The following is a 57,671-nucleotide window of genomic DNA, read 5'->3' on the forward strand; positions in this document are numbered from 1 at the left end:
TAGTTGCTACCGATTTAGGAAGTTTTCCTGTTTAGGATTGTGGCTTGGTTTGGCTTGTAGCTTGGGCTTGCAAAGTAGCAATTTATCTCAATATTTAGCACATTTAAGGTGTGTAGCAATCCACAAAAACCTTAAACAATGCAGATTTTCTGTAAAATTTACATCAAATTTCATCTGACAAAATTCAGCTAATGTGTAGAATCAAAATTTCCAAAATTTTTATTTACTTTTTAAGCTTCACGCAAGTTTTATTGGCTTACAATCCATTCTGCTTAAACATCAGAATCTAGATTTTAAGGGTGGCAAAATGCTAAGAAACCTCATAAATTTCTACGCTCAAGGCTTTAGAAATATGAAGCTTGGGAAGATTCTATGGAAAATCATTTTTATCAAACTTTTTGTGCTTTTTGTGCTCTTGCGCTTTTTTGTCTATGATGGCTCGCTCAAAGACATCGGCGATGAGCGCGCAAAGAGCGCATTTGTGCTGGAGAATCTCACAAAAGAGCAGAGCTTTAGTCAAAACACCACACATGCCATAAAGGAGTAGCCATGGATTTGCATGTTGATTGGAGCAGGGCGCAGTTTGGTTTGACTGCGATCTATCACTTTTTATTTGTGCCGCTGACTTTGGGGCTCTCATTTATCGTGGCGATAATGGAGAGCATTTATGTAAAGACTAATAACCCGCAGTGGCGCACCATTACAAAGTTTTGGCTCACGCTCTTTGCGATAAATTTCGCTATTGGCGTGGCAACTGGGCTTATTATGGAGTTTGAATTTGGGACAAACTGGGCGAATTACAGCTGGTTTGTGGGCGATATATTTGGCGCGCCTTTGGCGATTGAGGGGATTTTTGCGTTTTTCTTGGAGGCGACATTTTTTGCGGTTATGTTTTTTGGCTGGGATCGCGTCTCAAAGAAATTCCATCTGCTCTCCACTTGGCTAGTGGCCATTGGGAGTAACTTAAGTGCATTTTGGATTCTCGTGGCAAATGGCTGGATGCAGTATCCTGTGGGCACGATCTTTAACCCAAACACCGCACGCAATGAAATGGCAGATATCCTTGAAGTAATTTTCTCCCCTGTGGCAATCAGCAAGTTTTTGCACACCATTGCCAGTGGCTATGTAATTGCCTCGCTCTTTGTGATGGGCATCAGTGCGTGGTTTTTGCTTAAAAATAAAGAGAGCAAAGAAGTGCTTATGGCGAAAAAAAGCCTTGTTGTGGGGGCTAGCTTTGGCTTGCTTACCTCAATGTTTTTATTTTTTAGCGGAGATGAAAGCGCGTATCAGGTTACTCAAAAGCAGCCACTAAAGCTTGCGGCAATGGAGGGAATCTATGATGGCGAGCACAGAGCTGGGCTTATTGCCTTTGGGATTTTAAATCCCGCTAAAAAGCCCGGTGATAGTGAGCCGACATTTTTGTTTGACATCACCATTCCCTATGCGCTCTCAATCCTCGGTCAGCGCGACACACAGGGCTTTATCCCGGGCATTAATGACCTCATCTATGGCAATAAAGAAAAAAACATAGAATCTGTGAGCGAGCGCATGCTACGCGGGCAAATCGCACTTAAAGCCCTTAGCCAATACCAAGAGCTAAAAAAACAAAATGGCGTGGAAAATGAGGAGCTCGCCCAAATCGTGCAAGAAAATATGAAAGACTTTGGCTATGGCTATTTAAAAGCGCCTGAGGATGCTGTGCCTCCTGTGGCGCTGACATTTTATAGCTTTCATATTATGGTAGCCCTTGGCAGCGCGTTTTTTGTGCTTTTCATCATCGCGCTGTATTTGGCTATGACAAACGATATAGCGCGATTCCGCAAGGTTTTGTGGCTGTGTGTGATTGCCATTCCGTTTGGCTATGTCGCAGCAGAGGCGGGCTGGATCGTCGCAGAAGTGGGGCGCCAGCCATGGGCGATACAGAACTTGCTGCCTGTGCATATCGCTGCGACAAACCTTTCACACACAAATATTCAAATCTCGTTTTTCCTATTCCTTGCGCTCTTTAGCACGCTTTTGCTCGCAGAGGTAGGGATTATGATTCGCGCGATTAAAAAAGGCTTTGGCGCGCACGTGGGGCATTTGGTGGATTCTGTGGATTCTATAGATTTCACAACGCGCGCAGAATCTAACACAAAATCTGCGCGTTAAATGCGTGCTAGCCAAAATGGAGGTATCTCATGTTTTTTGGACTTGATCATTCCCAGCTGCAAGTGTATTGGTGGGTTATAGAAAGCCTGCTTGGAGGCTTGCTTGTGTTTTTGTTTTTCGTGCAAGGCGGGCAGGGGCTTATTGATAGATTATCCGCCAATGAGGAGGAGAAAACTCTGCTTGTCAGCACATTAGGGCGCAAGTGGGAGCTAGGATTTACTACTTTGGTGCTTTTTGGCGGGGCGGCTTTTGCGGCGTTTCCATTATTTTATAGCACGAGCTTTGGCGGCGCGTATTGGGTGTGGCTGGCGATTCTCTTTTGCTTTATCATTCAAGCGGTGAGCTATGAATACCGCAAAAAAGAGGGCAATCTGCTTGGCAGCAAGACTTATGAGGTGTTTTTAAAGATTAATGGAATTTTGGGCGTGTTTCTTATCGGCGTGGCGGTGAGCACATTTTTTAGCGGTGCGGAGTTTCATTTAGGTGGCACTCCGGTGGAAATAGAATCTAGTGGCGCGCTGCCAAGCTTTTCTTCAAGCAATCCCTACTTTGTGAGTTGGGATTCGCCATTACGTGGCTTAGAAGCACTTGCAAATCCGCTAAACTACCTGCTAGGCTTTGCGCTTGTATTTTTAAGTAGGATTGTGGCGGAGAGCTATTTTATCAACGCGCTTGCGAGCGAGGCGATAACAAAACGTGCACGCAAGGATATTTTGCTTAATACCGCGCTTTTCTTGCCGTTTTTCTTGGGCTTTCTTGCGTGGATTTGCCTTAAAGATGGCTTTGGCGTGAGTGAAAACGGCGAGGTGCAAATGGTGGCAAACCTCTATCTGCTCACATTTTTGCGCTATCCTGTGATTTTGGCGCTCTTGGTGCTTGGCGTCTTAGGCGTGCTTTTTGGGATATATAAGTCTTGGCGCGGGGAGAAGGGGATCTTTGCGCTTGGCTTTGGCGTGGTGCTAGCAGTCATGGCGGTGTTTTTAAATGTTGGGCTTGGCGGGGCGTTTTACCCCTCAATCACGGACTTGCAAAGCTCGCTCACAATTCAAAACGCTAGCTCAAGCTATTATACGCTCTCAGTCATGGGCTATGTGAGCTTGGCGGTGCCTTTTGTGCTAGGCTATATCGTGTATGTCTGGCGCGCGATGGATCGCAAGAAGCTAAGCGCGCAGGACTTCAAAGAGCATTCATACTAAGGAGAGATTATGGGCTATTCGGTGTTTTTGCTACTTGTGTGGGTGGTGGTGATTTTTTTGGCGTATAAGTTTGTGAGGCTAAACATCAGCGCGCTAGAAAAAAAGGAAGAGTAAGCACGCAGGCTTTTTGCAATAAATGCGGGAGCGGCGACAAAGCGCTTCGGTCATTACCGCTTTAGGTAACTCCCTTGCGCTTTGCCTTGCAACCCACATTTCTCATCAAAAATCCTACGCGCTTAGGAATTGCTGTTGCTGCGTGTTTAATCTTTGCTTCAAAACTCACAAAACGAAGTTTCTTTAGAAAAATTTAGCGCATTAGTTCGCGCGCTTGGCTTACTTCGCTTTATCATTTCTTGCTAAAAATCTTTCGCGTCTAAATCTTTTAAGTAAGCGCAGATTCTAAATCTCCCTTTGTCATTGCGAGCGAGCATAAGCGAGTATAGCAGTCTATTTTCAAACCCCTAGATTCCAAAGCTTGCGATGGCATTTAACGCATTTTTTACTTCCTTACATAGCCTACGACATATTTGCAATAATCACATATTCCAGAATCTACCCTCATTAAACCCTCATTTTTTAGAAAATGTTGTGATTCTATACATTTATAAAAATTTTCACTATAAATTTTCACAAATTTAAGGAAAAGACAAAAAAAGCATAAATTAAAGTATAAAATCAATACAAAAAGAAGACAAGATGGGTTTAGTTACTTCAATCCTCAAAGGCACACGTAAGGTGGCGCTGGGCACAGCAAAGATTGCGCTTGTAACTACTGGAGCAGTGGTGGGCGCGATGATCGGAGGCTCTGCAAGCAGTAGCAAAAAGAAAAAGAAGCTTGTATGCATAAAATGCGGCAAAACCGTGCCTGCCACAGCCGGAAATATAGCAGGCAAATGCCGCGCTGATGGCACGATACACGGCTTTAAGCTCATTGAGGAATAGGAAAATAGAAGAGTAAGGAGAGTAAATGACAAAAGAGCTGAGTATCCAAGAATTAGATAAGCTGCAAGCGCAGGCAAAAGAGCAAAACACAAAGCTTATTGCGCTTGAGATGATGAGTGAGGGCGCGCCTAAAGATGTCGTTACCGCGCTTCAAGTGTTTGCTAAAAAAGTAGGGCACATCGGGCAAAAAGTCTATAAGATAGGCAAGATTCTATTCCTAAAGATTTGGGAGTTTATCAAAGCGCACAAAGGCATGGCAATAGGCATTGCCATAGCTGCGGCAGTCTCTGCGCTAAGTGCTGCATTTATAAGCATGATACCATTTATTGGCGTGCTTCTTGCGCCAATAGTATCTGCGCTTGTGGCATGCCCTTCTATCCCAGCGACTGCAATCATTGGCAACGCACTTGATAACGATAGAAATATGAATACACCAACAGATGCAATGAAAGAGGCTATCATCATCGCCAAAGACTTTTTCAAGCTCTTGGTTGAAATGTTTAATGTCGTAAAAGATTACATCACAAAGAAAACTAAGAAGGAACAAACATGGCAAAGAAAACAGATGAACAAATAAAAAAAGAGCTCCAAAAGCCTAGTCTAGCAACCAAAGCGGGCAAAAATGGCACTCCTGTCGCACTCGCTGCTGCTGGTGGTGCATTAGGTGCTATGGGCGGTGGTGCGGCAGCGACTGCAGTAGGACTAGGCACGACTACTTTTGCGGGCTCAGCCACAGCAGGGAGTGTGCTTACTACCATAGGGCTAGGTAGTCTCACAGCAACGACAGCTCCCGCATGGGCGACAATAGCGGGTGCAGTGGCATTTGCGGTAGGAAGTGCGTTTTTGGTGGGTAAGCTCTTTGGCGGCAAAAGCAAAGAGGCAAAGCAGAAAGAAAGCGCAACTGATGAAACAGATGCAACAAGACTTTTGCTAGATGAAAGATTTGCAATGCTAGAAAAATATGTCCCAAGCATTGTCGCAACGTTTAGGCAAGAGATGAAAGAATGGTGAAGAGTATGAGACACTCTGTAATGCAACAGCCTATCTTGTTTATTCTGTCTTGATGCTTTCGCTTTGTATGCAGATGATTCACGCAGATGGTGAGCTAGCAGATGAGGAGTTTGAAGCAGTGAAAAACTACCTTGCGGAGAATGAAGAGGATGTGGAGAATATCATTGAATTTATGCATACCACAGGAAACGAAAGCTATGACAAGCTCACTACTGAGGAGATTTGCGAAGATATTAAGATATTTTTCAATAAAGAGGCACACCTAGAAGTTTTGCAAACGTTGCACAAAATCATGCATGCTGATGGCAAGGAGCACCCAGCAGAAGTGGCACTCTACAACAAAGTCAAAACACTTTTAGAGTTATAAAGGCGTTCACAGAATCTACTATATGCTATCTGCCTATTTTATACAAGAAGCGGAATCAGCGAGGCACTTTTCTTGATTGCCTTTTGATTGCCGAAAAGAAAAAGTGCGTGATTTTATTCTTTTTGGGCTAAGAAGATCGGGGAGAATTTCGCTTGAAAGCCATCTTTCTTGCTCTTTTTGCATCATAGAATCTTAGAAATAAGAAAGCTTGAGAAGAAAGAGGGAGAATCTAAAGGGCCAGATTGATTTTTCAAGCAATACAAAACTTTCAAGATTTGATTCTAGAATCACAAAATCTAATTTAAAATCCTAAAAAGATTTTGTCTTTTGGCTTTTTACACAAAGTAATTTAACCAATCTAGCCAAGCTTGAATGGGGGTTTGGATAAATCAAAGCTTATTTGCGCTGTGTTTGGCGCAGATTCTGAATTTTCCACTCGCTTGCAAGCATTATCCAAAAAGTTTTGCTTTGATTCTTTTTGCAAATGGGTGGAATCTTTGAGGAATGATTTTTTTTAATAATTTTTTTGTAGCTCTTTTAAGTGGATTCTCGCGTTTTTGCCACTTTCTTTGGATCTCTACAAAACGATCAAACATCACACTAAAGCTTGGCTCATAATGCTTGACTATCCAGTTTCTAAAGACTTGCAAGTCCTTATCATTTGGTATATAGCACCATGGGAAGTTGAGGATTCTAAAATACTGCTGAATGTGGCTTGGTGTGAGGTCTGCTAGGACACAAGAGCCGATATTTTGCAAAGGCTCATCAAATGGAGGAAAGACTTTGCGTCCTTGTAATGCTTGAAAGAGTAGCGCGCAAATGCTAGAATTTTTTTCTGCAAAAATATGAAACACAAGATCATGCATAATGATTACGGCATTTTTGCTCAAATATGGTAGCACCATAAGAAAATCAAGCACTTCACCCGGTGCGCTATGCACGGTGTCAATGATGCATAAATCAATATCTTTGCCAATGTTGTCAAGATGATTTGCGACAAGTCCGCCGGTGTGGAGATGCCATTTGTTTTGCAATTCAGGCACAAGTTCTTGCACTAAAAATCCGCTGAGGCTTTTATTTGCCCCCCCCCATGAGCTACTTTTACTTGATAATACCCATTTGAAGTGTTGTGGTGATAGTAAGTTGCATTGTAGTCGCAGGAGTGCAGTTGTGTGGATTCCAAAAGATTTTGTTCGCGCAAAAAATCTAATATAAGCACGCTATTTGCCCCTGCGGCGATACCAAGCTCTAGAATCTTGCGTGGCTTGTGTGTAGCGATTGTATCAAGCACAAATTTGCGCTCATTCTCGCTCATTTCAGAGTAGCTTGCGATAAGCGGGTGGGTAAGAAGTGGTGTTTTCATAAAGATCCTTTTAATATAAAAATAAGTGCTGATTGTAGCAAAAAGTTGCTTTTTTAATATTTATGTGCGTATTTTTATGAATGTGCTAAAAAATCTCATCAAACTTCATCGCTCTGACTTTTTAAATCCCAAAATATTAGAATCTAAATTCTATATTGTTTTGATGCACTCTACTCGTCATTACTTAAGTTTTCACAGAAAGCGAAGAATCTAGAAAAATCTAATACAGAATCCAAAATAGATTCTAGTTTGGATTTGGATTTTTTGCTAACGCTTAAGACATGACGAGGGCAGCAAAGTATTTTGTCCTAGATTCTAGAATTTAAAACTCAAAAAGTGGATTGCCACGCAAAATTTTCAATTTTGCTTGCAATGACAAACCTGTCCCGTCATTGCGAGGACGATAGGACGAAGCAAAAGAGAACCCAAAAATAGAATCCAGAATCTATGATTTAAAAAACAAAAACTCTCGTGCCTTTTCTTTGTCATAAGGCAGCACTTCAACGATTTGCTCGCCTATTTTGACCTTTTTTGCTTGTTTGGCTTGGGCTTTTTCTGTGGTGTTTGTCTGGCTTTTTCCATAGCCTAATGCAATCCTTGCAGCTAAGATTTTATCGTCCATACTTGCGGATTTTTCTACCACAGCCACTGGACCTATGTTTTCAAGAAGCTCGATAATCTCCATTTTTGGATTGGGGTTTTTGAGCTTAGTATTTTCCTCTTCATTGCGCCCGATCACACAGCGCGCGCCATTTGGCAGGATCATATAGCGTCCGATTTTGACTAAAATCGTATCTTGGACTATCATTTTGCGATGCGCGCTTAAGTCTTTGAGCTTGTTTGCGACACTCAAATCCGTAAGCAAGCACCCACCGCCGGGATTCTCATAATATTTCCACCCCCAAAGTTTCACCATTTCAAGCTGTCTTGTGCGCCCTCTACCGCTGATGTCTAAGAGCTTTTCTCGATCAATCCAACCTATTTTTTCAGGAAAGCTTGGCTCAAGGAGCTTTGCGCTCATCGGACGCAAAAGCAGCTCATCAAGGAATTGTGGCTTTGAGCTATGAGTGCCACTAGAATCTAAAATCGATTTAAATAGCGGATTTTTGCCGACTTCGCGGACAAGCTTTTTGACTTGATCGAGCGATTCTTTGCGCTGGCTTTTTGGTCGCTGTCCCAAAACCTCGCCACTAATCACAAAATCCGCCTCAAGCTCTACAAGCTTATAAAACGCGTGCGCAAACATATTAGCATGGCAATCAATGCAGGGATTAAAATATTTGCCATAGCCATATTTTGGGCTAAAAAGCACTTCGTTAAAAAACTGCTCTTGAATATCGCATACCAAAAGCTCTGCGCCAACTTGTGTAGCGGCGTTTTGGAGGTATTGAAGCTTGTTTTTATTGCCACCAAATCCGATATTGAAATGCAAAGCAATCACTTTTATGCCTTGCTGTGTGAGGAGTTTCATAGAGATGAGGCTATCGCAGCCTCCGCTAAAAAGGGCTAATGCTGTCATACTGGTTGTAATTCTCCTTGTTTGAGTTTGAGGATTTTTTGTTTGAGCTGTAAGATATTTTGAAAATTTTGCTCTTTTTTGAGCTCTTCTTCAAAGTAGCGGAGCAGAAAAATTCGCAATTCTGCCTCAAATCCGTCATGTTTGATTGGAAGTGGATCAAGCATTATGCCTATGAGTTGTGGATTATCTTTGTTGTTTTGGCAGAGGGCAAGAAAGGCGTTTTTGTAGTCTTTGAATACCTTAGAATCCAAAAAGTCAAACCCTTTTTCTAAAAACCTTTCATCTTCGAGCATATAGCGTAAAATAATGCGCTCTAGCCTATCGCCTTGAGATTCTATGGTGTGGCTTGGGATTGGTGCGGGCTTTTTGCTTGATTTGGTTGTGATAAGCTTTGGTGGGATATGAAGGAGATTGGCTATATACATAATGTATTCTTCTTGCATAAGTGGCGAGAGAGAGTGCAAAAACGCGCTTGTTTCTTTGAGGGCTTCTTCTTTTGAGAGCGGATTAGCAAGATTGTATTTGCTAGCGATTGTCTGAAAGCAAAATTCTATAAATGGAATGGGACGCGCAAATAATTCTTGCACTTCGTTTTGTTTGCCCGCCAAAATCATATCCGCAGGATCAGCTCCATTTGGAAAGATCACAACGCCACCTTTTTTGCTTAGCGGTGCGAGCAGACTTGCAGCCTTAAACGCAGCGTTGATTCCAGCTTTGTCGCCATCATAGCTTACGATAATATCGGGATTTCCTTTATTGAGTAATGGGATATGATCTTTTGTTAGGGCTGTGCCAAGCGTGGCGACAGCATTTTTGATTCCGGCTTTGTGAAGCATAATCACATCAATATAGCCTTCAGTGATAATGAGTTGATTGCGTTTAAAGATATGCTCTTTGGCGAGATGATACCCATATAGCAGTTTTGATTTGTTAAAGATTTGGCTTTGCGGGGAGTTGATGTATTTTGCTACGCCTTCTTTTAGGCTTCTGCCACCAAAGCCGACTATTTTTGCGCTTGGTGAATAGATAGGAAAAATAATGCGCTCAAAAAATCGCGCATAGATTCTGCTGTCGTTTTTGCCAAGCACGCCATCTCGCAAAAGCTCACCAGAATCTAGCCCATAGGCGTTAATAAATTGCAGGTTTTCGTTATTGCCCGGGCAGAATCCAAGATTAAAAGTCGCAATGAGCGTATCATCAATGCCGCGCGTATGCAGGTAATGCAGATATTCTTTAGAATCTAGCAGGCGCGAATGATAGAAAGCCATTATTTTATCAAGGCTGTTTGATTTGTGCGGGGTTTTTGAGTCATACTCAAGTCTGATATTTGTTATATCTGCGAGTTTTTCGACTGCTTCGATGAAATTAAGCTTTTCATATTCCATTACAAATGTGATCGCATCGCCACTTGCCCCGCAACCATAGCAATGATAAATATTGCGAGCAGGCGAGATGATGAAGCTTGGCGTTTTTTCATCATGAAATGGACACCGCGCTGCGTAGTTGCTTCCAACCCTTCGCAAATCAATATAATGGCTGACAATCTCAACAATATCAAGCTGATTTTTTAGATTCTCAAGTGAAGCGGGAGTGATCACATTTTTGCCTTGCTTATGGAAATTTGTAGAAAATTGCCGTTATTATATGCCATTTTTGATTAGATTCTATTAAAATAAAAATTTATAAGAGTAATATAACTATTATTTAGTCTAAAAGACTAAAGTTTTTTTATATATTTAAAATAAAGTATTGACTTATTTAATATTATTTTTTACAATTATGGCACTTAAATTTTTAAGTGCTAATTTAATATAAGTTTAAGGAGCAAAAATGAAATTTAAACCACTTGGTGAAAGAGTTCTTGTTGAAAGACTCGAAGAAGAAAGTAAAACAAGTTCTGGGATTATCATTCCTGATAATGCAAAAGAAAAACCTTTAATGGGAAAAGTCGTTGCGGTTAGCAAACAAGTCGCTGATGAAAAAACGCTCAAAGAAAATGAGACAATCGTATTTGGCAAATATGCAGGAAGCGAAATCAAGCTCAACAATAAAGAATACATCGTTTTAGAAGTCAAAGATGTATTAGGCGTTATTGGGTAAATATCACATAATTAAAAATATTTAAGGAGTAAAACATGGCAAAAGAAATTAAATTTAGTGATTCTGCAAGAAACAAACTTTATGAAGGTGTAAAACAACTTAGTGATGCGGTAAAAGTTACAATGGGACCACGAGGTCGAAATGTCCTTATTCAAAAATCCTATGGTGCTCCAAGTATCACAAAAGATGGCGTAAGTGTCGCAAAAGAAATCGAGCTTGCTGATCCTATCGCAAATATGGGTGCGCAACTTGTCAAAGAAGTCGCAAGCAAAACTGCTGATGCTGCTGGAGATGGCACGACTACCGCTACCGTTTTGGCGTATAGCATTTTCAAAGAAGGATTGCGAAATATCACTGCTGGTGCAAATCCTATTGCCGTAAAACGAGGAATGGATAAAGCGGCAAGCGCGATCATTGAAGAGCTTAAAAAATCAAGCAAAAAAGTCGGTGGCAAAGGTGAAATCGCTCAAGTTGCGACTATTTCGGCGAATTCTGATGAAAATATCGGGAATCTTATCGCTGAAGCAATGGAAAAAGTAGGTAAAGATGGCGTTATCACCGTTGAGGAGGCAAAAGGGATTAATGATGAATTGAGCGTGGTTGAAGGAATGCAGTTTGACAGAGGCTATCTCAGCCCTTATTTTGTAACAAATACAGACAAAATGACAACACAGCTTGAAAATGCATATATCCTTTTGACAGACAAAAAAATCTCCTCAATGAAAGATATTTTGCCATTGCTTGAAGCGACAATGAAAAGCGGGAAACCACTTTTGATCGTTGCAGAGGATATTGAAGGTGAGGCGCTTACGACATTAGTTGTCAATAAACTTCGTGGTGTGCTTAATGTCGCAGCGGTAAAAGCTCCGGGATTTGGCGATAGAAGAAAAGAAATGCTTAAAGACATCGCAATTCTTACAGGCGGGCAAGTCATTAGTGAAGAGCTTGGCAAAACATTAGAAAGTGCTGATATTGCGGATTTAGGGCAAGCTGCAAGGATTGTGATTGACAAAGACAATACAACAATCGTAGATGGCAAAGGCAAAAGTGCTGATGTCAAAGCTCGTGTAGCGCAAATCAAAACACAAATCCAAGATACAACAAGTGATTATGACAGAGAAAAGCTCCAAGAAAGACTCGCTAAACTTAGCGGTGGCGTGGCAGTAATCAAAGTCGGCGCGGCAAGCGAAGTTGAGATGAAAGAGAAAAAAGATCGCGTTGATGACGCATTGAGCGCGACAAAAGCTGCGGTTGAAGAAGGGATTGTTATCGGTGGTGGTGCAGCACTTATCCGCGCAGCTCAAAAAGTTAAACTCAAACTCGAAGGTGATGAGGCGATAGGCTATGACATTATCAAGCGCGCTATCAAAGCTCCTTTGGCTCAAATCGCAGCAAATGCGGGGTTTGATTCTGGTGTGGTTGTCAATGAAGTTGAGAATCAAAAAGATTCATTTGGGTTTGATGCAAGTAGCGGTCAATATGTAGATATGTTTAAAGCAGGAATTATCGATCCGCTTAAAGTCGCTCGTGTCGCATTGCAAAACGCAGTCTCTGTATCAAGCTTACTGCTTACAACAGAAGCGACAATCAATGAAATCAAAGAAGACAAACCCGCTCCTGCTATGCCAGATATGGGCGGAATGGGAGGAATGGGCGGCATGATGTAAGCCCCCTTTCTTTGCACTTACCTGCATAGATTCTTTATAATCTTTATTCCAAGCCTCTGCAAAGAGGCGGAATCCACTTAAACTCAAATAAACACTATAATCACAAATATTACAAAACAAAAATCTTATTCACTATGTTGAAATGCCTTAATTGAAGTATCATAAAGCATAATATTGTGGGGTTTTGTCATTTAGGGGTGTTAAGGGCAGAATCTAGAATCCAAAATCCAATTTCCATAGAATCTAAATTCTCTCTTTTTGCCACATTTCAGGGAGTTTGAAATTTTTAGCCTACAAACCTACAATGAACGCTTATGTTACACTTTTTTATATTTTTTGCTTGCCTAAAATTTTTACACAACCCTAAAATCTGCCTAAAAATAAAGGATTTCTTTGTGTGCCATTGTGTTTGCATAGATTCTACTAGAATCTATGTCGTTTTTGTCGTCATTGCGAGGCTTCCGCTAGGAAGTCGTGGCAATCCATTTTTGACTAGATTGCTTCGTCCTATTGTCCTTACAATGACAAACCTGCCCCCTCAATTGCGAGCAAAATTTTCAAATTTTGCGTGGCAATCCATTTTTTGAGTTTTAGATTCTAGAATCCATATCGTAAGCTAAAAAATATTAGCACAAAGTAGAATCTCATTCCAGATTCTGCCTTCATCATCAAAAGCTAAATTAAAAGCTAAAAATATATCGCACGCCGACGCTATATTGACGCGCTATGCTTAATTTGGTTGATATGCCTTCTTGTGACTCATTTAAAAGCGTTGTCGCGATAAATGGCACGCGAGCTAGCACTTCTATGCCGTGATGTTTGGCAATTGATGTGCGCACCCCGACATTAAGCCCCAAATCAAAGCCTGTTGTGCTAAGTTTGCGATTGTCAATACCACCCCAAGTATTTGCACCAAGCCCAAGCCCTAGCAATACGCCAAAATCTAGCGTTTCATTGCTGATGAAATTATACAACGCATCGACATTCACACCATAATTAAACACAAAAATCCCATTAGTTGTTGCGCCGTTTTCTGTAAATGGTGAGTCGTTGTAAGCAAAGTTTGCATAATAGCGCAAGCCAAATTCTGGGGTAAAAAATTGCTTGTATCCAGCGATTACTTCTGCACTGATGCCTCCGCCATTTAATGAATAAGTAGGCCCGCCTGTTACTTCTGCTTTGAGCTGTGTGCCACCATAGCCCACGCCTACACCCACAAATGCTCCGCTTTCTTCTGCGAGCGCGTAAGTTTGGCTTAATGCCACTGCCAAAATTGAACTTAAAACAATCTTTTTCATATAATCTCCTTGTGATGTTATTAAATGTGAAGCAAAATGTGTAAAATTATGTTTCAATTAAACACACATTAAATATTTTACCCCCCCCCCCTGAAAGTTTCCTTAAAAGTTGAAAAATCATTTGTTTATAGATTCTCAAATCAAAAATTTCTATGATTTAAGCCCTAGATTCTGATTTTTATGTATAATTTTATCTTTTTGGAGTATCATGAAACAGCTTGACAAATTGGAACAATCTTTATCAATCTTTAGCTTGTTTGATATTTCTTTTGCTTTCTTATTGAGCTTATCTCTTGTCTCTTACGTGGGCTTGGGATTTTTAGAAAAAATCTTTTTCTTATCTTGTGGCGACTTTTGCAATACCTTTTGCTGATAATACTCTTCAACCTTTTGGTTCTTAAACTCCATTTGTTTGTTAAGATTCCTATCAGAGTAGAATATTATAATTACATCAGCAAAGGGGATAGTGGCGTATTCGAGTGACCCTCCCCTTTGTGTCTGTAATTACTCTAAATCTTACACTATCATCATTTTGCCATTCATATACTTTTGCCCCATTTTTATCAATAAAAGGCTCATCAAAGTTTTTTAGAAATTCTCTTAAAGACTTTCCAATATTCACAAGCTCCTCTATGCTAATTTCACCTTGAGAGCCTTTTTCTAAATGCAACTTAATATGTTCTGCACCAGTCCCCTTACCTCTTCTTACATTGTGCCAGCCTTTCACATATATAGTGATATACTCAATTACTGCATCTTCAATAGCTTCAATATCCTTGAATATAGGCGCAACCTTTTCATCTCCAAAGGTTACATTATAAATTCCTTGTTGTTCTTTTTTGCTTTTATCCATTATTTCTCCTTATCTCACTCTCTTATTTATCAGCGGATAATTTCTTGGACTAGTGGCAGATTAGTTTTGGCTCTTTCATTTGCTTTAGATTTATCCGCCACTTGAGCCTTTTTTGTCTTAGCCATCTCGCTTCGCTTTGCTGCCATTTTCTTTTTTGTCTCTTCGCTTGGCTGCGGATTCTTGCTAAATTTTTTCTCTGTGGATTGCTTATCTTGCTTGGCAGAATCTTTTGTCAAAGTCTCTTTTGATTCTTCGCTGGTATCTTTTTCTACATTGTCTATATGAGTTTTTGTTTTTTTGTTTAAATACTCATCAATAGATTCTTTTAGCTCTTTTGAATCCACTCCAAGTTTTGTGGCTAAAGCATTGATGAGGGCTTCTTTATTATCATCTGTCTTTTTGCCAACTCGCCTACTATACTCTTGGAATCCTTTTAAAAATGCACCTAGCTCCTCATTGCTCAATGCCTTAGCAGTTTCTACGCAAGTATCAATAGTGCCTTTGCCTAATGCTTGTAAATATGCCATATCAAGTGTGGGCTTTTTAAATCCTTTGCATTTATTTTCTAATCTTTTGCGGACTTCATCGCTATTAGCCGCAATTCTCTCTTCTGGATTCAAACCTAGCCCTTGTGAAAAATTATCTCGCAAATGATTGATACCCTTTTCAAAATGCCCATAGCCTAAAGGCACGCTGATTTTTTCACTCACCATTTTTCCATTGACTCCATACGAGATAGTAAAATCAACTATCTCGCTTTTGAAGTCGCCACCTTTTACTTTATTTTCTTTTTTGGTTTCATCAATAGTTGTTAAGTGGCTTAAAATACAATCAATATCGTGCTGCTCTCTATAAGTGTCCTTATAATCATCACACAATCTCAATCTCTCATTGGCCTCACTCTGCGCAAAGCTAATCTCAAAAAAATCATCACTTATAGCTTTTTTCATCATTTTCTACTCCTTGTCTTTGTTTGACGTTTTATCTTGTAAATCTTCTTTAGACGGATACATTTCTAACAATGGCAAGAGAGCTTTTGCTATCAACTCATCATCACTACAAAGCTTTTAAACTCACTCTCTTTATAAGTTTTTTGCACGATTGCTAAAGCTAAATCCTTATACAAGGTATTGAGCTTAACTTTCTCTCGCTCCTTTGCTTTAGCGAGATTGTTTTTATATTTCTCTTTCAGTGCTTTGATATATGCGCTATCCATTTCTTGTGTCTCCTTGTAAAATAATTTTATAAGATATTATATTCTAAATATAAATAAACATAACAAATAAATTGAGAAATATACTTGACTTTTGAAAAACTATCAATGTAAAATGTTTATTTTAAAAGGATGCAGGATAGCAAAAAATAGCCAAAATGTTAAACACTTCGTTTTTAAATTTTGCGTATTTTTTGCGGCAATTCATAAGAATTGCCTCCTGCACTGCGTGGCTCTTAATCAAAATTTGCCACGCAAATTTTGAAAAGTCGCTTCAAATTGAAGCGAGAAGTCCGCTTACGCGGAGAGTCAAACTCTAAGCGAGTTTGAAAGTTGTAACACCAAAAAAAGGAAGGATTGTGAATAAATCAAACATTGTAAGCTTTAGAATCACGCACGATAACAAAGAGCGACTTTGCAAAATCCAAGAAAAAAGTGGTTTGGATAAATCAAAGATTCTTAATTTTTTGATTGAGAGTTTTGAGCCCCATAAGCATTTGGAATTACTAGAATCCAGCAATGATGAAGTGGGTAAAAAGAAAATTGTGCTATATCTCTCGCTTGATGAATATGCAAAACTCAAACAATCCGCACAGCAGAATTTTCGTGGCTCGGTAGCAAGAGAGCTTAAATTCCACGCGCTCAATTTCATCTATAAAGTTAAAATCCCCGATATGCAAGAGATACAATCGCTCAATGAAACAAGAGCAGAGCTTCATAAAATCGGCTCAAATATCAATCAAATAGCCAAAGCATACAACACACAACTCAAACCAAATATAGATGACAAATTGCTTGCAATACTAAACGATTTGCGAGAAAAAATTGATAAACTCTCTCTAGCAATCACTACACTTTTATCAAACAAAAGGCGATTAGCGTGAGTGCAATCCCAAAATATTTTGCTAACAAATTTAGCAATGATGAGCTGGAATTTAATATTTGGAAAGGGCGGCAAGTGCAAAAAGCAAGAGCCAATCGTTCCTTTGCTAATTACACAAAACTCAAACATATCCACTCAAAATACTACAAAAGCAAGAGAGAAAGCCCAAAAACTCAAAGAGAATCAAGGCAGATTTGATTTATCTGCTTACGCAAAAGAGCGAGATAAAAAAGCAAAACTTATGAGTGGTGGCTATGAAGTTATGATTAAAATCACTTCAAATGCGAGAAATAAAACACAACTTTTAAAACATATTGAATATATCTCACGCGATGGAGAGTTAGAGCTTTTAAGTGCGGATAATCATATATTTTTAGGAAAAGCTGATACCAAAGACTGCGTAGAATCCTATGCCAATATTCCACAAAGATTTGAGAGAGTAAGAGAAAGGCGAGAAACTTACAATATGGTATTTTCTATGCGAGATTATGAAGAGTGTGAGCCACATATTTTGCAAGAATCCGCTTTTGCTACGATGAAAAAGCTCTATCCAAACGCACAATTTGTGCTGGCTTTGCATAAAGACACAGACAATCCACACTGCCACATTTGTCTTAATGCTAATAATCTCAATGGTAGCAGAATCCATATACAAAAGAAAGATTTATTTGCTATGCGACAAAGCTTTGCTAAGGAATTAAATGCGCGTGGAGTGTATGCGCTTGCCACAAAACGAAGCGATAGTTATCGTGGCTATGAAATTGCCTTAAACGCTCCTAGAAGAACGGAGCTAGACTTGAAGCAAAAATTTTATGGAATTATTAACTTTGGCGAAGCTCCATATAATGATGATAATCTCAACAAAGATAGCTTTTTTATCTCGTATCTTGTCAATAATAGATCTGTAACGATTTGGGGAGAGCATTTAAAGGAGTTAGCGCAAAAATATGACTTGCAACAAAGTGATTTTATCCGTGTTAAAAAGCTAGGTTACAAACTTCGTCCTTATACATTTGAGAAAACAATTGGTGGTAAAACTTACACAATCACTAATACTACAAAAGTAGCGATATGGGATATATCTATACGAGATAGGGCAGAAAAAGACTTTGTGAAACTCCCAAAACCACCGACCTTTAAGCCAATAGTAAGACTGAAAGAATCTTCTAAACCAAAACCAACACGAAGGGATACAAATGGAAACACAAGACCACAATACACAAGAGAGCAATGGGCTAGATTCAATGCCGAGCGAAATGCTACAAAATTTGCAAGAAAAGCTGCAATACTTCAAGCAACAAATACGCCAAAGCCAAGATACAATGCTTTCACAGGATTCAAAGAGCAATATGCAGAGCTTAGAATTAGCAGCTTCACAGGATTTAGAGAATCTAATACCGAGCTCCAATGGAGAGCTGCTAGATCAAAGCCCTATCTATCAGAGTCCAACCTTGACACTCTTGCAAGTGAAATTACCACAAAGCACGATTTGTCAAGAATGTCCCAAAGCAATGTGGATAAAGAATCAACGCAACATCAAATGCTTCTGCCAAGTGATGCACAGCATAACCTACCAAGACGACCAGATTCAGCCAACAATGATAATAGAGAACTGCGATCAACAAATCATAGCGATACAAGAAATGCTACTAGCAAAAGAAAGTGGCGAATAGTAGATAAATTTAGCGATGAGATGGAATCCATTAAGCCCATAGAGCCAAAACGTTACACAAGAGAGCAGTGGGCTAAGTTTAATGCCAAGAAAAACAAAGGGGATTTGGAGAGATAAAAGCGTATGTTATTTATCGCTCCAAATCTTTGTCTTTTTTCTTAGTCTCTTGTTTGACTTGAGATTCAGTAGTCTCATATTGATTTAAAAATTTTTCTATACATTGTTTCACTCGTGGTAAATCATTTATGATAATATCCTCTATGACTTCTAGGCTAATCCCCTCATAATCGTGTGCTATTCTATTTCTTACCTGTCTTAATCCTGCTATATCATCACTAACAATGACATCACTCACATCAATATCCGCTTTAGCTAATTTTTTAATTTGTTCTTCGCAAGATGTAAGATGCATTAAAATTGCAGGTCTATCACGCACATCATCGTTCAATGCAGAAATCACACCATCCCTACCTGTATTGCCACAAATTTGAAAATCTTATCAATTTTGCTGCCAATCAGTATGAGCGTATTTTTCTTTTTCTCATACATATATTGCTCCTTGCAGCAAGGTTTCTTTCTTGTCAAGCGGCATAGAGCTTGCATCACATAAATCCACATCAGTGTTAAATTGTTGCTGTATTTGTTGTTGTAGTTTATCAAAAAATACAAGATATTTAAATCCGCCACCTATCGTGTTTTTAAAACGATCAAAATCAATCTCATAGACAATATCAATATCGCTATTGTGGTGAGTATTCCCTTTGGCATAGCTGCCAAAAAGCCCCAGCTTTGTAACACCAACCTTTTCTAGTTCTGGTTTCAATACTGCCAAATAGCTCAATATGTTGTTTTGTTCTGTTGTCATTTCTCTTCCCTTTGTTGTTTTTTGATATGCCAAATACAGCTCACTTCTCAAACCCTTTTGCATCTAGCCATTGTGTAATGGCTTGCTCAAAGATATAGCTTTGCATATCCACACGCTTTGCCATATCGCTTTTTTGGTAACGCTTAACTCGCTCTATCAAGTGTATGGGTAACTTTACACTAATTATTTTTAACTCATTTCCTTTTTTGGTGTGTTTGGATTCTGAATTCTCACCACTAGCAGATTCTACAAAATCTGCTCCCTTTGTACCCCACTTTCACTCAAAGGCTTTTTAAATGCCATTTTTGCTCCTTATTGTTTTATCAATACAAAATAATATTTATATTAACAATATTTTATAATACTTATTTTATCTTTTTAATGCCATATTTGACAATTTCATTGAAAAATATGCCAAATTCCGCCACTGCTTTGCTATCGCCAAACTCATCTAAGCTTAGTCCATCTTCTACTGCTTTTTTATACGCTCTGCGTTCAAAAAGCATAGAATCTAGCAAAATAATATCCCCTAAATCTCGCTCTGCAATCCTAGATTCTACAAACTCACGCAAATCGGCTATTTCTTGGCTAAAAAATGGATTGGTAGAGAGCTTATTGCAAGGGATAAATCCTAGTAAATTCTCATTGCTGTCTTTTGCTCATTCAAAGATTTCAAGCATTCTATCCATTACAATTTATTGCTAAAATATCACTTGCTTCTAGTTTTTTGGAAGCTCTTGTTTTTTTAGTTTGCCCCTTAGTTGTGTTTGGGGCGACTACCTTATTCTCTTTCATTTTACTCCTTTAGTCTTATTTAAATTAAGCCACTTGATCACATCATCTCTGTCATACACAATCAAACCCATTTGTTTAATATATGGAAGATTAAATCTACACTTAATCACGACGGAAACTATAACTTTGGAAAATGGAATACTTACGCGCAATACAACTCCACACAACAAACAGGCGTAGCAACACTTTTTAGCGACAACTATATTGCCAAATCTCAGCTTTTTGGACTTTCTTTATCCACAAGAACCGATACTTGACCTGATTTAAAGCGCATTTTCTTGTGTTTTGCTTTCATTTTGTTCTCCTTATTTGTGGTATTTTTTAGAATATAAAACACTAAATATTAATATATTTCATTTACTTTTTACTAAAACTTGCTATTTTTTAAACATTTTTTGCATTTTTTGCCAAAGAATGCTAGAATCACACAATTAGTTTTAAAAGGATTTACAATGAAAAGCAAAGGCGAAAAACTCAAAGAATTACGAAGTGCCTATAAACTCTCTCAAGCAGAATTTGCCGATAAAGTAGGCTCTACAAAAGCAGCAATCCACTCCTATGAGCATAATTTCAACCAAATTCCAAAAACGATAATGCAAAAAATCACGCAAGCTACAGGCATAGGGTTAGAATATTTTGAAAGCAATATGAGCTTAGAAGCAGCATTTGCTACATACAACATAGATACCACTAACCCTAAAATGAATGGTATAAATGAGAGTGTTTGTGCGGTTTATAATGGATTGGCAAATTTTGTAAATGGAATAAAGACCATACAAGATTTCATTTTTACAAGCGATATTTTAAATAATCTTTTTTCCATCTATGAATCCCACAATTACCACTTCATCACGATTAGCACAAATGAAGCAGAACCATTTGCAAGAGCTGGTGAAGTGCTATGTGTGGCTAAAACCGCTACTCCTAAAAATGCTCAAATATTTATCGCTAGAATCCAGCAAAGTGTAGTGTTGCTTGAATACTTTGTGCTAAATGATAAAGAAGTGATATTAAAAGGAGCAGATGGCATTGCTAGACAAATGGATAATGATGAGTTTAGTAGGCTTGAGATTCTAGGTGTGGTGAAAAAGATTGTTTCATTTAGGTAGAGTTTGTAGGTTTAAATATACCATCTATCCCTTACATTGTTCCATTTTAGGATTCTATTCAAAAATTCTGCAAAAATTTTTGAATATTTTTTAGATTTGATAAAACCTAAAAAATCTCATACAAAATCCTTATGTTTAGGGCTTTGTAATGAAAAACATATATCCAAAAGGGCTTGTCTCTGTGAGCTTAATAATAGAAGGCTTAAGAATTCTTTTGTCAATATCGCAAGTTTCATATTTATTTGGTATATCCATAAGCTCTTTAAACTGATTGTATTTGACAATATATTTGCCTGTGGCTTGATATTGCTTTAGTAGCCTATAAAGATTCTTAGCGTATTTATTGCAAGCGGACTTAAAAGTTTGTGTGTGGCAAGCCATTATCGTCATTCTGAAGAAGTGCGTAAGCATGACTAAAGAATCCAAGCTTTGTATTGTTTCATTTTATGGATTCTCACACGCTCACGACTGCTTGCAATGACGAGTTAGATTCTAGATTCTGCAAACCTATCGTGTGATCGCATAAAACTCCACCTCATCGCTTTGTCCATTTTGATTAATCACATAAAGTGTATTTTTGCCATTTTGTGGCTTTAGTGTGATGTGTGAGCGGCTATTTTGCCCGATAAATTCTCCATTTAAAAAATAATACACTTCACTGCCTTGATTGCTATCTAGGCTCTTTTGCGTATGGAGTTTGGCTACAACTTTATTGTGTTTGTTTTGCTGAAGCAAAATCCCTTGCGAAGGATAGATGATTTTAAGATCGTTTTTGTGAATGAAAGCTTGTGGCGCAAGTCGCAATGGCTTTGCAAAAGCTGGCATATACGCGATTGTGTAGGGCTCTTGTAATGTCCGATAGCCATTAGAATCTATCCGCACTTCTCGCATTTTTGGGGTATTGCTCCATAAGCCAATCTCTTTGAAATCCTGAAATTCACGCAATGGCTCAATAGATTCTAGCACCTCAAAAATCTCAAACATCATTTTTCCTGCCACACCCCTTCCTGTAAGGGCTACGCTTGATTTGGCGTTGAAATTCCCCGCCCACACGCCAAGGATATATCTATCACTCACGCCCAACGCCCACGAGTCATAATTACCAAAGCTCGTCCCGCTTTTCCAAGCGATTTTGGACGCGATACGCATACTTGATACATCAAGATATATATCAAGCAAGTCCTGCAAAGTCATAAAAGCCGCTTCTTTGGAGATAGGAGTTTGGGGCGTATAATCAATAAAATCTTTGCTTATATCTTTATCTTTTTTGGGGGTTTGGTTTTGTAATAGAGAATCTAAATGTACATGTTTAGATTCTAGATTCTGCGGATTTTGGCTTGTATTTTGTGTCGCGCTCACATTTTTTATATTTTTTGGCTCATCTTTTGATATGTTTTGTTTTGATGTATCTTGTGGTGTGGATTTTTGCTCAAGCTGCAACTCCGCAAAATCCCCTCCTCTGCGAAGCCCTAAATACAGCTTTGATAAATCAAACAAGCTCAATTCCTTTGCGCCCAAAATCAAAGAAAGCCCATATCTTTTGTATTCCATATCTGCAAACCCAAGATTCTGTCGCAAAAAATAAAAAAACCGCTCTTGTCCATAATCATTAAGCAAATTCACAAAAGGCACATTGAGTGATTGACGCAAGGCATAAAGCGCACTTTGGTTATTTGAAAAGCGAAGAGATGAGTTTTGCGGATTAAAATTACCAAAAAAAGCATTCATATCAAGGAGTTTTGTCTGCGGAATGATAAGCCCCTCATCAAGACTCAACGCATACAAAAATGGCTTAAGCGTAGAGCCGACATTTCGTTTGGCTTGGATTCCATCAACTTGCCCATAATTTGCCAAATCATAAAAATCCTGCGAGCCGATATAAGCGATTATATTTTTATCCTCTGCGCCTATAAGCACAAAAGCAAGATTGCGGATTTGTTGGGGTTGGAGCGTTTGTGCGTAGTTTTTAGCAAGTGATTCAAACCGAATCTGAATGCTTTTGTCAATATGCGTATAAAACACTTTGCGATCAGGAAAGGTTTTGGCTAGAAACATCGTATAATGCGGAGCGATTGAGTTTTGACGATGCAAGCTTGGCAGTGGCTCTAGGATAGAGAGCTTATAAGTTAGCTCATCGATAAGAGAGGCATTTTTTGCGCGAAGCAAAAGATTATCGCGTTTGGCACGAAGCTTTTGTGGATTCTGCTGCAAGAGATTTGGCGCATTTGGAAGCACCGCCAAAAACGCAATTTGCGCTGGACTCAATCGCGCTAAAGGCTTATCAAAATACAACAACGAAGCAGTTTTTATCCCGATGATATTATTACCATAAGGCGCATTATCGACATAAAGCCTAAAAATATGCTCTTTTGGTAGATTCCACTCAAGTCGCACAGCCTGCAAGCTTTCTTGTATTTTTGTTGCAATATCTCGATTTGGATTATGCATTCCTAATTTGATAGCTTGCATACTTATCGTGCTTGCACCTTGTGGTTTGGATTGGCTTGCAAAATTCATAAGGTTAGATTTTGCCGCACGAGCAATGCTTAACATATCCACGCCAAAATGCGACAAAAAACGTTTGTCTTCATATAACAGCACGAAATCTTGAAGCATTTTTGGAATATGCTCTTTTTGCGCATCAATGCTGATTTTGAAATTTTCATTTTGATTGACAAAAAGCGATAAAAGCTCGCCATTTTTATCAAAACTCACCAAAGATTCTGGCTCGAAGTAAAGTGGCTTAAGGCTTGTATAAAAAAACAAAAAAACACCCAAAACAACGCATACAACAACACACACAATAATATTTGCAATGCTTTTATATGAAATGACTTTATACAATCTAGCTTTATTAGATTTGGCAAATTTAGCGATTTTTAACTTAGATTTTAACTTTGTTTTGAAATTGATTTTTGAATGATTTTTCATTTGGTTTTTGCGCGCTCCATTTTTTTATAATGATGTTTTTATTTTGCATATCTTAAAAATCAAAAAGTGATTATAACCCAAATCCTCTCATCATTTCATCATTGCTTTTTTGTCATCATTGGCTTTTTTGTCTCACTACTCATTCTAGTCGCACACAAACCACAAAACAAGAATCTAAATTTAAAATTTATGCTACAATACACGCTTTATTCGGCTTGATATTTGATGAAGCTTAAGGGGGAAAAAGCAATGATGAGACAATATAAGAATCTAACATTCAAATCTCTTATAAAATCTAAAATTTTTCTCCTCTTTGTGCTTGTAGCACTTGGAATCTTTGTAGGCGCAATCGCGATAAATAGCACAAAGCAAAAATTTGACATTACACTTTCACTGCCGACTTTCAAAGACAAAGGCACACACATCGAAATCTCACTCACCCTATCAGCAAATCAAAACATCGATATAACCCAAATCCAACATATAACACTCATCAACAACAAGCCCCTAAGCGCGTATCAAGCAAAATTAAACAAACTTAGCCCTTTAGCCTCAATCTCACGCTCAATGCGCCAAAAAGCGAAAAAACACTTCAGTTTCTCTTTCAGCTAAGCTTACTAAATCAAAGCAACAAAAACATCACCCGCACAATAGAGCTAGATTCTGCAAATAAAGTGCTTGGCGTGCAAACTTACAGCAAATCAAAAACCATAGAAATCTACCTTAGCCAAGATCCAAAAAGCCAAAACATCACACAAGATACAATCCAAAATCTCATCACAATAGCCACAAATTCTGACTCAATCATTGCCACACAAGCTATCCTTGATGGAAGCAAGGTTACACTCACTGGCAATTTTATCCCTGGACATGACTACAAAATCACACTTGATGCGCCTTATAATACTTCGATAAATGCGCGTTTCAAAGATCTCAATCCCCATATCGCATTTGCAAGCAATGGTATCATTATGCCAAGCAAAAATAACCTCAAAATCGGCGTCCTAAGCGTAAATATCAAATCCTCAAAGCTCCAAATCCACAAAATCTATCCAAACAACATCACAGAGCTTTTGCATAATTATTACTCATTTGCTGAAAATTCAAAAAATATATCAGATTCTACGCTTGGAAAGACAGCAGATACAATTACAACCCAAACAATCACTTTTGATACAAACACTCAAGATGAAACCCAAACAATCCTTGATCTCACAAAGCTTCTCAAAAATAAAGAAAATGGCGTATATGTGCTTACTCTCTCCACATCTAGAGATAATGTATCAGGCACGATTAAAGCATGCCAAAATGATGATGAAGAAGACGAAGATGATGAGGGCGAATGGATTTCTTATAGTTGCGAACAATACATAGAATCTAACCTCAACTCCCAAAAGCTTATCGTCTTATCAGACATCGGGCTTAGTGTGCGACAAGATAAGGCGACAACTTATGTCAATACTTTTAATGTGCAGACAAATAAACCCCTACAAGGCGCAACAATCAAGCTCATCTCAACAAACAATCAAGTTATAGATTCTGCCTTGAGTGATATAAATGGGCTTGTAAAGCTTAACCACAAATCATCACAGCCACTCTACATCATCGCGCAATACGGAAATGATATAAATTATCTTGATTTTAAAACCCCTCAAGGATTTTTTGATGGGCTTGATACAACGGGCGTAACCCTCACAAACAACACAAACACCTTCCTCTATACAGACAGAGGTATCATAAATCCGGGCGAAGATATTCATATCAATACCATTATCCGCAACCAGAATCTAAGCAAAGCCCCAATCAAACTCTCTATCATCAATCCACGAGGCGATAAAATCATCAAAGACAAAACCATAAACCCCATTGGATTTGGGCTATATAGCTATAAATTTGAAACTGATACAAACTTTGCGACAGGCTCTTATCAAGCCATAGTCAATATTGGCGGGGTTTTGTATCGGCAGAATTTTCAAGTTGAAAACATTATCCCAAATAAAATCAAAGTCAATATAGATTCTGCGCCATATATCCAACAACAAGACAAACAGCTTGATTTTACGCTTAATTCAATATATCTTAGCGGTGTAAAAGCGGATTCTCTCAAATATGTCGCCACAATTACTGCTAGAGCACTCTCCTTTAGCTCAAAAATATATAAAGATTTTTCTTTCAATAACGCAAGCAGAAATGATTATGGATTCTCAAAGCAATTTAGTGGCAATCTTGATAAAGAAGGCAATGCACACCTTAGCCTTAATCTTGATGAGCTTGATTCTCAAAATCTCAATCTCTCAATCAATGCCAAAGTGTTTGAAAACACAGGACACCCTGTGATAAATCAAACCAATGTGAAGTTTTATGCAGCCCCAAATGTCATAGGCGTGAAAGTTCCATCGCGCTATATTGATATGCAAAAACCATTCACACTTCCTGTGATCCTACTCAATAGCCTAGAAGACAAGCCAATCGCTAACACAAAGCTTCACTACAAAATCTACAAAAACGATCGGTATTGGTGGTGGGATTATGATGTGATGATGGAAAATTTTAATGCCAAAATCAAATCTGACATTAGCACAACCTTAATCAAAGAAGGCGAGATCACATCAGCCTTGCAGCCAGTAGAGATCAAAGAAGATTTAAGTGCGTTAGTGCAGGATTATGATTCTGTGTTTGTTGAGATTTCAGATGGAGTGCAAAGCCCAAGGATTATTTGGCTTGTGGCGGATTTTTATGGTGAAGCAAGCCTCAAAGCAAGCAATCCCTCACGACTTGCCCTCACGCTTGATAAACCAAAATACAATGTCGGCGAAAACGCTCTTTTGCAATTCCAATCTAAACATCAAGGTAAAGCCCTCATCACACTAAGCTATGGCGACAAAATCCTAAAAACCGACCTCATAGACGCGAGCAAAACAACCACTTATCAAATACCAATCCTTCCTAGCTATGCGCCAAATATACACGCAAGCGTTACACTTCTCTCACTTGATCCAAGCACAGCCACTTCAAAGCGAAGCTTTGGGCTTATCTCCATTCCGATTGTGGATTCTGCCCTTGATCTCAAACCAGAGATACAAGTCCAAGAGCAAGTCAAGCCAAATTCTATGCTCCATATCAAAATCTCAAATCCCAAAAAGCAAAAAATGGCTTACACGCTTGCTATTGTCGATAATGGAATCTTAGATATTATCAATTTCAAAACCCCTGATCCGCTTGCAGGACTCTATAAAAAGCTTGCTTTTGGAATCTCTATTGTTGATATTATAGTAATTTCATCTCTGAAGTGTTAGGTATCGTGCATCAATCCGTGCTTATCGGCGGAAGCGAGGGTGAGTCCTACCAATCAAGCCAAGCTTTAGGCAAAAAGCGCAAAGAGAATCTAAGCTATTTTGTGAGCGGGGTAAGTGGCGAGCAAGGCGAGGAAGTGATTTCTTATCAGTTGCCAAATTATGTAGGTTCAGTGCGTGTAATGCTTGTAGTCGCAAATGATACAAGTGTCGGAAGCGCAGAATCTAATGTAATCATTTCTGATAAAGCAAACCTCTATTCAAACCTTGCAAGCGAGCTAAAAATTGATGATAAAGTGATTATGCCTCTTGAAGTTGTCGCGCAAGAGGGCGTTACACTCCAAAAAGTAAATTTTAAATTTGATGGTGATTTGGCGATAAAGACACTTGATTCTACTTACAATCAAAACCGCACACAAATGATGCAATTCCTCGAAGTCAAGCCAAAACAACTTGGTGAGAGCAAACTCACAATCACAATGAATGCCAAAACCTCGCAAGGCGAAGTGAGCCAAACCCAAACCTACACGCTCAATATCACCTCGCCAAATACCAGCATCACCGATGAGGAGCTCTTTGAGCTTACCAAACACGATAAGCGCACCCTCCAAGCAAAGCAAGCCTACATTCCGGGCTCTCAAATCCAATCTCTCAATGTCTCGCCAACCCCCCTCCTACCCAAATACCAAGACAAAGTGCAGTATCTGCTTGGATATATGTATGGCTGTATCGAGCAAAGCTCAAGCGCGACTATGCCTTTGATTTTGGGATTTGAGGGCGTAAAGCTAGAATCTAGCGAGCAAATCAGACAAAAAGCACAAAAAAGCATTAATAGAATCCTAAATTTCCAAAAAAGCAATGGTGGGTTTGGGTATTGGATAGATTCTAAGATGTCTCATGACTTTGGAAGCGAGTATGCGACGTTGTTTTTACTCACTGCGAAGCAAAAGGGATTTGAGATTCCAGACTATGCGCTCAAATCATGGGAGAAATACGCGCTCAATCGCACAAATAATGCAAATCTAAAATCTGAATTCAAAACCAATGCGCTTTTTTTGCTCGCACTCAATGGCACGCCAAATATCGCTGTGATGAATGAAATCTACCGCAAAAATTTCAAAGAGCTTCCCTTGCGCCAAAAGCTAGCACTAGGCGCAGCATACAAGCTTAGCGGGCTAGATTCTATCGCCAAAGAGATCCGCGCTAAAGTCGCTGATGAGCTTACACATACAAACCAAAATACATATGCAGATATTGGCGGAGATTATTATTACTATGGAAGTAGCATTACTCACAAAGCGATGAGTGCGTATTTTTTAAATATCATCGATGAAAAGCCGGATTTGGCACTTATCAAAGAGCTTTCACAAACGATGAGCGAAAAGCGATGGATGGGCACTCAAGATATAGCGACTACACTTCTTGCCCTAAGTAGCCTCAAAGAATCAAGCAAAGAAGTCCGCTTTAGCCTCAATGACAAGGATTACACGATTTCTAAGCCTACGCGCTTTATGCTTGCGGATTCTAATAAAACAAAAAACATCATTACCGCCAAAGACAACACAATCTATGTCTCATTTATGACGCAAGGTATCCCTGAAAGCGATCCATTAAGCCTCAAAGAAATCACAAACAATCTCCAGATAAAAAGGCGATTTTTTGAAATCAATGCAAATGGTAAAGAAATGCCTATAAATCCAGAGAATCTACCGCTTTCAAAGACATTTTATGTAGAAATCACCCTCCAAAATACAAGCTCTAATCCGATTAAAAATATCGCCCTTACGCAAATCATTCCAACAGGCTGGGAAATCGAAAATACCAGAATCAAACAAAGCAATAATGATGAAAATGATGAAGATGAAGAGGGCACAAACAATTCCACAATAGCCAATGATCCAGCCCTAAGCTATATGGATATAAAGCGCGATCGTGTGATATTTTTCTTTGATGATTGGATAGAGCCTCTCCGAAATGGCGATAGCTCAAGCACACGCAAAGTTTATATTAAATTTAATACCACACTCAAAGGCGAATACATCTTAAGCGGTGCGTATGCAGAAGCGATGTATAACCATAACTTTGAAGCACGCACAAAAGCGATAAAAGTCAAAGTAAAAGACTAAGATTAAAGGCTTTTTGCCATAGAATCTAGATTCTGGTTTGATTCTCTTTCTATTGCCACGCTCGTTACACTTGCTCGCAATGACAAGAAATTTACTTAAAAAAGCTCGCTGTGAGAGCCAACTTGGGCTAAATATAGCTCCAAAACATCATCGATAATCCTATACACAAGAAGCAAATCAGGCTTTATATGGCATTCTTTGAAGTCTTTGTATTTGCCTTTGAGCTTGTGGTCTTTGTATTTTGGCTCGAGTTTCTCACCATTTGCAAGCTTGGTAACCGCCTCATCGATTAGGGCTAAATCATCTTTTTTGATTTTCTTGCGTTGGTTTTTGTATGAGTTTGAAACTCTGATTTGGTATTTACTCATCGATTTTTGCTTTATATTCGTTTATGTCTTTATAAAGATGAGTTTTGCCTTGCTTGTATTCTTTTATGGCTTTGTCAAGAGCATTGACAAGTTTTGGCTTTGGTTTTTCTTTTTTGGTTGTGAGTTTTGCTTGCGCGCCTTTGGCAAGCCCCTTAAAAGCTGGCAGAAACTCTTCTTTGACATTTTCTATCACGATAGTCATCTTTACTCCTTATCTTTTTAGATTCTGGCATTATACACTATTTGGATTCTATGAGTTTAATCTCAGAATCTGTTAAATTATAGAGTTTATAAACTAAAGAGTCGATTTTAGATTCTAGCTCTGCGGTGGAATCTGCTATTTTGTCATTGCGAGCCGATTTATCGGCGTGGCAATCTATTTTGTCGGTGTTGTCATTGCGAGAATCTGCGCGCACCACTTCGTCATTCTGAGTTTTCGTAGAAAACGAAGAATCCACTTGACTTGATTGTCTTTTTCTAGATTCTTCGGGCAAGCCCTCAGAATGACGAGGGTTAGATTCTGGATTTTGCTTCGGGCTAGCCTTGCAACTCATTTTGCTTTGCACAAAACAGCTTACGCTTGAGACGCCACGCTCGTTACACTTGCTCGCAATGACAAGAAATTTACTTAAAAAGCTCGCTGTGAGAGCCGATATTGATAGCTTTTAGGATAAGAAGTTGTTTGTGTTTTTGATAGATAAGTAGCAAATCAGGCTTTATCTAGCATTCTCTAAAGTCTTAAACTCGCCTTTGAGCTTGTGGTCTTTATGCTTTGGCTCTAGAGTTTCGTCTCTAGCGAGTTTATCAAGGATATTTTCAACGAGTTCTAAGTCGTTTTTGTCGATATTTTTTATATTTTATTGTATTGTTTTGAGTAGATAATCTCATATCTCATCTTTGAAAATGTCCTTATGCATTCTTTTGCCCTCTCATAAGCTTTGATTTTGCCTGCTTTGTAGGCTTTTTCTAGCTGCTCGCTTTCATTTTTCCACTCTTGTGCTATTTCAGACATGGTTTTTTTGTCCTCATTTTTGCTTTCATTGTTTTGCTTAAACCCCTCAAAGCTGGCAGAAACTCTTCTTTGACATTTTCTATCACGATAGTCATCTTTGCTCCTTTGATGAGATTCTAACTTTATTTGCAACGATGGTTTGAGGTTTTGATTTGACAAGCTTATTAAATTCACCCTATTTATTTTTAGCTAAGCTTTTACCTATAAACCAAGTGCAAAACGCCAATGCTACAAGGCTAAATCCAACCAAAATAATTCCATATATCATTCTAACTCCTCTAAGATTTTGATTTGCTCTTTGTGCTTAAGCATTACAAATACAAAAGCACAAATTAAGAAAATGAGTATAACCACACCTATACACATTTTAAGAAATGTGATACTTTCTAAATTTGCGACTGCGTAGCCTAGCACACCAAAGATTGAAGTAAGAAATAACACACCAAAAACCCTTAATGTGTTGAATTCTCTTTTTACTATCCTTTTTACTCATAGCCTGGGATTATAGCACAAAATATCTATAGCATTTTTTTAATCAAGCCTAAAATTTATATTTATTATTTTTGAATTTGTGGATTCTTCGGGCAAGCCCTCGCAATGATAAGTTGGAATGTCATTGCGAGCGGCTTTGTCCGCGTGGCAATCCACTTTGTCGGTGTTGTCGTCATTGCGAAGCCCTTTAGGGCTGTGGCAATCCACTTGTTTTTTTCTGGATTGCTTCGCAACGCTTTCAATGACGGCTTAGGATTCTATTATTTTAATCTCAGATTCTGTTAAATCGTAGAGTTTATAGACTAAAGAGTCGATTTTAGATTCTAGCTCTGCGGTGGAATCTGCTATTTTGTCATTGCGAGAATCTGCGCTAGTAGATTCGTGGCAATCCATTATTTGAGTTTTAGATTCTGGATTGCCGCGCTCACTGCGTTTGCTCGCAATGACGGGTTGGGCTTAGATTCTCTATTGCAACGCTAACGCTTACAATGACTAAATCGTGATTTTTGAAGCTTTCAAAGAGAGATTGGCACACCACATAGCGCACAATTTCTCTCGGAGTGTAGTAGCTTCCTGTGGCTTTGCGCGCGCTTTCTTTTGTTTCTGGGTTAAACTCTGCTAGGAGGTTTTCAAAGATTTGTCCTAAAAGCTCGGGATCAAGTCCTACTTCTTGATCACTTGGGCTTTGCTCATCTATGGTGAAATGATAAATTTTGAGTATTTCAAAGAGGGTTTCAAATACTTCATTTGGCACAAGATTAAGCTCTTTTAAAAATCTTATAAAAAGCACTCTGCCTATGAGTTTGAGGGCGAAGTCTTTTTTCTGCTCATCTTTAGATTCTGTGATGATTTTTGAAGTGGGGATTTGAGTGGTTATCTTATCAAAGGCTTTTTTTATCTCGTTATAAAACTCTTTGTTGATAGGCTCTATCTCGAAAGCTTTGGTGATTTGCTCTTTTGTGTTGGCATTTAGAAGCCATGAAAGCTGTTTTTTGGCTGTGAGGATTGGGATATTTTGCCCTAAGATAAAGCTTTGTCGTTTGAAGTTGGAGAAGTATTTTTTTGTCTTGCTGTCATAACCTGTGGTGATGAGAGAAAAGCGGAATTTTTGTGGGGCAGATTCTTCATAAAATACTGCTAGGATAAGATCAAGGCTTGTATTGCTTGCAAATCTTTTTAGCTCATTATGCACGCTTATCTTGGCGTTGATAGACGCACAGGAAAAGACATAAAATCCTAGCTCAAAGCCATTCTAAACTTAATGGCTTAAAAACTTCGATGTAGGATTTGAGGTGCTTGTAAGATGTATCAAGCTTGTGTGCTTTGGAATCTTGCAGGTCAAGATGAACTTGGGTAAAAGTGCTTAAGACAAAGTCTTGTAATCTCTCAAAATCATAGCCTTGGGAGATGAAGTTATCTAGATTTTGTTTGAAGTCGCTCATAATGTGTCCTTAGTTTTAAAGTTTGGTTTTGGTAACTATTTGTCATTGCAAAAGCTTACGCGCACTGCTTCGTCATTCTTAAGTTTTTGTAGAAAACGAAGAGTTATACCTTGTTTTTGCTGGATTCATGGTTATTCTCCTTGTTGGGATTAAGTATAGGTGAGTATAGGCTGGTAAAAAGTTATGATAAATTTGCATTTATAGCACATTTTGGCTTAAAAGCTCCAAGCCTCATTAGGTTTCATTAAGCTTCATAATGATATGAGATTGCACTTTACAAATGAGTTTAGATTTTGGTTTGTTTGATTTGTTTATTGAATCTTATTTGATTTTATTGATTCCGATTGATTCCCATTGCAAGTGCGGTGATTATGGCGGTTTGAGATTTGAGGATAAATGGTATAGGTAGCGTGTAGGCAGTCTGAATGAGTGTGCGCTCTTCTTTGCTAAACCCACCCTCAGGTCCAATGACAAGCACAGAATCAAGACTTGATACACTCTCAAATGCTTCACCCTCAAAGTCAAGTCGCGCTATGTTTGGATAAAGATGAAGCACTTCGCTAAGATTTGAGAGAATCTCGATTTCTAGCACATTGCTTCTGCCACATTGTTGTGATGAGGCGATGAGGATTTTTTCGCACCGCTGGATATTTGGATTCTGATTGTGCTGACTTAGCGCAGCATAAAATAAACTTAGCTTTCCGAGTCCGAGCTCATTAAGAAATGGAAGTGTTTTTTCGATTGTTTTGACATCAGTAATCGCCCATATAATGTGGCTAAATGACAATGGCTTTTTGGGCAAAAAGATAGAATCTTGCAAGCTCAAAGTCGCACTTTTGCGCCCAATAGAGATGAGATGATAGGTATAGAGCATATCATCTTTGAGATTGCGGAGTTTTAGGGGCTTAGTCTTATCTGTCCTGCGTGAATGATAGATATGGCTAAATGCCTCGCCTTCAAGCGTGATTTCTTGATTTTTGGCGTCTTTGTGGAAGAGGAATTGCATTTAGATAATCCTAAATGTAAATAAAATCGCACCAACCAAATCACAAATATATAAAATCTTGCAAAATCGTATGTATGAGCGCATAAGATTCTCGCTTGTTTTGGCGAGTTTGAGTCTTTTTAGCCTTAGGATCTCACCTGCAAATACAAACACCACATATACAATCATCGCCACCACTTGCCAGCTCATAGCCCACTGCATACTTGCAAGGATAAACAGCCCACTAAAGCTACCCACAGCCACCAAAAGAAAAATAATAGGCATTACAAACCATATTTTTACAATCACTTTTTGGTAGGTTTTGTATGTAAAAAGCGTGTAGATATTGATAAGAAATGGTATCGGGAAAAACGCCATAAAAAAGCTATGAAAAAAAACCATATCATTAAAAGCTTTTATCGTCATATCAAAATCTTGTGGCATAGATTCTCCTTTGGTTTGTTGGCTTGCTTACTGCTTGCTCTTGGCTTTGGAAGCGAAATTATAGCATTAATTCAATGATTCGACTAAAAATATTAATCTTAGCGTATTATTATTATGCGTTATATTTAAAGAACAACTAAAGGGTGTGAGTGCAGAAAATTGGAGTATTATTACTCAATATGGGTGGTCCGACTGATATTTATGGGGTGGAGAATTTTTTAAAAAATATCTTTAATGATCCTGTGATACTGCCTATCAAAAACCCACTGATACGAAAAATAGTCAGCTCGGCGATCGTATCAAAGCGGCTTGAATATGTCAAAAACATTTACCGCGCTATCGGCGGAGGCTCGCCTATCATCAAACATACCTTTAGCCTCACCCAAAAGCTTAACACTCTAGATTCTCAACGCACATATTCATATTCGATGCGCTATTCACCGCCATTTGCCAAAGATGCTTTGCAAGAATTTAAAGACAATAACATTAACGACATTGTGCTATTTAGCATGTATCCGCAGTCTTCTTTCACGACGATCCACTCCTCGCTTAATGAAGTGCATCAGAATCTAAAAGAGCTAGAATACAAGCCACGCGTTCGGGTGATTGAGCATTATTACGATCATGAGCCATTTTATCATTTGATTACAGATGAGATTGAGCGCGTGCTTAATGGCGAGGATGCACGGGATTTTATCCTCATACTCTCAGCGCATGGACTGCCTAAAAATGTCGTTGATAAAGGTGATACTTACCCGCAACAATGCCAAAGGGGGCTAGAAATCATCTCTGAGATTTGCAAGCAAAGAGGAATGGCATTTGATGAGATAAAACTCTCATATCAGTCCAAAGTCGGTCCTATGAAATGGATAAAGCCCGCGACAAGCGATGTGATTGCAGAATCTAAACACAAAAAAATCATCATTTATCCTATCGCTTTTAGCGTGGATAATTCCGAGACGGATTATGAGCTTCGCATAGAATACGCGAAATTAGCAAAATCTTTGAATGTGAAAGATTATCGGGTGTGCTTGTGTATGAATGATTCTGAAGCATTTGCGCAGATGATTATTGATCTCATCGCCCAAAAATGCCCCTAACTTCAATAATGCACTAAACAATAAACTAAGGAGTATGTATGCAAATTATGCAAATATGGTATAAAAACTTTGTAGTAGGTATTTTGCTTGTAATGATTATACTAGCTAGTGGGTGCAAAGATGAAAAAATCTCTCAAGATTCTATTAGCACCTCTGAAGCCACACTAAATACGCAAGCAAATGATTTAGACAAAAAAAGCTACGCAGGGCTTGAAGATGTGTTTCAAGATACAAGCACACTAGAATCTAAAAACAAATATATGATGTTTGTGTTTGGTGCAAATGGCTGTCAATACTGCGAGCGACTCAAAGAAGATATAAAAAACAATCAAGAGCTCAAAGACTACATAAAAGATCATTTTAGCGCGTATTATATCAATCTTAGCTACTCCAAACTCCACACATTCAAAATCCCAATCCAAAAAAAAGAATACGAGCTTACCACAAGGCAGCTTGCTGAAATTTATAATATCCTTCCTACACCTACGATTGTATTTTCAAACGCCGATGGCAAAACGATTCTAAGCTATCCTAGCTACCTTCCTCCACAGCAGTTTTTCGCGCTTTTGCGATTTATTAGCGAGGGTGAGTGGCAAAAAGCTCAAGGTGATGAAGCCAAGCTCAAATCATTACTTCAAAAATATCTCACACCACAATCATAAGGACAATGTATGCAAACTTCTACATTTTGGCGGTATTTTAAATTTTTGTATTCGTTTTGGGTGATTTTACCTGTTGTGTTTTTTTATGCGTTTGCTTGTGGCATAGCGACTTTTATCGAGAATGACTATGGAAGCGTGGCTGCAAGGGCTATGATTTATAATGCGTGGTGGTTTGATATTTTGCATATGTATTTGGCGTTGGCACTACTTGCTAGCTTTATCAAATCAAACGCATGGCAGCGCAAAAAATACGCTTCTTTGGTGCTTCATTTTTCGTTTGTTGTGATTATCATTGGCGCAGGCATTACGCGATTTTTTGGCAATGAAGGAAATATGAGTATTCCTGAAGGGCAGAGTGTAAATTATTATTACACAAGCGAGAATTATCTCAATATCACAGGGCTTAATGAGCAATGGCAGAAAGATTATGCCTCCATAAAAGCCGACATCACAACCTATGGCACACTTTTTAGTAAGCCCAAACTCAAAGCCAAAACTACGCTTTTTGACAAACCACTTATAGTAGAATCTACCGACATCAGTATCCTTGATACGCACGCTAAAAGCAAAAATCCACAAATGGTGCTTAAACTCAAAATCACTTATAATGATGAAACAAAAGAAGTGCAGCTTATCGGTGGCGATGGCAATTCGTATGAGTTCAATCCACTTCGCGTGGAGATTGGCGGGCTAAAGATGGCACTGCATTGGGGAAGCAAAAAAGCAAAACTACCATTTAGCATTCGTCTTTTGGAATTTGAGCTCAAAACCTATGCCGGATCAGAAAGCCCTTCATCGTATGCTTCAGAAGTTGAAGTTGTGGATAATGAAGGCAAAATCCTCTTTCCATTTCGGATTTTTATGAATAATGTGCTTGATTTTGAAGGGTATAGATTCTATCAAAGTCAGTATTATGGTAATCAAGATGGCTCGATGACAACCGTGCTATCAGTCAATAAAGATCCGGGCAAGATTCCAACTTATATCGGATATGCGCTCCTTATCATTGGTGCGTTGCTTGTGCTTTTTGACAAAAAGGGGAGATTTATGAGTTTGGCGCAATTTTTGCGATCGCAGCAAATCGCTGTGTTTTTGTTTGGTGTTTTTGTGTTTGTCGGTATGACTTCAGATCTGTATGCAGAATCCAAAGTAGAATCTATCGATATGCATGGCAAAGAATCCTCACAAGTCGTGCAGACAGATCCACATGCTAGTGCTTTGAAGCGCGAGGTTAAGATTCCCATAGATGAGATTAATGCTCGTATCAATCTCCTCAAAGATCACTCACAAGAGTTTGCAAAGCGATTTGCCAGAATCCAAATCCAAAACATCGAAGGGCGAATCGAACCGCTTGATACAATGGCTATGAATATCGTGCATAAAATCTACAAAAAAGATGGATACAAAGGACTAAGCAATATCCAAGTGCTTATGGGATTTATGATTTTTCCAAATGATTGGGCGACTATAAAAATCATCTCTTCTGAAACCCCAAAACTCCGATCGATTCTGGGCGTAAATACAAATGAAGCCTATCTCTCATGGCTTGATGTGTATAATCTTAGCCTAAACACTTCCAAACTTCAAAACTATGTCGCTGATATTACAGCGCACATTCCACAAAGCGAATACGGCACTTTTGAAAAAGATGTCTTGCGCGTCAATGAAAGCTATGAGATCATTAAAAGCGTGCAGAATCTATTGTATTTTCGCGTGTTTCCAGATATAAAAACAAAGCGGTGGTTTTCTATCACAGAGCTTATGCAGCTTCAAGCAAATGGGCAGATTCCACAAGAAGAATACAAGCGACTTATGGAGCAGATAGCACCAATTACTGATATGCTTTTGTTTGGAATCCAAAAAGGCGTTATGGAAAATTCATGGAAAGACGCGCTTCTTGGGCTCAAAGCTCTTGAAGTGTATCAAGAACAAAACGGAGGCAGTGATTATATTTCAGAAAATCGCATAAGCTGGGAGATTTGGCTTAATCATTATAATATCTTTGAAGTGTTGCAGATTCCGTATTTGATTCTAGGCATTTTGAGCTTTATTCTCGTGCTTGTCTTTATCCTCAAAGACAAACCTATGCCAAAAGCCTTACACAAAGGATTGTATTATCTAATCGCGCTATGTGTGCTAGTGCATACCTTTGGGCTTGGCGTGCGGTGGTATGTCGCCGATCACTCGCCATGGAGTAATTCGTATGAATCTATGCTTTATATCGCGTGGGCGGCGGGGATTGCTGGGGTTGTGTTTTTTAGAAAATATCTTTTGGCATTATGTGCGGCAAGTTTCTTAGCAGGGATTAGCCTTATTGTCGCGCATATTGGGTTTATGAATCCACAAATTAGCAATCTTGTTCCAGTATTAAAATCTTATTGGCTCAATATCCATGTAAGCGTGATTACAGCAAGCTATGGGTTTTTGGGGCTTTGTTTTATGCTTGGTGTTTTTGGACTTATTTTGTTTATATTGCGAAGTCAGAGACGTCCTCATATCGATAAGGCGATTTATTCTATCGTCGCTATTAATGAAATGAGTATGATTCTAGGGCTTTTGATGCTTACTATTGGGAATTTTTTGGGTGGAATTTGGGCGAATGAATCGTGGGGAAGGTATTGGGGCTGGGATCCTAAAGAGACTTGGGCGCTTATTTCTATCGGAATCTATGCGATCGTGCTTCATTTGCGCTTTATGGGATTTAAAAATATGCCATTTATCTTTAGTGCAGCAAGCGTGGTTGCGTTTTATTCGATTTTGATGACTTATTATGGGGTGAATTATTACCTCTCAGGAATGCACTCTTATGCCGCGGGCGATCCATTGCCTATACCTTGGTATTTGTATGTGTTTGTGCTTGGCACGATCGCACTTATCATCATCGCAAGCTTCAAGAAACAACTCTCTAAGCTTATATAGGGCTTAGATGAAAAAACTCTTAAGCTGGTTTGGCACATTTTTTTGCGTGCTTTTGCTCTGTCTTATAGGGCTTATTTTTACCCCGATAGGTAATTCCATAAGCACGCCATTTGCGCAGACTTTGCTTAATCTTTATGCGCCATTTCCTTTGCAGATTCAGGAGTTACGCATTCGCTTTGGAAAATTAAGCGCGAAATTTAGGGCTCAAGAGTCTTTAGAGATTATGATAAATGGCACATATTCTCTAGGCTCATTTCATCTCACAGCTCATGCTATCGATCGCACACATGATCTTAACCTCACTTTGCAAGCATTTGGCACATATAATGACTATAAACTCATAGCGCGCCCGACACAATCTACGCAAAATATTCAATATTCACACAACGCAAAATCTACGCAAAATTTGCAAAATCCAAAATCTACGCCAAAATCCTCGCAAAATTTGCAACCTATAAATTTGCTTTATCTCAATGCTAAGGGAAAATTTTTTAAGCTTGAAAGCTTTGAGTGTATGGGGAAAAATATCGCTTTGGAGTATGTGTTGGGGTTTTTTGGATTGCAAAGCGATCGACGTGAAAATGTAGCGTTTTATATCAAAAAAAGCGATGATCGCTATATTGCAAGAGCGCAGATTCTAGGCTTTTCACTTTATGATTTAGTGCTTCATATAGACGCCAAATGGGAATTGAGCCAAAACACACTCACGCATACTATAGCCTTACGATCGCAAAATGCTACCTATTTCATACGCGCAACAAGCAATATAACCACATCAAATGCGCCCACAAAAGCTATCATGTATGATGCTTCACAAACGCCATTAGTAGAGCTTGATATACCTCAAATCTCAACAGATACTCATCAAGGGATTTTTCAGCTTAAAATCTTAAAGCCCTTCAGCCCTAATCCAAAAACAAAGCCAAACACTGCATACAACATTAATGATGGCACACATAATGATAACCTTAAATTTAGCGGGGATTTTGCATACAAAGCCCCGCAAAAAGCCACACAATCCTATCAAGCAAGCGCATTGTCATTGCAGCAAGCTCTATTGCTCAATGCCCAAACTGATTCATTTGGCGGAATCTTAGCATTAAGCCTTAATCACGGGATTGTGAAGTTTAAAGGTGAGAATATCAGCTTGCAAAAAATCCTCTTGATGATGCGCACACCTGATGTTTTAGATGCTTTGCTGAGGATAGATGGCACGTATAATTTGGAGTTTTATAAAGGCTGGCTCAATCTCAACTCCCAACAAGTATCAATTCTTGGCGATGATGTTTTGGGTTTGGGGGATTTTGCACTGCAAGCAGAATCTAAAATAAGCGGTTTGCGTCTAGATTCTCGCCTTTGGCTTACAAATCCGACAAAAACATTGCAAGCGACAAAATGTATGATTGACTTCTCAAGGCAGACTTTAGAGATAGAGTTTGCAGAGCCATTTATGAGACTAAAGGGGAATTTTTGGAATATTTGGCGCGATATGCGAGATCCGCGCGCAGATGAGAGCTTTTAGATATGGCAGAGAGGAAGGGATTCGAACCCTCGAAGGCTTGCACCTTACACGCGTTCCAGGCGTGCTCCTTCAACCACTCGGACACCTCTCTAGATTCTGTGAAATTGGTATTGTAGCAAAAATACCTAAAATCTGACTAAACCCTGGAATCTCATTTGGAATCGCTTGCCAACAAGTCTAGATTCTCTAAAAGATAAAACACAAAGTCTTGCTCTAATCCCTAAAAACAAGTGGTAAATCTGGAAAAAATAGACTATTTGGAGTGTCTAGCCCTACGCGCAGCCCGACTCCAGAGAGTGGCTTAGCATCATGTGGTAGCAGATCTTTGCGGATATAAGAGACTTCTATCGTGTCGCACCAAAACAGCCCATTTTTATACTCATTATCCATAATCGCATAAAAAGCGCATCCGTGATGATTGAAATGTGTATGGATAGGCGCGTATAATTCATTTATCTTGGAGAGAATCTGCAATCGCCTCGCACTTAATGCCTCATCACAAGGATTGCAATTATGGAATTCAAAAAGCACTTGCGGAAAATATTTGGCGATAAGCTGCAAATCAGCCTTTTCTAAAATCGCCCATTCGCTATCTTCTATATCCACTTGCAAGACATTATACGCGTTTGGATCTAGATTCTGGCTTTGTATCACGGACTCAAAGCTTATGGTATCACGGGCATCTTCTGTGCCGACAAATTTTTTGACAAAAGTAATATTTGGGTGATTATAGGGCGATTTTTCGATACTTGCGTCATATTCGATCACTTGATAGCCCTTTTGTGCCATTTCAAGATCCCAAGGAGAATAAGCCGAAACGCCTAAGGATATGGCTTTGGGCTTTGCAGAAGAAAATTTTGCAAAAGAAAGATTTGTAGAAGAATCTAAAAGAAAAGAGCTTGAAAGAGAAGAATTATTACCTAAATCCTGTTTGGGGGGGGGGCAATTATTATGACTTATATTATTTGCGTCATTTGCTTTAGATTCTACATCAGATTCTATATCAAGCATGACATATCCACCATCGCCTCTGCCGCCGATACGCGCGAGATGAAGTGAGCGAGATTTGAATGGTCGGACTAAAGAGAGATAGTTTTTAATCATCAAATACTCTTGTGTAGAAGTAAGTAATGTAATGCCACTTTTTTCATTTGGCTGCGGATAGAGCGCAAGCTGCAAACTAAGCTCCACATCTTTGGGAAGTCCTAAAGATGAAAGAATACTTAATGCACGATTGGTGCGCAATTCTTGATTGACCATAGATGAGAGTTGCTGCACGCCTAAAAGATTGCGTAACTTTTGGGCGAATTTTGTTTTAAGACTCATAGTATTCCTTTTAGATTCTGGTTTTGTCTGAATTATAGCAAGTTAAAGTCGTTCTATGCCTCGAAATACAAAGCAATTCACATCTTCTTTGCCATAGATTTGATGAAAAAACTCGCTTAACTCAATCGCGACATCGTATTCGACAAAAAGGCAAAGGCTTCCGTATTCTTTGCGTCCGCTCACCTGCTCTCGCTCACTCAAAAGTAAATCAATGGCTGCGTATTTGTTGCAGTCTGTGTAATAAAAATTATTTAAGCTCCGCTCCAAAAGCGCATCTACAATGTGATCTTTGAGCTTGCTATCGATATAAATTTGCAATAAACACATCTAAACATTCCTAAATAGAGATTTTTTTGGCAATGATTCTAAACATAACTGGCAAAAGAAGCAATGTCAGCAAGCTTGAGGTTACAAGCCCACCAAGCACAACGATTGCTAATGGTTTTTGCACTTCGCTTCCTACGCCATGAGAGAGGAGCATTGGTATAAGCCCAAATGCTGCGATAAATGCAGTCATCAAAATCGGGCGCAATCGTCGCTTCGCACCCATAACAACGGCTTCATCTATGCTTTTGCCTTGCTTAATAAGCTCTTTGAAATACCCAATCATCACCACGCCATTAAGCACTGCAATACCAAATAATGTAATAAACCCAATGCTCGCTGGCACGGAGATGTATTCGCCGGATAAAAATAGCGATATAAGCCCGCCTGTAACAGCAAATGGAATATTAAGCAAAATAAGTAGTGCTAGAGGAATGCTCTTAAAAGTAAAATATAAAATAAAAAATATCACAACGATACTAATCGGAATCACAACCGCAAATCGCGCATTTGCCCGCTGCTGATTCTCAAACTGCCCACCATAAGTAATAAAATAATTTGGCGGAAGTTTGACTTGCTGAGAGATTTTGGACTTCACTTCTTCAACAAAGCCTCCCAAATCCCTATGCTTGACATTGCTTCGCACAACGTTCATTCTTCGATTATTTTCACGCACAATCGTAACTGGTCCATCAACTTCTTTGATCTCTGCAATCGAGCTGATAGGCACAACATACCCGCGCGAAGAAAACATCTCAAGGGCTTCAAGCTTGGTAATATCAGTCGAAATCTCTGGATCTTGACGGATCATTACCGGAATCCTTGCCACACCCATAGGAATGTATGAGACAATCACGCCCTCAAGAGAGGATTTCATAAATTTTGAAAATTCATCAACAGAGATTCCGACATTTGACATCGTGTGCTTCTCCGGCGTGATATAAAGATAATTTACACCTTTATTGAGCGTTGTAAAAACTTCTGTCGCGCCACGCACGCCTTCAATGATTGTTTTGATTTGATTGCTTAATTCATTGAGCGTAAAAATATCATCGCCAAAGATTTTGATCGCCAAATCCCCGCGCACACCGGTTAGCATTTCTGAAATCCTCATATCAATGGGCTGTGTGAAAATAAAATTTATCCCTACAAAATCATTAAGTGAATTTGAGATTTTAGCAATCAGCTCTTCTTTTGTCTTGACTTGCCACTGCTCTTTTGGGTGGAATGATATAAACGCATCGGTTTGATTAAGCCCTGATAAGTCTAATCCCAACTCATCAGAACCTGTCCTTGTGACAATGGTTTTGACTTCTGGAACTGAATCAAGGATTTGTTTTTCGATTTTAAGCAGAATCTCTCGTGATTGCGCGAGTGAAACTGATGGAGTTGTCTCGATTGTCAAAACCACATCACCTTCATCAAGAGTTGGCATAAAGGCTTTACCCACAAATGAAAACAACGACAACGCAAAAACCAAAAACACAACTGCACAGCTGATTACAAGCTTGCTATGATTAAGGCAAAATTGCAGGGCTGGCGTGTAGATTCTGTAAAAAAATCGTGTCAAAAAAGTCTCTTTGTGCTCTTTTGTCTTAAGCACCAATGAAGCAACAACCGGCACAACAGTGATTGAGAGCACCAATGATCCAAGCAATGCAAACACAATGCTTTTGCCTAATGGTGCAAACATTTTTCCTTCTAAGCCCTCAAGCGTAAGGATAGGAATAAAAAATATGATAATGATGATAATCCCGCTCACAATTGATACTGAAATCTCCTTGCACGCGCGATACATTGCGTGTAGCTTTGTGGTGGTTGTATTTGAGCTAAGACGCTCAAATGCGTTTTCTACGACAACCACAGCAGAATCTACAAGAATCCCAATCGCTATGGCTAACCCTCCTAAGCTCATCAGATTTGCTGTCATTCCATTAAGACTCATGCAGATAAATGCCACAGAGAGTGCAAGTGGCAATATCACGCTCACAGCTATGGCTGCGCGCAAATCTCCCAAAAACAAAAACAACAACACAACAATAAGCACAATGGCTTCAATAAGCACTTTTGTAACATTATCCACGGCTTTTTGAGTTAAATCCGATCTGTCATAAAAGATATTTAAACTCACACCTTCAGGCAAAAGTGGCTTAAGCTCTTCAAATTTTTCTTTGATTTTGACAATGGTTTCTTTTGAGTTTGCGCCTTTGAGTGAAAGCACCATTCCTTCAGTCGTTTCGCCAACTCCATCTTTGGTTACAAACCCTAGCCTTGTCAAATAGCTTGTGCTGACATCAGCAAAGTCCGCGATTCGGACAAATCCGGCATTTGTCTGCAAAGTAATCGCCTCGATTTCTTTTGGTGTGAGGGCTGCATTTTGGATTTTGACTAAATAGCTCTCGCCATCTCTATCAACCCTCCCTGCGCCATCATTTTTGAGGCTCGCACTAAGGGCTTCTTCAAGCTTTGTGATCGTAACGCCAAGTTGCGCCATAGTATTAAAATCTGGAATCACCACAAAGGCTTTTGAGAATCCACCAAGGCTATTAACATCAGCTACACCTTTAATCGTCCTTACAGCCGGACGTATCACAAAATCCAAAAGCTGTCGCTTCTCGATATTTGGTAAATCTCCATCAATAGTAAACATAAACATATCAGAAAGTGGCGTAACAATCGGTGCAAGTCCGACTTCAACGCCTTCAGGAAGATTTGCTAGTGCATCAGTGAGTCGCTCGCTTGTCATTTGCCGTGCAAGATAGATATTGACGCTATCATCAAAATCAAGCACAATATCAGCTAAGGCATATTTGGAGTTTGAGCGGAGGATTTTTTGATTTGGTAGTCCTTGAAGCTCAAGCTCTAATGGACGCACAACGCGATTTTCTACTTCTTCAGGAGACATACCCGGAGCTTTTATCGTTAGGCGCACTTGTGTGGAAGAGACATCAGGAAATGCATCAATAGGTATGCTTAAAAAACTATACCCACCAAATCCAAGCAGCCCAAGTGCTAAAATAACAATAATGATTCTACGTAATAAAGAAAACTCAATAATTCGAGCAAGCATTATCTCACTCCTATATTATTGACAAGTCCTTTAAGGGGTATGAGTGCGCCTGATGCGATTTGCTCATTTCCCTTAAGCCCTTGTGAATCGATCACAAACGACTTACTTCGTTTTTCTATCACTCTGACAACTTTTGGCAAATAGCCATTTTTTGTTTTGATGAAGATTAAATCATCTTTTTCGTTTTTAATCACCGCATCTGATGGCACAGCAAATGTGCCTTTTGGCTGCTCGCCTTTGATATATATATCAACAATTTCCCCAACCCTAAAAGTCCCCTCATCTGATCCTTTGAGATCGGCTGTGGCAGTGATAGAGTTATTTGTCCTATCAATGACAACAGAGACGGTTGTAATATCGCCGATGTATTGCCCTTTTTCGCTATACACTTTTGAGCCCGGAAGCACATATTCTGAGATTGAAAGCGGAATCCGAATGCGCGCTAGGAGATTGTTGTTTTTGGAGATTCTGACATAAGGCGTAAAAGCTGGAATCTTCTCGCCTGTCTTTTTTGGTGCGACTGATAAGATTCCATTATCTTTAGCAATTACTCTGAAGCCATATTTTCCTGTGGGATTGTCAGGATCGATCCCAAAGAGTCGAAAAGTGCTTTTGAGCTGTGAGAGCTTAAGATAAAGCTCATTACTTGCAAGATAGCTGACTTGATATTCTCGCTGAGAGATCACACCTGCTTCAAACAATTCTTTGTCTTTACGCGCTATTTCTTCAGCGACACGATATTTATTAATCGTATTTTGAAGCTCATAATACAGCGCGTTTAGCTCATTTGAGCTGATCTCACAAACTTCTGTCCCTGCTTTTATGGATTCTCCCTCTCTTTTGTATATCGCCACCACAATCACATCAAATGTCGAGCTTTGCGTGGTAGAATCTTTATCATCAAAATCAATCAGTGCATTAAATGGAACACCGCGTATAATGGCAGGATTTTGGATTGGAATGTTTTTGATTCCTAAGCCTTGAATTTGAGCTTGGCTGATTTTTATTTCGTTGTATCCAAATGCTAAACTAAATCCCATTACAGAGACTATAATAAACTTTTTCATTCTTGCTCTCCTAACATTATTCCTAAAGTTTCTTCTAACATTGATTGAATGGTTACATATTCAAGCTTTGCGTCTGCAAGCGTTATCAAACTATCCATATATGAGTTTTGATACGCAAGATATTCAAAGAGGCTTATTTTTTGCGCTTCATAAGCGATTTTCCCCATTTCTACGAGGCTTTTTTTGTTTTCTATATTTTCTTTTTGGAGTTCAATATAATGCTTTTTGCTCTGAAGCTGATCCCAATACGAATCCGCACTAATGTAGAGATTTGTTTTTGTGATTTCCCCCTCTCGTAATGCCCCACTTTGTAATGCAAGATATTTTCTTTTGAGATGTGTATTTTTAGGCGTTATAGGAAGCGGAATCGAGAATCTAAATGCCGCTCCATTTGAGCTTTCAGAACTAATAATCCCAGCACCTAGCTCAAAGCTATCAAAACGATCGCGATTTGCAAGTTTTGCACTATTTTGGTAAGTTTTGGCTTGTAAATCAAGGATTTGCATATAAGCTGAATCGTTGAGCGCATTATACACAAAATCCATACTGATTTGGATATAGCCAAAGCCAAGCCCATTGATTTCAATATCGCGCACAGGCTCAATCACATCTTCGATGTCTTGGATTGCGTGCGTGTTTTGGATTCCCAAAAGCTGATGCAAGACTTTTTGCAAATCTAAGAGTTGCGTTTGGGCTTGCTTTTTTAAGAGTTTTGCATCTAAATATGAGTTATTAAAGCTGATATAGTCTTTTTGCGACATTCCGCCGGCATTGAGTTTGGCTTTGGCGATTTTGAGCTGTGAGAGGAAATTTAGCTCTCTTTGTGAGTAGATTTTGTATTTTTCTTTGGTGATGACATAGGTGAGATAGGTTTGCTTTGCCGAGATAAAGGCTAGGTTTTTGTAGAGGGTATATGTTTTTTGATACTGCTCGCCTTGAAGCTTTAGGCTTTTGTGGAGAAGTGTCTGCACCCATGGAAGCTTTGGATTAACCATAAAAAGCGTTGTCGTCTCAAGCTCTTGCCTGCCTAGAGGATTTTTTGTCATTCCGCCCTCGATTTCAGCGTATGGGCTATTCCACGAATTCATGGCTTTTTGATCTTCTAAAAGGCTTTGAAATTGGGCTTTGTTTTTGACAAGACTGATTGAATTTTTTTCAATCGCTTCAAAAAACGCTTCTTTGCTGATTGTCTGTGCTAGCAAAGCCCCGCTACATAAACAGATTAAAAACAGAATCTTCATTGTAACCCCAAAAATCAAAATGGACTTAGGATTTTACAATGGTTTTATTAAAACTTTGTAATGTATTTACATAAATTCTTGTGATAAAAAATATTTTACTCACATTTTTTGAGTTTATATCGCAAGCTCCTTGAGATCGCCGATTTTTTTGAACTCCAAATAAATCGCAAAAATAAGAGCTTTGCGGTTTTTGCGAATATTTAGATTCTCATCATTCACCATAACATACTCAAAAAACGCCTCTAATGGCAATCGCAACTCAAAAAGTCGCTCCAAAAAACTTGTAGAATCTAATGAATCTAGTGAATCCAAAGCCCAAATGCCCTTTAGCGCTTCATACAAAAACTTCTCTTGTGGCGCAGATAATAACTTCTCATCAATGCTTATATCAGTGTCTTTACTCATATCTTTTGTGATATTGGCAACTCGTTTAAACACACTAATAAGCTGCTCTCTATCGCTTCTATCTAAAAGTAACTCCAAAGCCTTAGCATTAGAGCACAAACGCAGAATCTCTTTTGTATCGCTTTTGGCTACACTTCTAAAGAGTAGTGCATTAAGCTTAAGGATAGATTCTAATCGTTCAAGCAAAAATGAGCGCAAAAGATCTATATCAAATGCCTTATAAACGCTTGCGCTATTTTTTGCGCCATTTAGATTCTGGTTTGGTGTATTTGGGGTGTTTGGCGCGCCTTGTGTGAGAATCTGCAAATCAGAATCCAAATCAAATTCTAAATTAAATTCTAAAATAATTTTAAGCAATCCATTTGCCGCTCTACGCAACGCAAATGGATCTTTTGAGCCATTTGGAATCTTGCCTATGCTAAAGAGTGAGAGCAAATTATCAAGCTTTATACTCATCGCAACAATGGCATTAGCGACATTACTAGGTAAGGCAGAATGCTCGCTATTTGGCAAATACTGCTCTTTTATGGCAAGTGCCAATGGCGCGTCATTATGCTGTGCGAGCATATAATAATACCCCATAATGCCCTGCAACTCCGGAAACTCTCCGACCATTTCACTTAATAAATCACTTTTTGCAAATTCAAGTGCTTTGGTGATAAAATCTAGATTCTGGTTGTATTTTTGAGCAAGATATGCACCAATAGCCTGCTCTCTTCTGACTTTATCAAGCATACTTCCAAGCTCATCAACAAATGCGATTTTTGCCAAAGGTGCGCTTTGTAGTGGGGTTTTTATATCATTTTGATAAAAAAACATCGCATCACTTAAGCGCGCTTTAAGCACGCGCTCATTGCCACTTATGATTTGGCTAAAATCCTTTGTCGTCGAGTTTGCAACGACTATAAATCCATTATATAAACAATCATTTTGGCAATTATTTTGAGAGTCGTTTTTGTGATGTTTTTGATATACGCCAAAATACCGCTGATTTTCTTTCATCGAAGTAATGATAACTTCTTTTGGCAGAGAGAGAAATTGTTTATCAAAATGCCCTAAAAGCGCGGTTGGGTATTCTGTAATCGCGCCGATTTCATCAAGTAGATTCTGATCGATTTCAACTTTGATGTGATGCTGTTGCTCTATGTGCTGAATTTGTGAGAGAATCAAACTTTTGCGCTGCTCATAATCAAGAATAATCCCGCCATTTTGTAGCGATTTTAGGTAGCAATCAAGGCTTGAAATCTGCACCCACTCTCCACCAAAATCCCTATGCAAAAGTGTCGCTGCATATCCTTGCTGTCCAAATGCTTTAGTCGTGATGTGTGTCTTATCAAGCAAGATCAAAATATTGCGAATAGGACGAATGAAAGATTTTTGATTGCTTCCCCAGCGCATAGATTTACCGAACTGCAAAGAATCCAAAAACTCTACCACCACTTCTACGATAATTTGCTTGCTTGGCACGCCAGAGAGAATGCGTTTGGCATAAAGCACCTCTTTATTGTCTTTTGTAATTGTGGTGAGATGCTCTTTTGTGATATTTGCCTTTTTTAAAAACCCAATACCAGCTTGAGATAAGCCCTTTAGGCGATCGCCATCAATATAGCCAATCTGCAATGGCGGTCCAAAAAATTCACTCACAATATCTTGCGTTTGTAATGGAAAATCTCTTGCAAAAATGCAGATTCTGCGAGGGGTAAAATAAATCTCGCATTCCGCGTCTATGTGCTGTTTTTGCAATGCTTGCTTCCATTTGGTAGGGATATTTTTCCATTCTTTGAGAAATGGAATCGCGGGCAATTCTTCGGTCAAAATCTCAATCAATAATTCTGTTTTCAAGACGATCCTTTTTGGATATAATTGCGTGATTGTATCAAATCAAAAATTAAAAGGTTTTTATTGAAAAAGTTCATCAGTGTTTTTTTGGGTATTTTTTTGGTGGGCTGTGTATATAGCGTTGGGAGTCCGCTCGCTTTTCCCAAAATCGAATGCTCAAATCCAAAAAATTTCTCAAAATCTCAAAAAGATAATCTCATCTACGCCTATACATTTGGCGCAAAACAAGGTATGGGCTACATTATGGCAGCTATCGCGTGGCAAGAATCCTGTGCGGGCGCATATATGATGAATTTTTCTGATCCATCAGCAGGGCTATATCACGCGCATATTCCTGTCGTTATCAAATATTATTCAAACTACAAAGATTCTGACTTTACGCGTAATGTCATGGGGCAAATGCTAATTGATGACAAAGACTTTGCAAGCCAAATCGCCTTAAGCACATTATTGTATTGGTATAATTACCACAAAAAAAATCTTAAAAATACGATTAAATCCTATAATAAAGGCTTTAAATGGGAAAAAGACAAAACAAGCAATGTGCTTGCAGAATCGTATTATAAAAGCATTACAAAAAAAATAGCTCTTTTGCAATCCTATCTTCCACCACATCTTGCATTATCACAAAACAAAAACCAAATCACAGCACAAAGTAACTCAAAATCTCTACCTCTAGCAAAATCCAGCGCGACAAAACCGACTACGACAAAATCTAACGCGACAAATGTGGCAAAACTCTCAGCCAAAAACCAAGCCATTGCTAATTCATTCCACAATCGCCAAACCCAACGACAATCCGCCAAAACCACACAACAAAACACACAAGCAGAATCTAATCACCAAACATCTTCAGAATCCACTTCAAAATCTACGCTAGAATCTAAACCGGAATCTATTTTGGATTCTACGCTAGATTCCAATTCAAATTCCACTTCACCTACTACGCAGGATTTTATCGATATTCCAGCCAACCAACCCCAGAATCAACATTTTGATGAAAGCGCAGAATCTAAAATGGATTTTGAGGATTATCATTTGATTTTTGAAGGGTATTGAAGCATTATGTGGCATTTGATGTGAATTTTGCTATGATGTGAATTTTGCTATAATGAAGCCCATTTTTCACAAATCCAACCTAAAGGCTTTTTTCTTATGAATCCTCAAACCCTTGATGTGCGGGCTACGTATTTAGACTACTTCCACAAAAACGGGCATAAAATTTACCCCTCAATGCCACTTGTGCCTGATGATGCGAGCCTGCTTTTTACCAACGCTGGAATGGTGCAGTTTAAGGATATTTTCACAGGCAAGATTCCCACGCCAACGCCCCCAAGGGCGACAAGCTCGCAGCTTAGTATGCGCGCAGGTGGTAAGCATAATGACTTAGAAAATGTCGGCTACACTGCGCGCCACCACACACTTTTTGAAATGCTTGGCAACTTCAGCTTTGGTGATTATTTCAAAAAAGAGGCGATTGCTTTTGCGTGGGAATTTGTAACGCAGATTCTAGGCTTTGATAAAAGCGTGCTGTATGTAACCATTCATGAAAGCGATGATGAAGCCTTTGAGCTATGGAGCGCGCATATTGAGGCAAGCCGCATAAAAAGAATGGGCGATAAAGACAATTTTTGGCAAATGGGAGATAGCGGACCTTGCGGACCTTGTAGTGAAATTTATGTCGACCAAGGCGCAAAATATTTTCATACGAGCGAGGATTATTTCGGCGGGGAAGGCGATAGATTCTTAGAAATTTGGAATCTCGTGTTTATGCAGTTTGAGCAAAAAGACGGCGTGAGAACCCCGCTGCCAAAGCCAAGCATTGACACAGGAATGGGCTTAGAACGCGTCATTGCACTTTTGGAAAAAAAGATAAATAACTTTGACACCTCGCTTTTTGCGCCCTTAATGCAGTGCATTGAAAAACTCACGGGGCTAACTTATTACCACGATGACGCGCTTTTGGATAATGCGATGAATTTTGATAGTGCGCGCTTAAATGAATTGCGCAAACAAATCGCTAGCTTTCGTGTGATAGCTGACCACGCCAGAAGTGTGGCATTTTTGCTCGCGCAAGGCGTGAATTTTGACAAAGAAGGGCGCGGCTATGTTTTGCGTAGAATCTTGCGGCGCGCGGTGCGGCATGGCTACTTGCTTGGGCTAAAAAAACCCTTTTTGTTTGAAGTGCTAGATTCTGTTTGTGAGTCTATGGGCGGGCATTATGGCTTTTTGCTTGAGCGCAAAGAGGTGATAAAGGAGCAGTGCAGGAATGAAGAGGAGAGGTTTTTTGAAACGATAGAATCGGGAATGGAATTATTTAATTCTGCCCTATCGTCATTGCGAGCTTTGCAAGAGCAAAGCGAAGCAATCCATAAAGATTCTAAACAAAATCCAAACGTACAACACAATGATGTATCGCTGAAAGACAAGCCCTTGTTATTTAGCGGTGAAGTGGCGTTTAAGTTATACGACACCTACGGCTTCCCACTTGATTTAACGCAAGATATGTTGCGCGATAAAAATATCGAGGTGGATTTAGTGGTATTTGAAAAAAACATGGACGCGCAAAAAAGCCGCTCAAAAGCAAGCTGGAAAGGTAGCGGGGACGTGCTCAAAGAGGGCGACTTTAAGGAACTTCTAAGTGCATTTGGTGAAAACGAATTTATAGGTTATGACTTAAAACAAGCACAGCAAGAGCAAAGTAAGATTCTCGCGTTGCTCAATGGTGATTTTAAAATAATTGAAAAATTAGGGCAAAACGAGCAGGGCTGGGTAATGCTTGATAAAACGCCTTTTTATCCAGAATCTGGCGGACCTGTGGGGGATAAAGGACTTTTATTTGAAGCAATCCACAAAACAGATTCTAAACCTTTAGCAAAAGTGCTTGACACACAAAAATACTTCGGGCTTAATCTCTCGCGCATAGAAGCTTTGCAGAACTTGAGTGTTGGTGATAAAATCCAAGCAGAAGTGGATAGCGCGCGATTTGAAATTATGAAGCATCACAGCGCGACGCATTTATTGCATTATGCCTTGCGTAAAATCTTAGGCACGCATATTGCCCAAGCAGGCAGCCTTGTGGAATCTAATCGCTTGCGCTTTGATTTTTCTCACCCCAAAGCCTTAAGCAGTGCGGAATTAGAACAAATAGAAGAGCTAGTCAATGCCCAAATCATAAAGGCAAGCGCGCAAATTTGTGAAACTATGGAGATAGAAGAGGCAAAAGCAAAGGGTGCTATGGCATTATTTGGCGAAAAATATGGCGATGTCGTGCGTGTAATCACTTTTGGAGATTCTATTGAGCTATGCGGTGGTATCCATGTAGAAAATACAGCGCAAATTGGCAGCTTTTATATCGTGAAAGAAAGCGGTGTAAGCAGTGGCGTTAGAAGGATTGAAGCCGTGTGCGGGCTAGCGGCATATCATTATGGCAAAAGCGCGCTAAAAGAAGTGGAAATGGCAAGAGAAAGCCTCAAAGCGCAGAATCTGCAACTTGGCATAGATAAATTAAAAGCACAAGTTAAAGAACTCAAAGAAAAGCGTCAAAAAAGCGCGCCAAGTGTACATAGGCTAAACGCGCAAAACATCGGCGAAGTGAAATTAATCATCGCGCAAATTGAAAATAGCGCACAAGGCGATATAAAAGAGCTCATCGATAGGGCAAAAAATGAAAATGACAAGGTCGCAATTTTGCTTATTTCAGAATCAAGCGGGAAAATCGCGCTTGCAGCGGGCATAAAAGGGCTAGATTCTAAAGGCGCGAAACTCAAAGCAGGCGCGTGGGTGAAAGAAGTCGCGCAAATTTTAGGCGGTGGCGGTGGCGGGCGCGATGACTTTGCCACAGCCGGCGGGAAAGATGCAAGCAAGATACAAGAAGCCTTGCAAAAAGCGCGAGAAATCGCACAAAACGCGCTAAGTTAATTAGAATCTAAATAAATCAAATGTGAGTCCTCTCGCAGAATCTAGCAGGCTAGATTTGCCCCTCGAGCACCTCTTGGAGAAAATAGCGTGGACGTTTTTTGGACTCGATATAGATTTTGCCAATATATTCGCCGATGACGCCAAGGCTTAGCAGTTGCACGCCACTAAAAAAGCACATAATAATAAGCGTCGAAGCCCAGCCCTGCACAGCTTTTGTGGTGAAAAACTTCGCATAAAGCACATAGCCCCCATATAGCATCGAGATAAGGAAAAACACCACGCCAAGCATACTAATAATCCGCAATGGCGTAACAGAAAAACTTGTGATGCCATTCCACGCGAGCGAAAAAAGTTTGGCAAAAGAATACTTCGAACTCCCCGCAGTGCGCTCTCTAACATCAAAATACACACGCGCACTCTTAAAGCCTAGCAATGGCACAAGCCCACGCAAAAAGAGATTGACCTCTTTAAATTCCAATAGCGCATCTATTGCACGAGCACTTAGCAAGCGATAATCAGAATGATTGTAGATAGTTTTTGCACCCATAAGATTCATAAGCCTATAAAACAAAAGCGCAGTGTGTTTTTTGGTAAAAGAATCGCTAGCGCGATTGGTGCGGATACCATAGACAATGTCCGCTCCTTGTGTGAATTCTGCGATAAAGTCATCAAGCTTTTGAATGTCTTGTTGCAAATCGCAATCTATGCTAATGGCGCAATCGCACTTATCTTTGACGAATTCAAGCGCGCAAAGCAATGCACTTTGTGTGCCTCTATTGCCGGATAGACGAAGGACTACCCCCTTTAGCGTGTCAGCGTGCGTGAGTGGATTATACTTATTTGTAGTGGTTTGTTGTGTCGAGGTTTTTTGCTCTAAAATCTCAATGGGGGGGGGGCAGATTTAGCGTGCATTGCGATATTGTGAGGAGAATCTAGGGTAGATTTGTGGCTAGATTCTGCTAAGTTTTGTAGATTCTGTTTATGTAGATTCTGATTATTTGGTGTCAAATTTGCCGACACAGAATCTTTTGTGCTCAAAAGAGCGCAGAGTTTTTCCCAAGTGTTGTCTGTGCTTCCATCATCAATAAAGCACAAAAAGCTATCCTTTGCGATTTTGTGCGAAGCGATAAGTGAGCGCATTTTTGCACTCAAAGTCGCAAGGCTTTGTTCTATCATCTCCTCCTCATTGTAGCAAGGTATCAGAAGTGCTAGAGTTGGTGGATTTTGCATGGTTTTCCTTAATCCTTAGATTTAGCTACGAGGCAATCTAGGCTTATGTTTGCACTAATTTGCACTTGATAGGGTTTTATGCGTTTATACATGGTATATTACCTTAATTTATGGGAGTAAATCAATAAATAGAGTCATTCCATATTTGATTTGTGTTTGCATCGAGATTTTGGGTCCTATCGTCTAAAATCTAATGACAGCCGAAATTTATTTTGTAGTCGTGATTTGGGGCATTGTAGCCATCGATAATACCCTGCCATTTGTAAGTTTCATTAGGTTTTAGCTCATGATGAAGAGTTGTGATATAGGCATTAAGTGGCAATATTTTATTTTTCATTTTATCGACAAAGCTTTTTTCATCATGCAATACAATCGCACTTAGCACGCATTCTGTGATTTTGAGTTTTGATTTGTTTTGAAACACAATATCAAAGCTAAGCCCTGTCGTATAGGTGAGTGGATTAAACCGCTCGGAGTGGATTTGAAGCGGAAAGATAAATTTTTTAATTACCACCTCCATACCAAATGGCATACACAGCAAAATACCAAAATCTAGCACCACAAAAAGAGCAAACACCACGCGATAATGCCAAAAAATAAGCGAGATAAACGCAAAAAGCATAAAAACCAAGAAAAAAAGCGTAAAAACGCTTAGTTCGGTAATTGTAATATGTGTCAGCGCATCAAAAAATAAAGTCTTGAATCCGATCAATGCTTGCACGCTAATCCTTTTTTGATTATCTTTGGTTGCCTTTTACTTATCTTTTCTGCTTGCCTTTTCATCTATCCCGCTTAAGCCAAATCGCCTCGCAAGCTCTTGGGTGATTTGATCAGGGTGTATATGCGCAAACGCAAGTGCTACAAGCGTATGATAAGCCAAATCCGCAGATTCATACACGATTTGTTTTGGGTCTTTATCTTTTAATGCCATCACGACTTCGCCCGCTTCTTCGATGATTTTTTTGCCTATGGCGTTTTCACCTTTGGCATACAAAGATGCAGTATAAGAGCTAGCAGGATCGGCATTTTTGCGCTCTAAAAGCGTATGATAAAGCGTATCAATCACCCCATAATCAACGCTCACGCTATCATTTTCATAATCCTTACAAACAACCTCATTAGAATCTAGTGTAATCTCTTGAAAAAAACAACTCTTTCTTCCTGTGTGGCACGCCACTCCCACTTGCTCTACTTCAAAGAGCAGGCTATCATTATCACAATCTATAAAACATCGTTTGAGATTCTGGATATGCCCGCTTTGCTCGCCCTTTTTCCAGATTCTATTTTTTGAGCGAGAAAAATAATGCATTTGCTTGGTTTGAAGTGTCAGCTCTAATGCTTGCTTATCCATAAACGCAAGCATAAGAATCTCTTTTGTTTGGTATTCTTGGATAATCGCTGGAATCAAGCTTGACTTTTGCCAATCTAGCTTATCAATTAAAGATTTCATACAAAGATTTCTGCGATGCTATTTTGAGATGCTTGAGTTTTGCTTTGTGCTTTTGCTATCAACCCAAATATTTGGCACTGCACCACCGGGTGTAAGAAAAATCTGTGCATCTTTATTTTCTTTGAGGGCGTCATTAAACTTGCCTTGTGTCTCGATTTGTCGTAGCTCAAGCAACCTTGATGAAAGAGACTCGCTTACAAGTTGATTTGCCCTTGCTTGCCCCTTTGCCTCGATGATCACCGCATCTGCCCTACCTTGTGAACGTTCTCGCAATGCTTTAGCTTCCTCTTTGGCTTTTTCAGCTTCTTGTTTGGCAACTTGGACTTGCTCGATTTTGTCTTTGACTTCTTTAGGCAAGATAATCTTTCGCAATTCCACAGAATCTAGTCGCACCGGCTTATCCTCGATCGCATTGATTTTGCCTTGAAAATTTGAAGCGATAAGGTTAGCAATCTCATCTCTTTTGCTTGGCAATTCTTCGGCATTATAATTCCCAATCACACTTCCAACCACTTCTAAAATCCCGGGCACAATGATAACTTCGTCCCATAAAGTAGTGTATTTTTCAATTGTTTTTGATACTTTTGTGCGATCAAGCTGATATTTCAAAGTCAGCTCAATCTCTACATCAAGCCCTAATTTATCGCGCACTTGAATAGGAGCTTTTTGAGCGATACTTTGATTTGATCTTTTATCAGTATCTTCGTTATTTGTAAAATGAAGTGTTTTGACTCTCGTATCAACAATAATAATATGCTGAATCATCGGCACAAAAAAATGCAACCCCGCGCCAAGTGGCTCTGGCTCATACGCCCCAAGATTAACTTTGATTCCAACTTCACCAGAATTAATCACAACAAATGGCTTTGCCATCAAAAACAACAACCCAAGCAACACAATCACAATAATGCTTGCGATAAATTTGTTATTCAAAAAAGAAAAATTCAAATTCGCAGGATCAGGAAATGAGCGATTATTCCTATCGCCCTTATTGTTTCTGTTTTGATTATTCCAGTCATTTTTTGGTGGTTGGTCGTTTTGATTATCGCCATTATTTGGATTCTCTTTTGGAGGAAGGTTTTGTTTTTTTTGTCTTAAATGTTCGTTTAAATCAATTGGCATTGTAATCCTTTCTAATCAATATAAGTGAGATAATGTGCATATTTTGGGTTTTTGCCCATGACGACTTTTGTAAATTCTGCTTGCAGTTTTTTGGTTATCTCTCCTGCTGTGCCAGAGCCTATCGTGCGAAAATCCACTTCTCTAATGGGCGTAACCTCCGCAGCAGTGCCTGTGAAAAACGCCTCATCAGCGATATAGACTTCATCGCGTGTAATATCACGTATCACAACCTCAATCCCCAAATCCTTAGCAATCTCAATCACACTTGCTTGAGTGATTGACTCTAGCGTGTGGGTTTGTGGTGGCGTGATAAGCATACCATTACGCACGATAAAAAAGCACTCGCCACTTCCCTCTGCGATACAGCCATTATCAT

General features: G+C 39.2%; 58 protein-coding genes, 1 tRNA gene and 3 pseudogenes (1 of these 62 only partly in view). 24 read left to right on the forward strand and 38 right to left on the reverse strand.

What is annotated here, in order from left to right:
* The first annotated feature begins 307 nt into the window (after window positions 1–307).
* The 7 genes from DY109_RS04800 to DY109_RS04830 all read left to right on the forward strand — a co-directional run bounded on the left by DY109_RS04800 (window position 308) and on the right by DY109_RS04830 (window position 5,667).
* Entirely contained in the window at window positions 308–547 is a 240-nt protein-coding gene (locus DY109_RS04800; RefSeq protein WP_051404602.1) for a DUF4492 domain-containing protein, read from the forward strand.
* 2 nt (window positions 548–549) lie between these two features.
* Entirely contained in the window at window positions 550–2,151 is a 1,602-nt protein-coding gene (locus DY109_RS04805; RefSeq protein ID WP_023946249.1) for a cytochrome ubiquinol oxidase subunit I, read from the forward strand.
* A 29-nt stretch (window positions 2,152–2,180) separates the two neighbouring features.
* Entirely contained in the window at window positions 2,181–3,347 is a 1,167-nt protein-coding gene (locus DY109_RS04810; RefSeq protein ID WP_023946247.1) for a cytochrome d ubiquinol oxidase subunit II, read from the forward strand.
* 696 nt (window positions 3,348–4,043) lie between these two features.
* Complete coding sequence (locus DY109_RS04815; RefSeq protein WP_034549045.1) at window positions 4,044–4,289, forward strand: hypothetical protein; 246 nt, start codon at window positions 4,044–4,046, stop codon at window positions 4,287–4,289.
* A gap of 25 nt (window positions 4,290–4,314) precedes the next feature.
* Complete coding sequence (locus DY109_RS04820) at window positions 4,315–4,866, forward strand: hypothetical protein (protein WP_023946240.1); 552 nt, start codon at window positions 4,315–4,317, stop codon at window positions 4,864–4,866.
* Window positions 4,839–5,300 (forward strand): hypothetical protein, encoded by a 462-nt coding sequence (locus tag DY109_RS04825; protein WP_023946237.1) that lies wholly within the window; start codon window positions 4,839–4,841, stop codon window positions 5,298–5,300. The genes DY109_RS04820 and DY109_RS04825 overlap by 28 nt, the downstream gene beginning before the upstream one ends.
* 52 nt (window positions 5,301–5,352) lie before the next feature.
* Entirely contained in the window at window positions 5,353–5,667 is a 315-nt protein-coding gene (locus DY109_RS04830; protein ID WP_023946235.1) for a TerB family tellurite resistance protein, read from the forward strand.
* Window positions 5,668–6,116: 449 nt separating this feature from the next.
* Here DY109_RS04830 and DY109_RS04835 read toward each other — a convergent pair whose 3' ends face one another.
* From DY109_RS04835 to dnaG, 4 genes are all read right to left on the reverse strand, one after another.
* A complete protein-coding gene (locus DY109_RS04835; protein WP_181461859.1) occupies window positions 6,117–6,722 on the reverse strand; it encodes a class I SAM-dependent methyltransferase in 606 nt (201 codons plus the stop codon).
* A complete protein-coding gene (locus tag DY109_RS04840) occupies window positions 6,722–7,030 on the reverse strand; it encodes an O-methyltransferase (RefSeq protein WP_181894619.1) in 309 nt (102 codons plus the stop codon). Before DY109_RS04840 ends, DY109_RS04835 begins: the two co-directional genes overlap by 1 nt.
* 445 nt (window positions 7,031–7,475) lie before the next feature.
* Window positions 7,476–8,549 carry an argininosuccinate synthase domain-containing protein gene (locus DY109_RS04845; RefSeq protein ID WP_023946224.1) on the reverse strand — a complete coding sequence of 358 codons (1,074 nt, stop codon included), beginning with the start codon at window positions 8,547–8,549 and terminating at the stop codon, window positions 7,476–7,478.
* The gene (gene dnaG, locus DY109_RS04850; RefSeq protein WP_023946221.1) at window positions 8,546–10,147 is read right to left on the reverse strand and encodes a DNA primase; all 1,602 of its coding nucleotides are present in this window, start codon (window positions 10,145–10,147) and stop codon (window positions 8,546–8,548) included. Before dnaG ends, DY109_RS04845 begins: the two co-directional genes overlap by 4 nt.
* 232 nt (window positions 10,148–10,379) lie before the next feature.
* Here dnaG and groES point away from each other — a divergent pair.
* The 3 genes and pseudogenes from groES to DY109_RS04865 all read left to right on the forward strand — a co-directional run.
* A pseudogene (gene groES / locus DY109_RS04855) lies at window positions 10,380–10,643 on the forward strand (co-chaperone GroES); the annotation flags it as partial.
* Window positions 10,644–10,684: 41 nt separating this feature from the next.
* Window positions 10,685–12,316 (forward strand): chaperonin GroEL, encoded by a 1,632-nt coding sequence (gene groL, locus DY109_RS04860; protein WP_023946217.1) that lies wholly within the window; start codon window positions 10,685–10,687, stop codon window positions 12,314–12,316.
* Window positions 12,317–12,711: 395 nt separating this feature from the next.
* Complete coding sequence (locus DY109_RS04865; RefSeq protein WP_115737805.1) at window positions 12,712–12,903, forward strand: hypothetical protein; 192 nt, start codon at window positions 12,712–12,714, stop codon at window positions 12,901–12,903.
* A gap of 93 nt (window positions 12,904–12,996) precedes the next feature.
* On the opposite strand, the gene DY109_RS04870 is transcribed toward DY109_RS04865, so the two are convergent.
* From DY109_RS04870 to DY109_RS11415, 4 genes are all read right to left on the reverse strand, one after another.
* Window positions 12,997–13,614 (reverse strand): outer membrane beta-barrel protein, encoded by a 618-nt coding sequence (locus DY109_RS04870; protein WP_023946214.1) that lies wholly within the window; start codon window positions 13,612–13,614, stop codon window positions 12,997–12,999.
* 451 nt (window positions 13,615–14,065) lie between these two features.
* Window positions 14,066–14,467 (reverse strand): hypothetical protein, encoded by a 402-nt coding sequence (locus DY109_RS04875; RefSeq protein WP_023946179.1) that lies wholly within the window; start codon window positions 14,465–14,467, stop codon window positions 14,066–14,068.
* A 29-nt stretch (window positions 14,468–14,496) separates the two neighbouring features.
* On the reverse strand, window positions 14,497–15,420 hold the full coding sequence (locus DY109_RS04880; protein WP_115737806.1) for a hypothetical protein: 924 nt from the start codon (window positions 15,418–15,420) through the stop codon (window positions 14,497–14,499).
* A gap of 89 nt (window positions 15,421–15,509) precedes the next feature.
* Window positions 15,510–15,683, reverse strand: coding sequence for a hypothetical protein (locus DY109_RS11415; RefSeq protein WP_023946183.1), 174 nt, complete (start codon window positions 15,681–15,683; stop codon window positions 15,510–15,512).
* Window positions 15,684–16,039: 356 nt separating this feature from the next.
* Here DY109_RS11415 and mobC point away from each other — a divergent pair, with 356 nt between their 5' ends.
* Together mobC and mobP1 are read left to right on the forward strand one after the other, a co-directional pair.
* Window positions 16,040–16,564 (forward strand): plasmid mobilization relaxosome protein MobC, encoded by a 525-nt coding sequence (gene mobC / locus DY109_RS04885; RefSeq protein WP_034549041.1) that lies wholly within the window; start codon window positions 16,040–16,042, stop codon window positions 16,562–16,564.
* A complete protein-coding gene (mobP1, locus tag DY109_RS04890; RefSeq protein ID WP_023946189.1) occupies window positions 16,565–18,352 on the forward strand; it encodes a MobP1 family relaxase in 1,788 nt (595 codons plus the stop codon). It abuts the gene before it with no gap.
* Window positions 18,353–18,365: 13 nt separating this feature from the next.
* On the opposite strand, the gene DY109_RS04895 is transcribed toward mobP1, so the two are convergent.
* The 3 genes from DY109_RS04895 to DY109_RS04905 form a co-directional block, all read right to left on the reverse strand.
* Complete coding sequence (locus tag DY109_RS04895; protein ID WP_051404601.1) at window positions 18,366–18,695, reverse strand: HepT-like ribonuclease domain-containing protein; 330 nt, start codon at window positions 18,693–18,695, stop codon at window positions 18,366–18,368.
* Between the two features lie 81 nt (window positions 18,696–18,776).
* Complete coding sequence (locus DY109_RS04900) at window positions 18,777–19,100, reverse strand: nucleotidyltransferase family protein (protein WP_034549043.1); 324 nt, start codon at window positions 19,098–19,100, stop codon at window positions 18,777–18,779.
* Window positions 19,101–19,465: 365 nt separating this feature from the next.
* Window positions 19,466–19,672 (reverse strand): hypothetical protein, encoded by a 207-nt coding sequence (locus DY109_RS04905; RefSeq protein ID WP_023946197.1) that lies wholly within the window; start codon window positions 19,670–19,672, stop codon window positions 19,466–19,468.
* Between the two features lie 294 nt (window positions 19,673–19,966).
* Between DY109_RS04905 and DY109_RS11125 the strand changes: the two genes are divergently transcribed.
* Window positions 19,967–20,152 (forward strand): hypothetical protein, encoded by a 186-nt coding sequence (locus tag DY109_RS11125; RefSeq protein WP_146739960.1) that lies wholly within the window; start codon window positions 19,967–19,969, stop codon window positions 20,150–20,152.
* Window positions 20,153–20,347: 195 nt separating this feature from the next.
* Entirely contained in the window at window positions 20,348–21,004 is a 657-nt protein-coding gene (locus tag DY109_RS04910; protein WP_023949642.1) for a helix-turn-helix domain-containing protein, read from the forward strand.
* Between the two features lie 135 nt (window positions 21,005–21,139).
* Here the strand turns inward: DY109_RS04910 and DY109_RS04915 are convergent, their stop codons facing one another.
* Together DY109_RS04915 and DY109_RS04920 are read right to left on the reverse strand one after the other, a co-directional pair.
* Entirely contained in the window at window positions 21,140–21,385 is a 246-nt protein-coding gene (locus DY109_RS04915; RefSeq protein WP_023949644.1) for a replication initiation protein, read from the reverse strand.
* A 126-nt stretch (window positions 21,386–21,511) separates the two neighbouring features.
* Window positions 21,512–23,935, reverse strand: coding sequence for a transglycosylase domain-containing protein (locus DY109_RS04920; protein ID WP_023949646.1), 2,424 nt, complete (start codon window positions 23,933–23,935; stop codon window positions 21,512–21,514).
* A gap of 66 nt (window positions 23,936–24,001) precedes the next feature.
* Here DY109_RS04920 and DY109_RS11420 point away from each other — a divergent pair, with 66 nt between their 5' ends.
* From DY109_RS11420 to DY109_RS04935, 4 genes are all read left to right on the forward strand, one after another.
* Window positions 24,002–24,154, forward strand: coding sequence for a hypothetical protein (locus tag DY109_RS11420; RefSeq protein ID WP_023949648.1), 153 nt, complete (start codon window positions 24,002–24,004; stop codon window positions 24,152–24,154).
* Window positions 24,155–24,184: 30 nt separating this feature from the next.
* Complete coding sequence (locus DY109_RS04925; RefSeq protein ID WP_023949650.1) at window positions 24,185–24,547, forward strand: hypothetical protein; 363 nt, start codon at window positions 24,185–24,187, stop codon at window positions 24,545–24,547.
* A gap of 71 nt (window positions 24,548–24,618) precedes the next feature.
* Window positions 24,619–27,231: an MG2 domain-containing protein gene (locus DY109_RS04930; protein ID WP_147291168.1), complete on the forward strand. Its 2,613-nt coding sequence runs from the start codon at window positions 24,619–24,621 to the stop codon at window positions 27,229–27,231.
* Window positions 27,225–29,354, forward strand: coding sequence for an alpha-2-macroglobulin family protein (locus DY109_RS04935; protein WP_023949653.1), 2,130 nt, complete (start codon window positions 27,225–27,227; stop codon window positions 29,352–29,354). Before DY109_RS04930 ends, DY109_RS04935 begins: the two co-directional genes overlap by 7 nt.
* A 95-nt stretch (window positions 29,355–29,449) precedes the next feature.
* Here the strand turns inward: DY109_RS04935 and DY109_RS04940 are convergent, their stop codons facing one another.
* The 12 genes and pseudogenes from DY109_RS04940 to DY109_RS04980 all read right to left on the reverse strand — a co-directional run bounded on the left by DY109_RS04940 (window position 29,450) and on the right by DY109_RS04980 (window position 34,097).
* Entirely contained in the window at window positions 29,450–29,722 is a 273-nt protein-coding gene (locus DY109_RS04940) for a type II toxin-antitoxin system YafQ family toxin (RefSeq protein WP_023949654.1), read from the reverse strand.
* On the reverse strand, window positions 29,715–29,924 hold the full coding sequence (locus DY109_RS04945; protein ID WP_023949655.1) for a hypothetical protein: 210 nt from the start codon (window positions 29,922–29,924) through the stop codon (window positions 29,715–29,717). The genes DY109_RS04940 and DY109_RS04945 overlap by 8 nt, the downstream gene beginning before the upstream one ends.
* Window positions 29,925–29,961: 37 nt before the next feature.
* A pseudogene (locus DY109_RS12580) lies at window positions 29,962–30,084 on the reverse strand (hypothetical protein); the annotation flags it as partial.
* Between the two features lie 262 nt (window positions 30,085–30,346).
* A complete protein-coding gene (locus DY109_RS12585; RefSeq protein WP_376764470.1) occupies window positions 30,347–30,430 on the reverse strand; it encodes a type II toxin-antitoxin system RelE/ParE family toxin in 84 nt (27 codons plus the stop codon).
* 142 nt (window positions 30,431–30,572) lie between these two features.
* On the reverse strand, window positions 30,573–30,893 hold the full coding sequence (locus DY109_RS04960) for a hypothetical protein (protein ID WP_023949658.1): 321 nt from the start codon (window positions 30,891–30,893) through the stop codon (window positions 30,573–30,575).
* Window positions 30,894–30,998: 105 nt separating this feature from the next.
* On the reverse strand, window positions 30,999–31,175 hold the full coding sequence (locus tag DY109_RS11425; RefSeq protein WP_023949661.1) for a hypothetical protein: 177 nt from the start codon (window positions 31,173–31,175) through the stop codon (window positions 30,999–31,001).
* A gap of 90 nt (window positions 31,176–31,265) precedes the next feature.
* Window positions 31,266–31,433, reverse strand: coding sequence for a hypothetical protein (locus DY109_RS11430; protein WP_023949663.1), 168 nt, complete (start codon window positions 31,431–31,433; stop codon window positions 31,266–31,268).
* Between the two features lie 42 nt (window positions 31,434–31,475).
* A pseudogene (locus DY109_RS11435) lies at window positions 31,476–31,580 on the reverse strand (hypothetical protein); the annotation flags it as partial.
* 70 nt (window positions 31,581–31,650) lie between these two features.
* On the reverse strand, window positions 31,651–32,418 hold the full coding sequence (locus tag DY109_RS11440; RefSeq protein WP_023949667.1) for a type I restriction-modification system subunit M: 768 nt from the start codon (window positions 32,416–32,418) through the stop codon (window positions 31,651–31,653).
* A gap of 49 nt (window positions 32,419–32,467) precedes the next feature.
* The gene (locus tag DY109_RS04970; RefSeq protein WP_023949668.1) at window positions 32,468–32,668 is read right to left on the reverse strand and encodes a hypothetical protein; all 201 of its coding nucleotides are present in this window, start codon (window positions 32,666–32,668) and stop codon (window positions 32,468–32,470) included.
* Window positions 32,669–32,999: 331 nt separating this feature from the next.
* Window positions 33,000–33,674 carry a 16S rRNA (uracil(1498)-N(3))-methyltransferase gene (locus DY109_RS04975; RefSeq protein ID WP_023949670.1) on the reverse strand — a complete coding sequence of 225 codons (675 nt, stop codon included), beginning with the start codon at window positions 33,672–33,674 and terminating at the stop codon, window positions 33,000–33,002.
* Window positions 33,675–34,097: a hypothetical protein gene (locus DY109_RS04980; protein ID WP_023949671.1), complete on the reverse strand. Its 423-nt coding sequence runs from the start codon at window positions 34,095–34,097 to the stop codon at window positions 33,675–33,677. It abuts the gene before it with no gap.
* A gap of 149 nt (window positions 34,098–34,246) precedes the next feature.
* Here DY109_RS04980 and hemH point away from each other — a divergent pair, with 149 nt between their 5' ends.
* The 4 genes from hemH to DY109_RS05000 are packed head-to-tail and all read left to right on the forward strand — an operon-like array spanning window position 34,247 to window position 40,300.
* Window positions 34,247–35,197, forward strand: coding sequence for a ferrochelatase (gene hemH, locus DY109_RS04985; protein WP_051404673.1), 951 nt, complete (start codon window positions 34,247–34,249; stop codon window positions 35,195–35,197).
* A gap of 38 nt (window positions 35,198–35,235) precedes the next feature.
* Window positions 35,236–35,859, forward strand: coding sequence for a SoxW family protein (locus tag DY109_RS04990; RefSeq protein ID WP_023949673.1), 624 nt, complete (start codon window positions 35,236–35,238; stop codon window positions 35,857–35,859).
* A gap of 9 nt (window positions 35,860–35,868) precedes the next feature.
* Window positions 35,869–38,778: a cytochrome c biogenesis protein CcsA gene (gene ccsA / locus DY109_RS04995; protein WP_023949674.1), complete on the forward strand. Its 2,910-nt coding sequence runs from the start codon at window positions 35,869–35,871 to the stop codon at window positions 38,776–38,778.
* Window positions 38,779–38,785: 7 nt separating this feature from the next.
* Complete coding sequence (locus tag DY109_RS05000; protein WP_023949675.1) at window positions 38,786–40,300, forward strand: hypothetical protein; 1,515 nt, start codon at window positions 38,786–38,788, stop codon at window positions 40,298–40,300.
* Between the two features lie 3 nt (window positions 40,301–40,303).
* Here the strand turns inward: DY109_RS05000 and DY109_RS05005 are convergent.
* The 7 genes from DY109_RS05005 to glyS form a co-directional block, all read right to left on the reverse strand.
* Window positions 40,304–40,391: transfer RNA gene (locus tag DY109_RS05005), tRNA-Ser, on the reverse strand.
* Between the two features lie 122 nt (window positions 40,392–40,513).
* Window positions 40,514–41,626: a hypothetical protein gene (locus tag DY109_RS11990; protein ID WP_023949677.1), complete on the reverse strand. Its 1,113-nt coding sequence runs from the start codon at window positions 41,624–41,626 to the stop codon at window positions 40,514–40,516.
* Between the two features lie 42 nt (window positions 41,627–41,668).
* Window positions 41,669–41,953: a DUF3240 family protein gene (locus DY109_RS05015; RefSeq protein ID WP_023949679.1), complete on the reverse strand. Its 285-nt coding sequence runs from the start codon at window positions 41,951–41,953 to the stop codon at window positions 41,669–41,671.
* Window positions 41,954–41,963: 10 nt separating this feature from the next.
* Complete coding sequence (locus DY109_RS05020; RefSeq protein ID WP_023949681.1) at window positions 41,964–45,020, reverse strand: efflux RND transporter permease subunit; 3,057 nt, start codon at window positions 45,018–45,020, stop codon at window positions 41,964–41,966.
* Window positions 45,020–46,087: an efflux RND transporter periplasmic adaptor subunit gene (locus tag DY109_RS05025; RefSeq protein ID WP_023949683.1), complete on the reverse strand. Its 1,068-nt coding sequence runs from the start codon at window positions 46,085–46,087 to the stop codon at window positions 45,020–45,022. Before DY109_RS05025 ends, DY109_RS05020 begins: the two co-directional genes overlap by 1 nt.
* Window positions 46,084–47,328, reverse strand: a complete 1,245-nt coding sequence (locus tag DY109_RS05030) for a TolC family protein (RefSeq protein ID WP_023949684.1) — start codon at window positions 47,326–47,328, stop codon at window positions 46,084–46,086. Before DY109_RS05030 ends, DY109_RS05025 begins: the two co-directional genes overlap by 4 nt.
* Before the next feature lie 114 nt (window positions 47,329–47,442).
* Window positions 47,443–49,575 (reverse strand): glycine--tRNA ligase subunit beta, encoded by a 2,133-nt coding sequence (gene glyS, locus DY109_RS05035; RefSeq protein WP_023949685.1) that lies wholly within the window; start codon window positions 49,573–49,575, stop codon window positions 47,443–47,445.
* A 60-nt stretch (window positions 49,576–49,635) separates the two neighbouring features.
* Here glyS and DY109_RS05040 point away from each other — a divergent pair, with 60 nt between their 5' ends.
* Window positions 49,636–50,631 (forward strand): hypothetical protein, encoded by a 996-nt coding sequence (locus tag DY109_RS05040; RefSeq protein WP_023949686.1) that lies wholly within the window; start codon window positions 49,636–49,638, stop codon window positions 50,629–50,631.
* A gap of 96 nt (window positions 50,632–50,727) precedes the next feature.
* Entirely contained in the window at window positions 50,728–53,493 is a 2,766-nt protein-coding gene (gene alaS, locus DY109_RS05045; protein WP_023949687.1) for an alanine--tRNA ligase, read from the forward strand.
* Between the two features lie 49 nt (window positions 53,494–53,542).
* Here the strand turns inward: alaS and DY109_RS05050 are convergent, their stop codons facing one another.
* The 6 genes from DY109_RS05050 to DY109_RS05075 all read right to left on the reverse strand — a co-directional run.
* On the reverse strand, window positions 53,543–54,250 hold the full coding sequence (locus tag DY109_RS05050) for a glycosyl transferase (protein WP_023949688.1): 708 nt from the start codon (window positions 54,248–54,250) through the stop codon (window positions 53,543–53,545).
* Between the two features lie 116 nt (window positions 54,251–54,366).
* Window positions 54,367–54,723: a glycosyltransferase gene (locus DY109_RS05055; protein ID WP_112058955.1), complete on the reverse strand. Its 357-nt coding sequence runs from the start codon at window positions 54,721–54,723 to the stop codon at window positions 54,367–54,369.
* Between the two features lie 190 nt (window positions 54,724–54,913).
* Window positions 54,914–55,444 (reverse strand): DUF2393 family protein, encoded by a 531-nt coding sequence (locus DY109_RS05060; RefSeq protein ID WP_023949692.1) that lies wholly within the window; start codon window positions 55,442–55,444, stop codon window positions 54,914–54,916.
* Between the two features lie 33 nt (window positions 55,445–55,477).
* Window positions 55,478–56,173, reverse strand: coding sequence for a bifunctional phosphoribosyl-AMP cyclohydrolase/phosphoribosyl-ATP diphosphatase HisIE (gene hisIE, locus DY109_RS05065; protein WP_023949693.1), 696 nt, complete (start codon window positions 56,171–56,173; stop codon window positions 55,478–55,480).
* 18 nt (window positions 56,174–56,191) lie between these two features.
* A complete protein-coding gene (locus DY109_RS05070) occupies window positions 56,192–57,295 on the reverse strand; it encodes a prohibitin family protein (protein WP_023949694.1) in 1,104 nt (367 codons plus the stop codon).
* An 11-nt stretch (window positions 57,296–57,306) separates the two neighbouring features.
* Window positions 57,307–57,671: the 3' portion of a branched-chain amino acid transaminase gene (locus DY109_RS05075; RefSeq protein WP_023949695.1), read on the reverse strand. It continues 559 nt past the right edge of the window; the window shows 365 of its 924 coding nt (coding positions 560–924); its start codon lies off the right edge, out of view — the gene reads right to left on this strand; the stop codon is at window positions 57,307–57,309.

It is taken from the genome of Helicobacter fennelliae (genome assembly GCF_900451005.1).
GTDB lineage: Bacteria > Campylobacterota > Campylobacteria > Campylobacterales > Helicobacteraceae > Helicobacter_B > Helicobacter_B fennelliae.

What these genes read in the sequence shown, in the direction of transcription:
- DY109_RS04845 (WP_023946224.1), bottom strand. Translation starts at nt 8,549, where the DNA reads ATGACAGCATTAGCCCTTTTTAGCGGAGGCTGCGATAGCCTCATCTCT.
- DY109_RS05020 (WP_023949681.1), bottom strand. Translation starts at nt 45,020, where the DNA reads ATGCTTGCTCGAATTATTGAGTTTTCTTTATTACGTAGAATCATTATT.
- alaS (WP_023949687.1), top strand. Translation starts at nt 50,728, where the DNA reads ATGAATCCTCAAACCCTTGATGTGCGGGCTACGTATTTAGACTACTTC.
- DY109_RS04945 (WP_023949655.1), bottom strand. Translation starts at nt 29,924, where the DNA reads ATGACTATCGTGATAGAAAATGTCAAAGAAGAGTTTCTGCCAGCTTTT.
- DY109_RS04915 (WP_023949644.1), bottom strand. Translation starts at nt 21,385, where the DNA reads ATGGCTTGCCACACACAAACTTTTAAGTCCGCTTGCAATAAATACGCT.
- DY109_RS04830 (WP_023946235.1), top strand. Translation starts at nt 5,353, where the DNA reads ATGCTTTCGCTTTGTATGCAGATGATTCACGCAGATGGTGAGCTAGCA.
- DY109_RS04925 (WP_023949650.1), top strand. Translation starts at nt 24,185, where the DNA reads ATGATGAGACAATATAAGAATCTAACATTCAAATCTCTTATAAAATCT.
- DY109_RS04910 (WP_023949642.1), top strand. Translation starts at nt 20,348, where the DNA reads ATGAAAAGCAAAGGCGAAAAACTCAAAGAATTACGAAGTGCCTATAAA.
- DY109_RS05000 (WP_023949675.1), top strand. Translation starts at nt 38,786, where the DNA reads ATGAAAAAACTCTTAAGCTGGTTTGGCACATTTTTTTGCGTGCTTTTG.
- groL (WP_023946217.1), top strand. Translation starts at nt 10,685, where the DNA reads ATGGCAAAAGAAATTAAATTTAGTGATTCTGCAAGAAACAAACTTTAT.
- DY109_RS04820 (WP_023946240.1), top strand. Translation starts at nt 4,315, where the DNA reads ATGACAAAAGAGCTGAGTATCCAAGAATTAGATAAGCTGCAAGCGCAG.
- DY109_RS04975 (WP_023949670.1), bottom strand. Translation starts at nt 33,674, where the DNA reads ATGCAATTCCTCTTCCACAAAGACGCCAAAAATCAAGAAATCACGCTT.
- DY109_RS05030 (WP_023949684.1), bottom strand. Translation starts at nt 47,328, where the DNA reads ATGAAGATTCTGTTTTTAATCTGTTTATGTAGCGGGGCTTTGCTAGCA.
- DY109_RS04840 (WP_181894619.1), bottom strand. Translation starts at nt 7,030, where the DNA reads ATGAAAACACCACTTCTTACCCACCCGCTTATCGCAAGCTACTCTGAA.
- DY109_RS11990 (WP_023949677.1), bottom strand. Translation starts at nt 41,626, where the DNA reads ATGAGTCTTAAAACAAAATTCGCCCAAAAGTTACGCAATCTTTTAGGC.
- hisIE (WP_023949693.1), bottom strand. Translation starts at nt 56,173, where the DNA reads ATGAAATCTTTAATTGATAAGCTAGATTGGCAAAAGTCAAGCTTGATT.
- ccsA (WP_023949674.1), top strand. Translation starts at nt 35,869, where the DNA reads ATGCAAACTTCTACATTTTGGCGGTATTTTAAATTTTTGTATTCGTTT.
- DY109_RS04980 (WP_023949671.1), bottom strand. Translation starts at nt 34,097, where the DNA reads ATGCCACAAGATTTTGATATGACGATAAAAGCTTTTAATGATATGGTT.
- DY109_RS04990 (WP_023949673.1), top strand. Translation starts at nt 35,236, where the DNA reads ATGCAAATTATGCAAATATGGTATAAAAACTTTGTAGTAGGTATTTTG.
- DY109_RS04880 (WP_115737806.1), bottom strand. Translation starts at nt 15,420, where the DNA reads ATGATGAAAAAAGCTATAAGTGATGATTTTTTTGAGATTAGCTTTGCG.
- DY109_RS04900 (WP_034549043.1), bottom strand. Translation starts at nt 19,100, where the DNA reads ATGACAACAGAACAAAACAACATATTGAGCTATTTGGCAGTATTGAAA.
- DY109_RS04800 (WP_051404602.1), top strand. Translation starts at nt 308, where the DNA reads ATGCTAAGAAACCTCATAAATTTCTACGCTCAAGGCTTTAGAAATATG.
- DY109_RS05025 (WP_023949683.1), bottom strand. Translation starts at nt 46,087, where the DNA reads ATGAAAAAGTTTATTATAGTCTCTGTAATGGGATTTAGTTTAGCATTT.
- DY109_RS04825 (WP_023946237.1), top strand. Translation starts at nt 4,839, where the DNA reads ATGGCAAAGAAAACAGATGAACAAATAAAAAAAGAGCTCCAAAAGCCT.
- DY109_RS05055 (WP_112058955.1), bottom strand. Translation starts at nt 54,723, where the DNA reads ATGCAAAATCCACCAACTCTAGCACTTCTGATACCTTGCTACAATGAG.
- DY109_RS04920 (WP_023949646.1), bottom strand. Translation starts at nt 23,935, where the DNA reads ATGAAAAATCATTCAAAAATCAATTTCAAAACAAAGTTAAAATCTAAG.
- DY109_RS05070 (WP_023949694.1), bottom strand. Translation starts at nt 57,295, where the DNA reads ATGCCAATTGATTTAAACGAACATTTAAGACAAAAAAAACAAAACCTT.
- DY109_RS04940 (WP_023949654.1), bottom strand. Translation starts at nt 29,722, where the DNA reads ATGAGTAAATACCAAATCAGAGTTTCAAACTCATACAAAAACCAACGC.
- DY109_RS11415 (WP_023946183.1), bottom strand. Translation starts at nt 15,683, where the DNA reads ATGGATAGCGCATATATCAAAGCACTGAAAGAGAAATATAAAAACAAT.
- DY109_RS04805 (WP_023946249.1), top strand. Translation starts at nt 550, where the DNA reads ATGGATTTGCATGTTGATTGGAGCAGGGCGCAGTTTGGTTTGACTGCG.
- DY109_RS05015 (WP_023949679.1), bottom strand. Translation starts at nt 41,953, where the DNA reads ATGTGTTTATTGCAAATTTATATCGATAGCAAGCTCAAAGATCACATT.
- DY109_RS04815 (WP_034549045.1), top strand. Translation starts at nt 4,044, where the DNA reads ATGGGTTTAGTTACTTCAATCCTCAAAGGCACACGTAAGGTGGCGCTG.
- DY109_RS04810 (WP_023946247.1), top strand. Translation starts at nt 2,181, where the DNA reads ATGTTTTTTGGACTTGATCATTCCCAGCTGCAAGTGTATTGGTGGGTT.
- DY109_RS04870 (WP_023946214.1), bottom strand. Translation starts at nt 13,614, where the DNA reads ATGAAAAAGATTGTTTTAAGTTCAATTTTGGCAGTGGCATTAAGCCAA.
- DY109_RS04875 (WP_023946179.1), bottom strand. Translation starts at nt 14,467, where the DNA reads ATGGATAAAAGCAAAAAAGAACAACAAGGAATTTATAATGTAACCTTT.
- DY109_RS04970 (WP_023949668.1), bottom strand. Translation starts at nt 32,668, where the DNA reads ATGAGCGACTTCAAACAAAATCTAGATAACTTCATCTCCCAAGGCTAT.